The 57,671-nt window shown below is 41.3% G+C and carries 54 protein-coding genes and 1 pseudogene (2 of these 55 cut by a window edge); 25 read left to right on the top strand and 30 right to left on the bottom strand.

The genetic code is table 11. The features are described from left to right. The 5 genes from secD to MP3633_RS07395 form a co-directional block, all read right to left on the bottom strand. Window positions 1–164, bottom strand: partial view of a protein translocase subunit SecD gene (secD, locus tag MP3633_RS07415; RefSeq protein ID WP_176335074.1) — the 5' end (the start) only. 1,690 nt of this gene lie to the left of the window's left edge; the window shows 164 of its 1,854 coding nt (coding positions 1–164); its start codon is at window positions 162–164; its stop codon lies off the left edge, out of view. 80 nt (window positions 165–244) lie between these two features. Next, a complete protein-coding gene (gene yajC, locus MP3633_RS07410; RefSeq protein ID WP_112139504.1) occupies window positions 245–571 on the bottom strand; it encodes a preprotein translocase subunit YajC in 327 nt (108 codons plus the stop codon). Between the two features lie 70 nt (window positions 572–641). Further along, a complete protein-coding gene (gene tgt / locus MP3633_RS07405) occupies window positions 642–1,760 on the bottom strand; it encodes a tRNA guanosine(34) transglycosylase Tgt (RefSeq protein ID WP_217909084.1) in 1,119 nt (372 codons plus the stop codon). A 32-nt stretch (window positions 1,761–1,792) separates the two neighbouring features. Then, window positions 1,793–2,854, bottom strand: a complete 1,062-nt coding sequence (gene queA / locus MP3633_RS07400) for a tRNA preQ1(34) S-adenosylmethionine ribosyltransferase-isomerase QueA (RefSeq protein WP_176335072.1) — start codon at window positions 2,852–2,854, stop codon at window positions 1,793–1,795. 809 nt (window positions 2,855–3,663) lie between these two features. Beyond that, window positions 3,664–4,698 carry a hypothetical protein gene (locus MP3633_RS07395; RefSeq protein WP_176334711.1) on the bottom strand — a complete coding sequence of 345 codons (1,035 nt, stop codon included), beginning with the start codon at window positions 4,696–4,698 and terminating at the stop codon, window positions 3,664–3,666. Between the two features lie 876 nt (window positions 4,699–5,574). On the opposite strand from MP3633_RS07395, the gene MP3633_RS07390 reads away from it, so the two are divergent. Then, complete coding sequence (locus tag MP3633_RS07390) at window positions 5,575–6,207, top strand: hypothetical protein (RefSeq protein ID WP_176334710.1); 633 nt, start codon at window positions 5,575–5,577, stop codon at window positions 6,205–6,207. On the opposite strand, the gene MP3633_RS07385 is transcribed toward MP3633_RS07390, so the two are convergent. The 3 genes from MP3633_RS07385 to MP3633_RS07375 form a co-directional block, all read right to left on the bottom strand. Then, window positions 6,204–8,198: a hypothetical protein gene (locus MP3633_RS07385; RefSeq protein WP_176334709.1), complete on the bottom strand. Its 1,995-nt coding sequence runs from the start codon at window positions 8,196–8,198 to the stop codon at window positions 6,204–6,206. The genes MP3633_RS07390 and MP3633_RS07385 overlap by 4 nt on opposite strands. Then, window positions 8,198–8,566 carry a plasmid mobilization relaxosome protein MobC gene (gene mobC / locus MP3633_RS07380; RefSeq protein WP_176334708.1) on the bottom strand — a complete coding sequence of 123 codons (369 nt, stop codon included), beginning with the start codon at window positions 8,564–8,566 and terminating at the stop codon, window positions 8,198–8,200. The genes MP3633_RS07385 and mobC overlap by 1 nt, the downstream gene beginning before the upstream one ends. Window positions 8,567–8,819: 253 nt before the next feature. Beyond that, window positions 8,820–10,163 carry a site-specific integrase gene (locus MP3633_RS07375; RefSeq protein ID WP_176334707.1) on the bottom strand — a complete coding sequence of 448 codons (1,344 nt, stop codon included), beginning with the start codon at window positions 10,161–10,163 and terminating at the stop codon, window positions 8,820–8,822. A gap of 259 nt (window positions 10,164–10,422) precedes the next feature. On the opposite strand from MP3633_RS07375, the gene MP3633_RS07370 reads away from it, so the two are divergent. Then, window positions 10,423–10,626: a DUF2986 domain-containing protein gene (locus tag MP3633_RS07370; RefSeq protein ID WP_176335071.1), complete on the top strand. Its 204-nt coding sequence runs from the start codon at window positions 10,423–10,425 to the stop codon at window positions 10,624–10,626. Between the two features lie 31 nt (window positions 10,627–10,657). Here MP3633_RS07370 and MP3633_RS07365 read toward each other — a convergent pair whose 3' ends face one another. The 4 genes from MP3633_RS07365 to MP3633_RS07350 form a co-directional block, all read right to left on the bottom strand. After that, window positions 10,658–11,011, bottom strand: coding sequence for a VOC family protein (locus tag MP3633_RS07365; RefSeq protein ID WP_112139512.1), 354 nt, complete (start codon window positions 11,009–11,011; stop codon window positions 10,658–10,660). Window positions 11,012–11,018: 7 nt separating this feature from the next. After that, on the bottom strand, window positions 11,019–11,906 hold the full coding sequence (locus tag MP3633_RS07360; protein ID WP_176335070.1) for a DMT family transporter: 888 nt from the start codon (window positions 11,904–11,906) through the stop codon (window positions 11,019–11,021). A 100-nt stretch (window positions 11,907–12,006) separates the two neighbouring features. Beyond that, window positions 12,007–13,080, bottom strand: coding sequence for an NAD(P)H-dependent flavin oxidoreductase (locus MP3633_RS07355; RefSeq protein ID WP_176335069.1), 1,074 nt, complete (start codon window positions 13,078–13,080; stop codon window positions 12,007–12,009). An 18-nt stretch (window positions 13,081–13,098) separates the two neighbouring features. Continuing rightward, on the bottom strand, window positions 13,099–13,614 hold the full coding sequence (locus MP3633_RS07350) for an NADPH-dependent FMN reductase (protein ID WP_176335068.1): 516 nt from the start codon (window positions 13,612–13,614) through the stop codon (window positions 13,099–13,101). Between the two features lie 101 nt (window positions 13,615–13,715). Between MP3633_RS07350 and MP3633_RS07345 the strand changes: the two genes are divergently transcribed. Further along, complete coding sequence (locus MP3633_RS07345; RefSeq protein WP_176335067.1) at window positions 13,716–14,183, top strand: GtrA family protein; 468 nt, start codon at window positions 13,716–13,718, stop codon at window positions 14,181–14,183. Here the strand turns inward: MP3633_RS07345 and MP3633_RS07340 are convergent. The 3 genes from MP3633_RS07340 to MP3633_RS07330 form a co-directional block, all read right to left on the bottom strand. Then, entirely contained in the window at window positions 14,180–15,187 is a 1,008-nt protein-coding gene (locus MP3633_RS07340) for a pirin family protein (protein WP_176335066.1), read from the bottom strand. The two genes, MP3633_RS07345 and MP3633_RS07340, sit on opposite strands and share 4 nt — an antisense overlap. A gap of 221 nt (window positions 15,188–15,408) precedes the next feature. Next, window positions 15,409–16,665 (bottom strand): sensor histidine kinase, encoded by a 1,257-nt coding sequence (locus tag MP3633_RS07335; RefSeq protein ID WP_176335065.1) that lies wholly within the window; start codon window positions 16,663–16,665, stop codon window positions 15,409–15,411. After that, window positions 16,662–17,342, bottom strand: a complete 681-nt coding sequence (locus MP3633_RS07330; protein WP_176335064.1) for a response regulator transcription factor — start codon at window positions 17,340–17,342, stop codon at window positions 16,662–16,664. The genes MP3633_RS07335 and MP3633_RS07330 overlap by 4 nt, the downstream gene beginning before the upstream one ends. A 154-nt stretch (window positions 17,343–17,496) precedes the next feature. On the opposite strand from MP3633_RS07330, the gene MP3633_RS07325 reads away from it, so the two are divergent. Continuing rightward, complete coding sequence (locus MP3633_RS07325; RefSeq protein WP_176335063.1) at window positions 17,497–18,507, top strand: glycosyltransferase family 2 protein; 1,011 nt, start codon at window positions 17,497–17,499, stop codon at window positions 18,505–18,507. Then, a complete protein-coding gene (locus tag MP3633_RS07320) occupies window positions 18,507–19,934 on the top strand; it encodes an ArnT family glycosyltransferase (protein WP_176335062.1) in 1,428 nt (475 codons plus the stop codon). Before MP3633_RS07325 ends, MP3633_RS07320 begins: the two co-directional genes overlap by 1 nt. A gap of 117 nt (window positions 19,935–20,051) precedes the next feature. On the opposite strand, the gene gbdR is transcribed toward MP3633_RS07320, so the two are convergent. Together gbdR and MP3633_RS07310 are read right to left on the bottom strand one after the other, a co-directional pair. Further along, window positions 20,052–21,164 carry a choline metabolism transcriptional regulator GbdR gene (gene gbdR, locus MP3633_RS07315; protein WP_176335061.1) on the bottom strand — a complete coding sequence of 371 codons (1,113 nt, stop codon included), beginning with the start codon at window positions 21,162–21,164 and terminating at the stop codon, window positions 20,052–20,054. Between the two features lie 388 nt (window positions 21,165–21,552). After that, window positions 21,553–22,680, bottom strand: coding sequence for an FAD-binding oxidoreductase (locus tag MP3633_RS07310; protein ID WP_176335060.1), 1,128 nt, complete (start codon window positions 22,678–22,680; stop codon window positions 21,553–21,555). Between the two features lie 295 nt (window positions 22,681–22,975). Here MP3633_RS07310 and MP3633_RS07305 point away from each other — a divergent pair, with 295 nt between their 5' ends. Next, the gene (locus MP3633_RS07305) at window positions 22,976–24,250 is read left to right on the top strand and encodes an aromatic ring-hydroxylating oxygenase subunit alpha (RefSeq protein ID WP_176335059.1); all 1,275 of its coding nucleotides are present in this window, start codon (window positions 22,976–22,978) and stop codon (window positions 24,248–24,250) included. 148 nt (window positions 24,251–24,398) lie between these two features. Further along, a complete protein-coding gene (locus MP3633_RS07300) occupies window positions 24,399–25,637 on the top strand; it encodes a cystathionine gamma-synthase family protein (RefSeq protein WP_112139539.1) in 1,239 nt (412 codons plus the stop codon). Between the two features lie 143 nt (window positions 25,638–25,780). Here MP3633_RS07300 and pssA read toward each other — a convergent pair whose 3' ends face one another. After that, complete coding sequence (pssA, locus tag MP3633_RS07295; RefSeq protein WP_176335058.1) at window positions 25,781–27,118, bottom strand: CDP-diacylglycerol--serine O-phosphatidyltransferase; 1,338 nt, start codon at window positions 27,116–27,118, stop codon at window positions 25,781–25,783. Window positions 27,119–27,268: 150 nt separating this feature from the next. Next, the gene (locus MP3633_RS07290) at window positions 27,269–27,787 is read right to left on the bottom strand and encodes a cysteine hydrolase family protein (protein WP_176335057.1); all 519 of its coding nucleotides are present in this window, start codon (window positions 27,785–27,787) and stop codon (window positions 27,269–27,271) included. An 88-nt stretch (window positions 27,788–27,875) separates the two neighbouring features. Between MP3633_RS07290 and MP3633_RS07285 the strand changes: the two genes are divergently transcribed. Next, window positions 27,876–28,841 (top strand): GlxA family transcriptional regulator, encoded by a 966-nt coding sequence (locus tag MP3633_RS07285; protein WP_244959900.1) that lies wholly within the window; start codon window positions 27,876–27,878, stop codon window positions 28,839–28,841. Here the strand turns inward: MP3633_RS07285 and MP3633_RS07280 are convergent. Then, window positions 28,838–29,791, bottom strand: a complete 954-nt coding sequence (locus MP3633_RS07280; protein ID WP_176335056.1) for a LysR substrate-binding domain-containing protein — start codon at window positions 29,789–29,791, stop codon at window positions 28,838–28,840. The genes MP3633_RS07285 and MP3633_RS07280 overlap by 4 nt on opposite strands. Before the next feature lie 128 nt (window positions 29,792–29,919). Between MP3633_RS07280 and MP3633_RS07275 the strand changes: the two genes are divergently transcribed. Then, a complete protein-coding gene (locus MP3633_RS07275) occupies window positions 29,920–30,162 on the top strand; it encodes a DUF1127 domain-containing protein (protein WP_176335055.1) in 243 nt (80 codons plus the stop codon). 64 nt (window positions 30,163–30,226) lie between these two features. On the opposite strand, the gene MP3633_RS07270 is transcribed toward MP3633_RS07275, so the two are convergent. From MP3633_RS07270 to MP3633_RS07260, 3 genes are all read right to left on the bottom strand, one after another. After that, a complete protein-coding gene (locus tag MP3633_RS07270; protein WP_176335054.1) occupies window positions 30,227–30,607 on the bottom strand; it encodes an MmcQ/YjbR family DNA-binding protein in 381 nt (126 codons plus the stop codon). 68 nt (window positions 30,608–30,675) lie between these two features. After that, window positions 30,676–31,152, bottom strand: coding sequence for a MarR family winged helix-turn-helix transcriptional regulator (locus MP3633_RS07265; protein WP_244959898.1), 477 nt, complete (start codon window positions 31,150–31,152; stop codon window positions 30,676–30,678). Then, window positions 31,130–32,308, bottom strand: coding sequence for an Acg family FMN-binding oxidoreductase (locus MP3633_RS07260; protein ID WP_176335053.1), 1,179 nt, complete (start codon window positions 32,306–32,308; stop codon window positions 31,130–31,132). Before MP3633_RS07260 ends, MP3633_RS07265 begins: the two co-directional genes overlap by 23 nt. 311 nt (window positions 32,309–32,619) lie before the next feature. Here MP3633_RS07260 and MP3633_RS07255 point away from each other — a divergent pair, with 311 nt between their 5' ends. From MP3633_RS07255 to MP3633_RS07240, 4 genes are all read left to right on the top strand, one after another. Beyond that, window positions 32,620–33,384 carry a winged helix-turn-helix domain-containing protein gene (locus MP3633_RS07255; protein ID WP_176335052.1) on the top strand — a complete coding sequence of 255 codons (765 nt, stop codon included), beginning with the start codon at window positions 32,620–32,622 and terminating at the stop codon, window positions 33,382–33,384. Then, on the top strand, window positions 33,381–34,970 hold the full coding sequence (locus MP3633_RS07250) for an ATP-binding protein (protein ID WP_176335051.1): 1,590 nt from the start codon (window positions 33,381–33,383) through the stop codon (window positions 34,968–34,970). Before MP3633_RS07255 ends, MP3633_RS07250 begins: the two co-directional genes overlap by 4 nt. Window positions 34,971–35,186: 216 nt before the next feature. Further along, window positions 35,187–35,912 (top strand): hypothetical protein, encoded by a 726-nt coding sequence (locus tag MP3633_RS07245; RefSeq protein WP_176335050.1) that lies wholly within the window; start codon window positions 35,187–35,189, stop codon window positions 35,910–35,912. A gap of 381 nt (window positions 35,913–36,293) precedes the next feature. Continuing rightward, window positions 36,294–38,138 (top strand): hypothetical protein, encoded by a 1,845-nt coding sequence (locus MP3633_RS07240; RefSeq protein WP_176335049.1) that lies wholly within the window; start codon window positions 36,294–36,296, stop codon window positions 38,136–38,138. 76 nt (window positions 38,139–38,214) lie between these two features. Here MP3633_RS07240 and MP3633_RS07235 read toward each other — a convergent pair whose 3' ends face one another. Next, window positions 38,215–39,045 (bottom strand): helix-turn-helix domain-containing protein, encoded by an 831-nt coding sequence (locus MP3633_RS07235; RefSeq protein ID WP_176335048.1) that lies wholly within the window; start codon window positions 39,043–39,045, stop codon window positions 38,215–38,217. Between the two features lie 210 nt (window positions 39,046–39,255). Here MP3633_RS07235 and MP3633_RS07230 point away from each other — a divergent pair, with 210 nt between their 5' ends. Then, on the top strand, window positions 39,256–39,741 hold the full coding sequence (locus MP3633_RS07230) for a YHS domain-containing (seleno)protein (protein WP_176335047.1): 486 nt from the start codon (window positions 39,256–39,258) through the stop codon (window positions 39,739–39,741). A 422-nt stretch (window positions 39,742–40,163) separates the two neighbouring features. Here the strand turns inward: MP3633_RS07230 and MP3633_RS07225 are convergent, their stop codons facing one another. After that, entirely contained in the window at window positions 40,164–41,708 is a 1,545-nt protein-coding gene (locus MP3633_RS07225; RefSeq protein WP_244959896.1) for an alpha/beta hydrolase, read from the bottom strand. A 210-nt stretch (window positions 41,709–41,918) separates the two neighbouring features. On the opposite strand from MP3633_RS07225, the pseudogene MP3633_RS07220 reads away from it, so the two are divergent. Beyond that, window positions 41,919–42,092 (top strand): annotated as a pseudogene (locus MP3633_RS07220) (helix-turn-helix domain-containing protein); the annotation flags it as partial. Between the two features lie 243 nt (window positions 42,093–42,335). Here the strand turns inward: MP3633_RS07220 and xdhC are convergent. The 3 genes from xdhC to xdhA are packed head-to-tail and all read right to left on the bottom strand — an operon-like array spanning window position 42,336 to window position 47,135. Further along, complete coding sequence (gene xdhC / locus MP3633_RS07215; RefSeq protein ID WP_176335046.1) at window positions 42,336–43,232, bottom strand: xanthine dehydrogenase accessory protein XdhC; 897 nt, start codon at window positions 43,230–43,232, stop codon at window positions 42,336–42,338. Continuing rightward, window positions 43,229–45,595 carry a xanthine dehydrogenase molybdopterin binding subunit gene (gene xdhB / locus MP3633_RS07210; RefSeq protein ID WP_176335045.1) on the bottom strand — a complete coding sequence of 789 codons (2,367 nt, stop codon included), beginning with the start codon at window positions 45,593–45,595 and terminating at the stop codon, window positions 43,229–43,231. The genes xdhC and xdhB overlap by 4 nt, the downstream gene beginning before the upstream one ends. Further along, complete coding sequence (gene xdhA, locus MP3633_RS07205; RefSeq protein WP_176335044.1) at window positions 45,588–47,135, bottom strand: xanthine dehydrogenase small subunit; 1,548 nt, start codon at window positions 47,133–47,135, stop codon at window positions 45,588–45,590. The genes xdhB and xdhA overlap by 8 nt, the downstream gene beginning before the upstream one ends. Before the next feature lie 379 nt (window positions 47,136–47,514). Between xdhA and MP3633_RS07200 the strand changes: the two genes are divergently transcribed. From MP3633_RS07200 to MP3633_RS07175, 6 genes are all read left to right on the top strand, one after another. Continuing rightward, window positions 47,515–47,988 (top strand): DUF2127 domain-containing protein, encoded by a 474-nt coding sequence (locus MP3633_RS07200; RefSeq protein WP_176335043.1) that lies wholly within the window; start codon window positions 47,515–47,517, stop codon window positions 47,986–47,988. A gap of 330 nt (window positions 47,989–48,318) precedes the next feature. After that, window positions 48,319–49,314 (top strand): ABC transporter substrate-binding protein, encoded by a 996-nt coding sequence (locus tag MP3633_RS07195; RefSeq protein ID WP_176335042.1) that lies wholly within the window; start codon window positions 48,319–48,321, stop codon window positions 49,312–49,314. Window positions 49,315–49,321: 7 nt separating this feature from the next. Beyond that, window positions 49,322–50,143 (top strand): ABC transporter ATP-binding protein, encoded by an 822-nt coding sequence (locus MP3633_RS07190; protein WP_217909063.1) that lies wholly within the window; start codon window positions 49,322–49,324, stop codon window positions 50,141–50,143. Then, entirely contained in the window at window positions 50,121–50,918 is a 798-nt protein-coding gene (locus MP3633_RS07185) for an ABC transporter permease (protein WP_176335041.1), read from the top strand. The genes MP3633_RS07190 and MP3633_RS07185 overlap by 23 nt, the downstream gene beginning before the upstream one ends. A gap of 24 nt (window positions 50,919–50,942) precedes the next feature. Continuing rightward, entirely contained in the window at window positions 50,943–51,419 is a 477-nt protein-coding gene (locus MP3633_RS07180) for a nucleoside deaminase (protein ID WP_176335040.1), read from the top strand. A 95-nt stretch (window positions 51,420–51,514) separates the two neighbouring features. Then, on the top strand, window positions 51,515–52,522 hold the full coding sequence (locus MP3633_RS07175) for an isopenicillin N synthase family dioxygenase (protein WP_176335039.1): 1,008 nt from the start codon (window positions 51,515–51,517) through the stop codon (window positions 52,520–52,522). Between the two features lie 35 nt (window positions 52,523–52,557). On the opposite strand, the gene MP3633_RS07170 is transcribed toward MP3633_RS07175, so the two are convergent. Beyond that, entirely contained in the window at window positions 52,558–54,000 is a 1,443-nt protein-coding gene (locus tag MP3633_RS07170; protein WP_244959895.1) for an aminotransferase-like domain-containing protein, read from the bottom strand. 116 nt (window positions 54,001–54,116) lie between these two features. Between MP3633_RS07170 and MP3633_RS07165 the strand changes: the two genes are divergently transcribed. Continuing rightward, complete coding sequence (locus MP3633_RS07165) at window positions 54,117–54,719, top strand: LysE family translocator (RefSeq protein WP_176335037.1); 603 nt, start codon at window positions 54,117–54,119, stop codon at window positions 54,717–54,719. 31 nt (window positions 54,720–54,750) lie between these two features. Here MP3633_RS07165 and uraD read toward each other — a convergent pair whose 3' ends face one another. Continuing rightward, entirely contained in the window at window positions 54,751–55,272 is a 522-nt protein-coding gene (gene uraD / locus MP3633_RS07160; RefSeq protein WP_176335036.1) for a 2-oxo-4-hydroxy-4-carboxy-5-ureidoimidazoline decarboxylase, read from the bottom strand. 212 nt (window positions 55,273–55,484) lie between these two features. On the opposite strand from uraD, the gene uraH reads away from it, so the two are divergent. The 3 genes from uraH to MP3633_RS07145 form a co-directional block, all read left to right on the top strand. Continuing rightward, complete coding sequence (gene uraH, locus MP3633_RS07155) at window positions 55,485–55,865, top strand: hydroxyisourate hydrolase (RefSeq protein WP_176335035.1); 381 nt, start codon at window positions 55,485–55,487, stop codon at window positions 55,863–55,865. A gap of 260 nt (window positions 55,866–56,125) precedes the next feature. Beyond that, entirely contained in the window at window positions 56,126–57,280 is a 1,155-nt protein-coding gene (gene hpxO / locus MP3633_RS07150) for an FAD-dependent urate hydroxylase HpxO (protein WP_176335034.1), read from the top strand. 117 nt (window positions 57,281–57,397) lie between these two features. Next, window positions 57,398–57,671, top strand: partial view of an ArsR/SmtB family transcription factor gene (locus MP3633_RS07145; protein ID WP_176335033.1) — the 5' end (the start) only. The gene runs 647 nt beyond the window's last position; only the first 274 of its 921 coding nucleotides appear in the window; its start codon is at window positions 57,398–57,400; the stop codon falls past the right edge of the window.

Below are 57,671 nucleotides of genomic sequence, written 5' to 3'. Positions count from 1 at the left end.
GTCGCTCTCAGCAAAGCTTGCTCATCAACAACAGAAGTCGCTTTTTGGGTAGATAGTTGTAGCGCTGGATCATCCGGATAAAGATTTGGGAAGGCATAGAGTAGCCCCAAAGCCAAAACAAGAAGAATTAGCAAATACTTCCACAAGGGGTACTTGTTAAGCATGAAAAATCCTTTACACCTAAAAAATTTGAATGGATCGATAAAAAAGAAAAGCGCCTAGAGAAGGCGCTTTTCTAAGAAAGTTAAATAGACTTTAACGTTCCTTTAGGCAATACAGCAGCAACAGAAGACTTTTGAAATTTCATTTCAACGCCTTCAGCCACTTCAAGTACTACGTAGTTATCATCTACTTTAGATACTTTACCCAATACACCACCGCCAGTTACTACTTCAGTACCTTTAGCCAAAGATGCGATCAAGTTTTTATGCTCTTTCGCACGCTTTGCTTGTGGGCGCCACATAAGGAAGTAAAAAATGACGACAAAACCCGCAAGCAATACAAGGTTAAAAATACCTCCATCTGCCGCTAGTCCGCCTTCAGCATACGCTGGTGAGATCAATGAGATCATGTGTTAACTCTCCAATGGTTTATGAAACTGTTGCGATCCTTTTATTTAAAGAATCTGCATAATTTGTTTATTATTCACTCAAAACTGGCACATCTAAGCCACGCTTTGCATAGAACTCATCAACAAAGGCGTCAAATCTACCTTCATCTAGAGCCAGACGCAATCCCGCCATGAGTGTTTGGTAATAACGTAAGTTATGAATGGTATTTAATTGAGCCCCTACCATTTCTTTACACTTATCCAAGTGATGTAAATAAGACCGAGAAAAGTTTTTACAAGTGTAACAATCACATTCTTTGTCTAATGGCCCGATATCTTCACGATACTGAGCATTACGAATACGAACAACACCATCCGAGGTAAACAGATGACCATTACGCGCATTACGAGTAGGCATGACACAGTCGAACATATCAACACCACGACGAACGCCTTCCACCAAATCTTCTGGCTTGCCGACACCCATCAAATAGCGAGGTTTATCCGCTGGCATTTTAGGGGTAACAAAATCCAACACCTTCATCATTTCTTCTTTTGGCTCACCCACTGACAAACCGCCAATAGCGTAGCCATCAAAGCCAATATCAACAAGACCTTCTAAAGACTCTTCGCGTAAGTTCTCGTACATACTGCCCTGAATGATACCAAACAACGCAGAAGGACTCTCTCCGTGCTCGTCTTTAGAACGCTGAGCCCACCGTAAACTTCTACGCATCGATGTTGCTGCTACGTCAGTTGTTGCTGGATGCGGGGTACATTCATCAAAAATCATCACGACGTCAGAACCAAGATCTTTTTGAACCTGCATCGATATCTCAGGACTCAAAAACACTTTCGATCCGTTAATCGGAGAACGAAAGCTCACACCTTCTTCGGTGATTTTACGCATTTCGCCCAATGAAAAAACCTGAAAACCACCAGAGTCGGTTAAAATTGGCTTTTTCCATTGGGTAAAGTCATGCAAGTCACCATGAGCTTTTACCACGTCCGTTCCCGGACGAAGCCATAAATGAAACGTGTTACCCAAAATGATGTCCGCACCAATTTCTTCGATGTCTTTGGTCAACATCCCTTTTACTGTGCCGTAAGTCCCTACCGGCATAAACGCTGGCGTTTCAACCTTACCTCGAGGAAAAGTCAGCGTTGCACGACGCGCCTTTCCTGACGTGGTATGAAGATCAAAATCCATAAAACATTCTGGACGCTTATCAGACATTCGTCTTATTCCTCACTTTGCGGGCCTGAAGCCTGCGTATTTCGTGTAATAAACATGGCATCGCCATAACTAAAAAATCGATATTTCTGCTCTACTGCCGCTTGATACGCCGACATAACGTGATCGTACCCAGCAAACGCGCTAATCAACATAATGAGCGTAGACTCAGGCAAGTGAAAATTCGTCACCAAAGCATCCACCGTCTTAAACTCATAACCCGGGTAGATAAAAATACTGGTATCGCCCTGCATTGGAGCGATCTCACCACTTTGGCTGGCCGATTCAAGACTGCGAACACTGGTTGTCCCCACTGCAATCACTCGACCACCGCGGGCTTTCGCGGCCTTCACTTGCTCAACCACACTGGGCTCAACTTCAACATACTCCGCGTGCATAATGTGGTCTTTTACATTATCCACTTTCATTGGTTGAAAAGTTCCTGCACCCACATGCAAGGTGACAAACGCCGCTTCTATCCCTTTTGCCTTCAGCTTTTCTAACAATTCATCATCAAAATGCAAACCCGCCGTTGGGGCTGCAACTGCACCGGGCTTTTGATTATAAACGGTTTGATAGCGCTCCTGATCACTGTCCTCATCAGGACGCTCAATATAAGGTGGCAGCGGCATGTGACCAACACGAGATAACACGTCAAGCACTGGTTCATTAAAGGCAAGATGAAACAAAGCACCAGAGCGACCCAACATAGTCACTTCAATCTGCTCACCTTTATCCTGCCCTAAAATCAGCTTGCTGTTTTCCTTTGGCGACTTACTAGCGCGAATATGTGCCAACGCTTCGTTCGTACCAATTACCCGCTCTACCAATACCTCAATTTTCCCGCCAGACTCTTTCTGCCCAAACACGCGAGCAGGAATCACTCGAGTATTGTTGAACACCATCAAATCACCCGGCTGCACCAAATCTAATACATCAGGAAATTGACGATGAACCACCTCGCCACTGGGGCCATCAAGGTGCAACAACCGACTGGCAGTCCTATCCGGTGTTGGATAGTTTGCAATCAATGAATCAGGTAAATCAAAGTGATAATCGGAAACGAGCATGATAGGGAACACTACCTAGAAAAAACGACCCGGCATTTTATCGAAAAATCACGTAAAAAGGTACTTCCAAGCGACGTCATATTAAAAAGATAAAAATAACTTCCATATCCATTGACTTATTTCAGAAATAACATAGAATACGCCTCACCTTTTTCAAGGCCAGTGTGGTGGAATTGGTAGACACGACGGATTCAAAATCGAAACGGTTTATCATTTTTTTAAGAAAATATTCTTTTAAAACATCAACTTATAGTTTTGAAAAAGATAAAAAAAGTTGTATAACTGTTGTATAGCTTTTGGAATTGTTGGCGGTATGGTGGAATTGGTAGACACGTCGGATTAATCTGTGTCTGAAAACACTCTAATAGAGTGAAAGAAAAAATAAACGAGTCCGCTTCTTTCGTAAGAAAGTCGATTAAATTGGATGAATTGCTGGAAAATCTTTGACGAGACAATCAGCAGCCAAGCCCACGGAGTCTGGGAAGGTTCAGAGACTACCTGAGCTTATGCGAATAGGCTTAATAACAGGAATTAGTTAAGTATTAATATCTTAATGAAAAAGCGTCCAGCCCCTATTTTTTAGGGTGATGATATAGTCCGTGAAAATGTCAAAATCCGATGCCTTCGGGTGTGCCAGTTCGAGTCTGGCTACCGCTACCAACTAAAAAAACGCCCCTTTATTGGGGCTTTTTTATGAATTTAAAAAGGGTTTTCTGGAACTAATTCGTATATTAAAAGATAAATAATACGATTTTAAACAGTAAAAAAGACCTTCAAGGTCTTTTTATATGTAATTCAAATAATAAATATTATTTTAAAAAGTAATATTTATTATCATCCTTAATAGCATGAAAAGAATTAACTCGTTTAATTACCCCTAAAATAGATTTATATTCTTTAATGCCAGAATAGCAAACATATTCTTCATCTTTATCAAATACATAATCATCAGCATATAAACCAGATAAATCTACAAATATAAACGGTGTTGAATAATTACGCATTGAAGTAGATGATAATAGGAGACCATTTGAAAGAGATTGAGAAATCTTAAAACCTTTTAGTTCATATATAAGTTGATCATTCGGCTTAAAATAATCAAAACCAATCAAATCAGAGAGACTGTTATTCTCACGAAAATTTAGATCTTTAGCTTTTTCACAACCATTCAATTTAGCATTAGTTAGAAATATTTTCTTCTCATGATTTTTACCTTTAATAGCAATATCCCTAATAACTTCTTTTAACGAAAAGATTTCCCTATTCAAATTCTTTATATACTGATCATAATTATTATTTTCACTTATTAAATTAGAAAAAAGAATCTCTTTAATTCCATTTCTTTCCATGCAATCTTTAGATTCTATGTTATTAGCATCACAATAGTTAAACAAATCATAAAAACCGATATTATTATCAGATTTATAATTCTCAAACTCATTTGCATGTTTTTCAACAACACTATCAATAAAGTTTCTTGTCACGTTAAAACTATAAATCACACTATCAATAGATCGGTACAACTCTAAAAGTTTAGGCATATCATTTTCATAATTTTTAGATTTTATTATAAAATCTTCCTTCATTGAATCTATGCGCTTATAGAAAGTTATTAAATCATCCTCCTTAATATATTTAATAGAATTACCAATTGAAAATGGCATTGAATAATTAAATTCTTTTAAAATCTCCAAATCTTTAGAACTAATCCATTGATCAATACTTTCGTTTGTTTTTTGCTCTGGAGACTTTAATGATTCTTTGTATGAACTAATTAAGTTTTCTGTGCTTTTACATCCTGAACAAAAAAATAGAATCAATAAAGAAGTGAATATTAAACGCATTTTTTAAATCCTTAAATAAAATAATTAATAGTGCAACAACAGAATCTTAAGATTGAGACTTAAACCTTAGAAATAATTGACACAGGCCGTCTTTTGTAAGCTTATTAGTAAATTAAACACTATTAGATTCTTTTTCAAGGTCTGTCGAATTATAAATTCACACAATACACTTAAAACATCGTTTAAACGCTTATATGATCATCACTTAGCTCTTCCGCACTTCCAGAAAAGCCGCTTGCGGCATATCTCTTTAATATCTTAACCAATCATATCAAAGAAATAAAAAACACGCTTAAAACATCATTTAAACGCTTTTTACGGTCATCGCTACGCTCTTCCGCACTTCCAGAAAAGCCCGAAGGGCATATCTCTTAAATCTCTTATGCACTTAATAAGTCTTACTTTTGTTTTTTGCGTCACTTTGCGAAAGATAAAAGAAAGAAAATTTAAGTTCTTTTTATCTATATTAAAAATTCTAAATCAGTTACTAATCTACATTAGTTAGTAATCTATATTATTAGCACACCACTATTTTACATCTTCATCCACCACTATTTTACTTCTTCATCCACCACTATTTTACTTTGCACACACCACAATTAAGCTTTTATTTTCAATCACACACACCACAATTAAGCTTTTTGACCCAACACTTTAATACATAATTTGACAATTTAAAAAAATATGATTAATTGAAATTATAAACAAAAAAAATCGCATTCAAATAAATGAATGCGACTTTTAAAAAAATTAAACTTCCGGCAAGAAGATATAAATTAATATACATTTAATTGTTATAAAGTCAATAATTAAATTTGAAATAATGTATTTCTTCACTGTTTAATTTTTAAAATTATATAATGAGGAATATATAAAATGATCGAATACTTTACAATAGCGAGAGAATTAATGAACAGAGAAAACAAACTACATTATGAATTATTTGATTTTAAACAAAATCACGACATTAAACTATTTGTTGCGATCTTATCAAACGCAACGATGATTTATAAGAATAACAAAACAGATGAAAACTATTTGACTTTTTCATTAAAAAACTTTTTTGCGAGTGATAGTTATTTGTGTAGAGCTACTTTAAGTTTTATTTATATTGAAAAATTCTTGTTGACGCATCATATAATAATTTCAAAATTCTTTGATTTGATTGATTATGATTTAGAAAATAAAACTATAAGTTTTACTTTTACTGATACATATATAAAAACGATGAAAAAAAGTGGTTTTAATAAATTAGAGTTAAAAACATTGAAAAGCATAAAAGATATAAGAACAACTAAACTAGCGATGATTTTAGCAATGAAGCCTAGTGGTTATTTAGACGTAAATTATTTATTTAAAGTTTTAGATTTGTATAAAATTGAGCGAAGAGATAGAAGAATATTCAAAATTAAACAAGCTTTTAAAAGCTTAAATGTAGAAGTCAAATATAAATACCCTGTTAACAAAAATTCACCAACATTAGAAGAACACTATAAATTTTATTATTAAAATTTATAGCGCCTTTTATTTGAATTTTCATTTTTAACATTATTATTTAGATCGTTTTTATGATCTATTTTTAAAATATATAAGTCGTCTTTATCATTTAATATACTTTTTAATGATCTATCTTTATTTAACTCATTAAGAACATAATCAGTATCATATTTATTATTTAATTTTGATAATACAAATTTTCTTTGCTCATCAATACTATTATTAGTTAATTTATTATCATAGAGATTAATTAAATTTGAATTGCTCATTTTTTCGCTTAAAACAACAATTTTAACATCATCAAGAGAGATTGAAGAATTTTCTAATTGAAAGAAAAATAAATCATCTTTATTATTTTTATATGCAACTTTCATAGATTTTAAAGTAAGTTCTTTGTTTTGTGAACTTGCACCCTTCCAGCCGTTCTCCTTTGCTATTTTATAAGTCAATTCTAAATCGAAAGGATTTGAATTTGGGCTTAATGATATTGTTTTTTTATCTTGGCTTATCTTTAAATTAAAGTTGTTTGGTCTTTTTTCTTCATCTTTTTTATTATAGAAAATTGACATTGAACCATCATTATTTTTAACTTGCTTATAATTATAGTTTATATTTTTAACATCGAAATCATTACTAATACTTAATTTTTCATCATTTTTAAAGCTTCTATTAGTTAAGTATTCGAATAAATCAGCATCATTTTTTTTAATCTTACCGTATGTCAAATATGAGTTAATTTTTCCGCCTGCAAGCGAAATATCATCATTTAATGATGTATACGTTATGCCACCAGTGCCGTTCTCTCTCATATTTAAAAATATTTCTATCTTGTTATCATTTAGTATATCAATAAATTCTTGTGTCGTTTTAGAACTTCGATAAGCATTATTAACAGTGTTTTTAAGATTTGAAAAAATATCATCATTATTTAAAAGATCATCTTTTTTATCTAAAATATATTTTTCTTCATTATTAACAACATTAATTTTTCTCTCATTGATTATTTTTTTACCAAGAATTTTACGATGAGTATTATTTTTAATACGCCAATCATCTTTTATCATACCTTCTAATTTTGAAACTTTGTTTTCATTATTTTTAATTAAATTTTCATTATATTCTTTGTCTATTTTTACTTGATCAGTAAACCAGTTTTTAACTTTCTTAAAAACACTGTATTTAATAGGCTTTTCTAATTCAGTTATTTTCCCATATATTACATTTATTTTATTATTAACCTTTTTTTTATTACTTCTGTGAATGTCTTTATTCTTATTTATAGATGAATTTAATTTATTTTCTTTTGTTTTCAAAGAATATTTAATATTGCCTAATTCGTCTATTTTACAGTTGTAATCGATAGCTTTATTTTTAGCTATTTTTTTATGATCATCATTCAAATTTGGGACATATATTTTCTTTTTCTTATTATTTACGTCTATTTTCCATATGTAATTATCAGGGTTATTTTTTCCAGTAAGTGTTAATTTATTCTCTTTCTCTATTTTCTGCACTGCTGACTGTCTTTTTAAGCCCGAATTGCTTTGTCTATGATAGTTGCCTAACTCGTCGTGATAACCTCTCACAATATGGAAGTGAAGCTTTCCACTATCGACCTGCGGCCATATCATATATGGCGTTTTTTCAAAATTAGGATCGTATTTTTTAGCTGTTTTTATTGCTAATTTTAAAGCGTTAGCCATACCTAATCTTTCATCATCATCATTTGAAAATGATATTACAGAATGCTCGTATAGGTATTTTTGACGTGAATTTTTAGATAGTTGTGAATTAGCATCAACTGATAAAATAAAGTTCTCTACGAGCTGGTTATATTCGTTTTCGTCGTTTACATTTGAACAATAACCACAGTTAGAACTAACAGAAATTAATCTTGGATTGTTTGTATTATTCAATCCTACCTTGTCATTGCTGTTATATTTGATAACTTTTTTTAATTGCTTAATTGTTGTAGCTTCGTGTTTTAGTGAGAAAATAGTCATTATTTCCCCCTTCCCGCTTGCTTTACGTGTTTTGTAAAATAGTTTTTTGCTTTAATACCTTGACTTAAAAAATCTTTAATTTTTTTAAGATCATCATCATTTAATGATTTTCTTTCATTTGCTACTTTTGCAAGTTGATTTAAATTATTTCCGTATTTGATCAGATGATTTAATACTTTTAAAGAATGTCCTTCTTTATCTACGTAAACAGATTTAAAGCCTTTTCCGCTATTCATATAATGAATAATTAAAGTTTCCCAACTTTTAAAACCTGAATTTCTTTTCTGCTCGTTTAGTAATTCATAAGTTGAATCATCTAATCTTATATGAATACTTTTTCTTCTATTATTTTTATTTTTGTTTTCCATTTTCTATCCCTTTTATGTCTAAAACTTATCCAAATGCCAATGCGGAAAGTTATTTTATTTTATATCTATCTCTCAAATTTAATTTATTAAATTTCATATTTTCGGAGAAAATCAAGTTAGGATGGGGAACCCAACCTTCTACTTGCAATATAATACATTTAGCATATTTGATTGATCTGTCAAATCAATATAAAAAAAGAGAAAGGGAAAAGAAAAAGGCACTTCGTGCCCTTCTGGAAATGAAATTTAGGGGTTATTTGTTATGTTTGAAAAATTCTTCAGCTTGATTATAAAAACTTAATAATTCAGCTTCCGTAGGATCTGGCGGTATATCATCATAATCCGTATAAGATACATTATTTAGAATAGCTTTTAATTCTAATTCATTGCGATTAAAATCTGTCAAACTATCTATATGCGCCTGCTGTGATAATTTATAATTATCATAATGTTTCTCTATCATCTCAACCGAACTACCAACGTATTTCGCAATTAGATAAATATCTACGCCTTGCATAAGTCTTTTTGTTATAAACGTATGGCGACAACTGTATAAAGTATAATGAGTATTTATTAAATTACTTTCTTTTAAATAATCTGTGAATTGTTTAAAAATATCGCTAAATTCTGCGATTTTATTAAAAGAAGTTTCTAAAATCAATTTATTACTATATATAAAGTTGTCAATTGTAATATTTTTATCTTGTTGTGTGATTTTTCCAATATTAACAATTGAGTTAATAGCTTTTGAACTTAAAGCAATAACACGACCATTCGAATATTTTTTCGTCTTGCCTTTGCTGATTTTCACAAGGTAATTATCATTTTCTATCAATAAATCATCTTTGTAGTAAGAATGTTTTTTCTTCTTGATATCATTAAAACGTAAATTTATAAATTCTTCGCCAGTCCTCAATCCCGTTTCTAATAATATTAGAAAATATTCATTAAGTATTTTTCTGTATTCAACAGTCTTAAAATTAGCTTTTCGTCCATTTTTTTCGATTTCGTGAAAGTTTGGTAGATGCTCTAAAATAATCTTTAAATCTTCATCATTAAAAGCGTCTCTTGCCTCAACTTTAAAAGATTTTACCTTCGGAATTATAGGAATATCATTTTTCTTAATTATTTTTTCTTCTTCTAAATATTCCAGTATCATTTTAAAACAAGTTTTATTAATATTTTTTCTCGTGACAGATAATTCTTGACTATCAAAATAATCCCTTATTTTTTTAGTTGTAAAATCAACGATTTCGACATTTTTAAAGAATGGAATGATAAAATTTGAAAAGACTGTTTTATAGTCTTTATAGATTTGTAGCTGTGTTTTTTTACTATCTAACTGAATAATTACATTATTTACAATATCTTCAATGTAAATTTTTTTATTAGCTAAAATAGCTAATCCTTGCTTATTTCGGTTTTCGAGTTCGGAACGGAGTTCCCAAGCTCTGAACTTCGCTTCGTCTTCGTCTGACACTCCTAAGCTTCGCTTAATTTCTACTCCATTCACTCGTATACGAGCGTAAAAATTATTTGAGTTTTTAACTCTATAAATAGCTAAACTCTTCGCTAAACGCTCGTATTTTGCTACCATATGGCAATCTCTTATGTAAATAGTTGTATAGTAAGTTGTATAGCAACTTTAAATAACTACATAAGACTATGATTTTCAAGGGCTTTTGTAAAGACAGTATAAGTTCAAAATCCGTTGCCTTCGGGTGTGGCGGTTCGAGTCCGCCTACTGGTACCAACATAAAAAGCCCTGATCGTTGATCAGGGCTTTTTTTTTGGTTCCTTGAATGTCATTCTTGAGCAATGCTATTAAACAACAGAATCATTTAGGAACGCATCAAATGAACCGCCGTAAAAAAATCAAAGACGTATACGACAAGCGAATGAAACAAGCTAACTTAAAAGTTAACCCTAAAAAGGCGAAACCTAAGTACATTTCTAAAGCCGAACGCGAAAAAATAGCCGCGGAAGCCGCAACACAAACAACAGACATTGAGACGGTTGAAACAACCACTACCGAAGAACAAGCAAAAAAAGACGCTTAATATAGCTGACCTGCTAATTAGAATGACTTAATTAGCTCAGCTCGCCCCACACTGCCCATTCATTACCACATGGGTCTAAAAAGTGAAATCTGCGGCCACCAGGGAACTCAAAGATTTCTTGCTCTATCGTGCCACCCGCTGACGTCACCCTATTGAGCGCGCCTTCTAAATCATCACTAAACAGTATCACCAACGCAGCACCACTTTGTGGTCGCGAACAAAAGTCAGCTTGAAAAAAACCACCATCCAATCCCGCATTTTCAAATGCAGCGTACTCGGGACCATAATCTTTAAAACCCCAACCAAATACTTGACTGAAAAACACTTTATTTAATGCCAAATCACGCGCAGGCAATTCCACATAATTGATTTTATTCGACTCCATATTTCCCTCACTTTATTGTCGATGTCACCACAAGAACCACACTAATAACAATCATAGCGCCACCAATCCATTGCTGCTTAGTCATTTTCTCAGCGAAACGTACTTTTGAGTAATACAACGTCCCTACGATTTCAATCTGCCCCAGCGTCTTTACCAGGGCAGGATTCACCAACGCAAAACCCGTAAACCAGCCAATGGACCCCAAAGCACTCAACATACCGACTTTGCAACTCAACACTAATTCATATCGAAAAGGTGCTAAAACGTCTTTGCTTTTAACCATCTGAATACTACACAAAATGATGGACTGCAAAGCCAAAACATAGCATAGCGTGACGCCAGCACTAGTAATAAGAGAGCCTGATAATGCATGACTTGCAATGGAAGCAGTGACCGACGTGATCGCAAAGCACAAGCCACTGCCAAGTCCAAATAGCAAAGAAGCGTCTTTATGAACTTGCCTAATATTTTTCCATTTCACGCTCATGACAACCGTACCCAATACCCCAAATGCAATTCCCAACCAAGCCCCAAACGTCAACGTATAGTGAAGTAGAGGCAAACCAATTAAAGCCGCTAACACCGCTTCAGTTTTAGACAGCAAGGTCCCCAAAGCAAAACTACTGGACTGGAAAGCTCGTAACATGAAGTAAGTCGCCATGACTTGCGCGATGGCACAAATAGTGGCGGCCACCCAAAAAGTCAGACTTTTTTCGACAGACACCCAACCGAATAATTGCCAACACAGCACAAGATACGCACTCACCAAGGGCAAACCGAACAAGGAGCGAGATAGGGTGGCATGTAAAAAACCGGCTTCACGGGCGAGCGTGTTTTGATAAGCCGTTCGCATAGACTGACATCCAGCAGCAAACAGCGTAATAAAGATCCACATACCCAAACACCTTCAAACCGATAAGAAAGCGCTAGCATGCGATGACAAGCGGTATTTGTAAAAGGAATAAAACTTATGTTTCGAATTCTTAATAGGAATACTAAAAAGACCCGTTGAGAGGTTTATACCGCATATTTTTAACCAGCTGTTGCGTCAACTCAAAAGCCGAAATTTCCTGACAAGCAGACGCATTTTGACCACTCCACAATGAAGAGAAATCACCCAAACCTTGCTTTTCTGCAAGACTTTTCAGTTGCGCCATTTCCATCGACGCATAAGGAAATGCAGGCACACCGTCGCTCATATAACCAAGCTCTTTCATAATACGATTAGATACACCTCTCGCCGGCTTTCCCGTAAACACATTAGTCAGTGCCGTATGGTTGGCTTTTTCACCTTTTAACGCGTCACGATGAAACCGCGAAGTATTCGCTTCATGACACAATAAATAAGCAGTTCCCACTTGCACCGCTGACGCACCCAATGCCAAGGCAGCATCAATACTACGAGCATCACAAACACCACCCGCAGCAATCACGGGAATTCGGACTCTATCGACGATTTGAGGCAACAACGAAGACAAACCCATTTGCGTAGAAATATCGCTAGAAAGAAACATACCACGATGTCCACCAGCCTCAAGTCCTTGTGCAATAATGCCATCAACACCCATTTCCTCTAGCCAGATAGCTTCTTCTATCGTTGTCGCAGACGAAAGAATTTTACAACCCCAACTTTTAATTCGCTTTAGCAAGGCTTTTTCAGGCAACCCAAAATGAAAGCTGATAACGGGCGGAACAAAACCTTCAATAACATCGGCAATATCATGATTAAAAGGCACACGCGAGACGCTTTTTATACTAGCGTCATAGGCTCCAGAGAACTCATCAAAATAAGGTTTTAAAAGCTCTCGCCATTGCTGATGTTTACTCTCGCTATACTCCACAGCTTCATGACAGAAAAAATTAAGGTTAAAAGGGCTTGTGGTGCCTTTTTTAATTAAAGAAACCTGATGAGCAATCTCATCCACACCTAACATGGCACAAGGCAAGGACCCCAAGCCGCCTGCCTTGGACACAGCAATGGCTAAAGCACTGTCTTGAACACCAGCCATTGGCGCTTGAATTATGGGAAATGTCGTTCCCAACCAGTCATACGAATAAGATTGCTTCATCACGATATCCTTTCTTGATTAAAACTTAGCAACAATGTCCAACAAAGCCTGCTTAATAGAAGCATTGGCAATCTCGCCATCAATCATTACGTCATAGAAACTAGGCACACTCAAACTACCAATCACACTTCCCTTAAAGAACGGCATGCTGTTAACGGCTTGAGCCAATACACTGCTCGCGCCGCCAGGGCCAGGTGACGTAGAAAGAACGGCTATAGGCTTATTTTGATAAACTGCTTTTTCAATACGAGACGCCCAATCAAAGATATTTTTATACGCGGCAGAATAAGACCCATTGTGCTCAGCGAACGAAACAACAATCACATCTGTTTGCGCAATAGCATCAACAAAGGCTTGCGCCTGAACGGGAACACCCGCGCTCTTTTCTATGTCTTCACTAAAGATAGGCATGTCAAAATCATTAAGATCAAGCACCGTAATCTCTGCGTCTGCCACTAAATTCGCAGTATAACTTGCCAAAGCTTTGTTGATGGACTGTCGGCTTGAGCTGGCTCCGAATGCGAGTATTTTCATCTTATATTCCCTCTATTTTATGAACGATCAAATTGACAATTCAGCATAAATCCGATGTGTGTTTCACTTTTTTTTGATGCGTAAGCTCATAGAATGACATTATGAACTTACTTTTGAAACATACTTTTATACGCTTTGCCATTGTGGGTGGGGTTGGCTTTTTAGTCGACCTTACTAGCATGCTGCTACTTTCGATTTGGCTGCCCCACCTGTTTGCGCGAGGCATTGCTTTTTGGATTGCTGCCAGCTCTAACTGGTGGTGGAATCGTCACATCACCTTCATTGATGCACAAAAAATAAAACATAAAAAAGCCGCCGTATTACAATGGATGCAATTTCTCGGCAGCTCTGTGATGGCTTTTATTCCTAATTGGGGTTGCTATCTTTTCTTGTTAGCGCACCCACCCGCTATACCCAGTCCTATATTCATATTGCTATGGCCTTATCTTGCCATGGCGCCCGGTGTATTAGCGGGTATGATGCTGAACTATATTTTTTCTCGCTTTTGGATTTTCTCATCAATCAATCCAAAGAAAAACCTATCTAGCGGAGAAAATACGTCCGCTTAATTCGCTTGCTCATCCGCGTACTTAGCAAACCTTTCTTTTGATTTATCATGCACTTGGTCATGACGAGGCCAAGGCCAGCCACCAAATTGAGTCCGCTGATAGTCATTAAACGCCTGCTGAAGCTCTGCTCTGGTATTCATCACAAATGGCCCATGCTGCTCAACATGCTCAGCGATAGGACGACCTTGTAACATCAAAAAGCGCGCTACTTTACCAAGATTTTTCATGACAACAGCCACATCACTTTTCAGAACAAAGGCTTCGTTGACCGATCCCTCTACGCCATCCAGTTCAATGCTATCGCCTTCAAAAAAATACAAGGTACGATTCAAATTTGACGCCGCAGCAGGCAATGTCCATTCTGCATTTTCTGGTAAATCGATTAACCAAATGGCAACATGATTTTTGTCATCTGCTGCCCATGAATTTGGTGGGCAAGGCGCAGGCGCAATACCCTTCAACGACCCAGCAACGACTTTAATCGCAATCTCGTTCCCATTACTGTCTAACGCTTTGACCACTGGCGTATCTTCATTCCACAACATAGTAAAATGCGGCGGTACCATTTTGTTTTTACTTGGCAGATTTAACCAAATTTGAAAAAGCTCTAGCGGGTTAGCGTCGTTTTCATTTAACAAAGGAAACATCTCTGAATGCTGAATGCCTTCTCCTGCTGTCATCCATTGGGTATCACCTTCACCATAACGACCCGATGCCCCCATAGAATCAGCGTGATCAACCAAACCTTCATTGACAATAGTGATCGTTTCAAAACCACGATGAGGGTGCGCTGGAAAGCCCGGAACTTTTTTACCGTGGTACATACGCCAACCATCCATACCGGCGAAATCCTGACCCAGCGCACGACCGACTAAAGACTCAGCAGGCCCCATGTCACCATTGGCTTTAGGGTATTTATCGTTATGGAAGGCACAGAATAAAAATGGATCGAACGTCGGCCAAAACATATCTAGTGGCAAACGTTTTAAAATAGAAGCGCTCATTCGTATCTCCAACATAAAGTGGCATTAGCAATACAAACATCATAGCACCATCAAGCCAATTTAATTGATGCAGATATTGAATCTAACTCATCCACTTTTCTAATGACTTTTTAATAAGAAAATAGATGGAAAATGCGATAAATAAGGCCAATACAATACCGGCCTTCGCATAACCTTTTAGAGCGCATTGCGCTCTATTTAGACAGGAAACATAACTTTATTTAGACAGGAAACACCACTTTGGAAGTGCACCCTGCTCCATCATTGTCTGACAAAGTAAATTCACAGCGGTATTTTTCGCAAATATCACGAACGATCATCAACCCCAGCCCATAGCTTTCACCGCCAGGCTTACCACTTAAACCACAACCTGTATCCACCACACTGATAGTGTTATCAGACACCACAATATTGACGCTACCCTCATCAGTACAAGACAGTGCATTTTTTAATAAATTGCCAACCAAAATATGTAAAGTGGGAATAGGCAGCTTAGTTATCATATGACCATCATAAATAACATTCACCGACACTGATTTCCCAGCAAGATAACCTGAATGCGTTTGACAAATCCCCTCTAGCTCACTCACGTCAACAGTACGGTTCGGTGTTAACGATAAGTCTTCATCACGCGTTAATGACAACAAGGTGGTGATGTAATCTTCCATTTCCTGACACGCTTGATTCATCCGCAGACGCTGACGCTCTAAAAACACTTTCGAATCTGACTTACCAAGCAGTGTCACCGCCCCCTTCATCACCATAAGCGGCGTACGCAGTTCATGACTTGCGTAACGATTAAATGCCCGCTCTCGCTCTATCAAAGCGCTGATTTGATTTTGATAACTATTAAGGCGCTCGACTAATTGGTGAATTTCTCTTGTCGCGGCGCCATCTGGTAACTCAATCGCCGATATGTTGGTTGGGCTCCTTTCTCCAAGGCTGGCTGATAACCGAGCTAGCGGTTTCGTCAGTCGATCTGATATTCGCATCACTACCCATAAACTCACCGCCAATAACAACAGGGACAATAAAAGTTGGGTGCTTTGCGTTTCGAACATTTGCTCTTCACTGGTTTCGTAAATTTCATCATAGTGAATTAGGTACAGGTCTTTTTGTTCGCCATTCAGTATGAACTTTGAACGCATAGCAAACATTTCAAAGTACGTATCGGAGCCTTCATCTAACTCAAAAGGCTTATTGTCTGTCATGTTGGAATCAATAATAATTCCAGAAGGCAGATTTTCTTTACCTACATACGCCTCGGAAAAAGGCGGCACTGAAACATGTGTCAGATCAGAGCCTTCCAATAAACGAATGGCCGTGTCTTTGTCTTTTAACATGCGATTTTCAGCGTAGATCATTTCAATGTCTTCAATCAGAGATTCAAACATCGAAAAATGAAAAGCAATAATGGCAAACGCCACAATCGAAAAATAGGTAAACGTCAGTTGTTTTGCGGTTTTAATCCGTTTCATTCTTCACCTTCAGCAATGAGACGGTAGCCGACCTTGGATACCGTCTTCAAGTACGCGTGCTCAAAAGGTCGATCAATTAAGCTTCGCAATTGATAAATATGACTTCTTAATACTTTACTGTCTGGCTCTTCATCTCCCCACAAGGCATCGCAAATTTCATCTTTTGACACCACGTCAGGCGCTTTTTGCATCAAACATCTTAGAATCGTATATTGCGATGGGTTCAGCGAGTATCGGCCACCTTCACGCTGTAAGACGCGCGTACTCATATCCAACACAAGATTACCAAATGTCATGGTGCGATTCGCTACACCGCCTTTTCGTCGCCTGACCAAAGCCTGCAGGCGCGAATCTAGAATTTCCAAATCAAAAGGTTTAACTAAATAATCGTCAGCCAAATGAGCAAAACCCGACAAAATATCATCTTTAGTATCCCTTGCTGTAAGCATTAAAATCGGCGTATCAATACCATCATCACGCAACGATTTACACACCGTCAAACCGTCCATTTTAGGCAGCATCACGTCTAAAATAATGGCGTCATAATGCTCCGACTTCGCCAATTCATAGCCTTGTAAACCATTGTTTGCGTAATCCAAGACATACCCTTTGATTTCAAAATAATCAAAGATCACCCCGGCGATGTCTTTATGGTCTTCTACCAAGAGTAATTTCATAGTCGTTTCTACCGTTAAAAAAAACAGAAAGTTAAAAGTGACTCTAATAGGACACATTGTCACATAAATACATGAAAAAAAAGTGAATCACCTTTTTGCGACTCCCCTCTCTTTATTATGCATCCATCAACTTTATCCTTGTTAGGAGAGCCCAATGAGCGCCATTCCATACAGACACTATGCGCAACCAAAAGCAGAAGCAAAAAAGCAGGCTTTAGTGACTGTCATTATCCCTTTTCTAAATGAAGCGGATGTACTTGCAGTGTGCCACCAAAGAGTGTGCGAAGCGCTAAATAAACTTCATCAACACTGCGAAATTCTCTATATCGATGATGGCAGTCAAGACGACAGTTGGACATTAGTCAGTCAGTTCCAACACCCATTGCATCAAGTCCGTTGTTTACGCCTAAGCCGTAATTTCGGCAAAGAAGCCGCCATGAGCGCGGGCATGAAAGCCGCATCAGGTCGCTGCGTTATTTTGCTCGATGCGGACTTACAAGATCCACCAGAATACATTCCTGAGATGGTAAAAGCATGGCGAAATGGCGCTCAAGTCGTTGAAATGCAACGCCGCGAGCGTCATGGGGAAAGCTGGTTAAAACGCACCACAGCACATTGTTTTTATCGTTTTATGTCGCAAATGAGCGACCACCCGATTACCGAGAATGTCGGCGACTTTCGTTTAATGGATCAAAAAGTGGTTAACGTGATCAACACACTGCCAGAACGAACTCGCTTTATGAAAGGACTGTTAGCGTGGCCGGGGTTTACTCGAACCATTCTTTCATTCGACCGAGATGCTCGACTGGCAGGCAACACCAAATGGAATTACCCGAAGCTCATACACTTGGCATTAGAAGGCATTACGTCATTTAGCACCAAGCCTTTGCGTTGGGCAACAATGGCTGGCGTAATGACGTCCTTCATTGCCTTCGCCATGGCCGTCGTCATTCTCACTAAAACCCTTGTTTGGGGTGACCCAGTCGCCGGTTACCCTTCCACGATTTTAATCGTCTTATTTTTAGGCGGAATACAGCTTTTATCCATTGGTGTACTTGGCGAATACGTTGGTCGTTTGTTCATCGAATCAAAACAAAGGCCGTTATACGTGTTAATGGAAGACGCCATGACAAAACCCACTTTTCAATACTCGGGCCCTGAATAATGAATAAAACCTCCCTTACGCTGCCTTCCGTTAAGACATTACTGATTTTACTCGTCAGCTGCTTAGCGTTGCGCTTTATTTCTTTGTCACTGTACCCACTGATGGACACCACCGAAGCGAGATACGGCGAAATGGCTCGAATCATGTTTGAGACAGGTAACTGGATCACTCCCATGTTTGACTATAACGTGCCGTTTTGGGGAAAGCCGCCTATTTTCACCTGGCTAAGCAGCTTAGGATTCAGCCTCTTTGGCGTGAATGAATTTGCCGCACGCGTACCGCACCTCCTCGTTGGTGTAGGTGTGGTTTGGTTGGTTTACAAACTGGCAAAAGATCATTTCCAATCCTCCGCAATGGGATTGTTTTCAGCCAGTATTTTAGCGTCTACCGTCTCTTTCATTATATTGAGCGGCGCCGTAATGACAGACACCGCTTTGACCTTTTCCATCGCGTTAAGCATGATCAGTTTTTGGCAAGCGTGGAACAACAAAGGCAAGCTGTGGGGTTATTTGTTCTTCATCGGATTAGCGTTAGGTATGATGTCAAAAGGCCCACTGGCGATCGTTTTGATTGGTATTAGCTTAACAGTTTGGATACTTCCAAATGGACGTTGGAAAAAACTATGGCACACGCTTCCTTGGGTTTATGGCACCTTGATTTTTCTCGCGATTGCCATGCCTTGGTATGCCATTGCAGAATACAAAACACCAGGATTTTTAGATTACTTTATCATTGGTGAGCACATCAAACGCTTCATCGTTAGCGGTTGGCAAGGTGACTTATATGGCAGCGCTCATGAAAGAGCGCGCGGAACAATTTGGGTATACGCGTTTATTTCCATGCTTCCTTGGAGTCCTCTGCTGATATGGCAATGGATTCGCTCTATAAAAGATGACAAAGACACAGAAGAAAGCGCAGATGGTTTTGGTAGTTTCCTCCTATTATGGATGCTGGCGCCTATGTTGCTGTTCAGTTTCTCTGGTAACATTCTAGCAAGCTACGTGATGCCAGCATTGCCTGCAACGGCGCTATTGTTGGCTCACCTGCACAACCAAAGACCATTACCAACGTGGTTATACAAAATCGGCTTCGTAACGCCTTTATTACTGATTATTTTAATAAGCATATTTCAATTCGATTTGGTAACAAAACGCTCAGAAGACGCAATGATGAGCATTTGGAAACAGCAAGCTGAGGCCACTCAAAGCGATTTATTTTATCTACATAAACGCCCGTTCTCTGCGCAATACTATTCAAAAGGAAAGGCCAAACAACGCTCCACCGACCTGAAATCTTGGTTACCATTGCAACACCAAGACTTCTTCATTGTGCAAGCCAAAACCGATCATACGGATTACGCTGGCTGGACATGCAATGAGAGAGGCGAAGCAAAAAAAGAAACACTGTTGTTTTGTCAAAGTAACTAAACACCATACAAAACAAGCGATACGTTGCATAAAAAAAGGGCCTTTAAAAAAGCCCTTTTTTACTGTTTAAACATTACCTCTAAGCATTACTTATTAGGCAATCACTTTTACATAACCCTATAACACAGCAACAGAACCATAACTCGGTTCAGTGTGAGAATGGCTCAATGCATCTTGGGCATGAGGTATGTATAGAATCGCGCCCATTTCGATTGAAGGCGCGTCAGCCACTTCTGCTTTCCAAGCGGTTTTTCGTTCGTCACGAGGCGAAACGCCAATGTGCTTGCGATAACAGCGACTAAAGTGCGGCGTAGAAATAAACCCACACGCCATTGAGATTTCGACAATAGACATATTTGACTGCTTGAGTAACTTACGCGCCCTTTCCAGTCTCAAGCGTAAATAATAACGTGAAGGTGAACAATCCAAATGACGATGAAACATGCGCTCAATTTGACGGCGAGACACATCGACAAAAGTAGCCAATTCATCCAGCTCAATAGGTTCTTCTAGGTTATTTTCCATCAATTCGATCACATCGACCAGTTTTGGCGTGCACATACCAATACTATTGAACTGACGCATCGGCATACGCTGCTGATCCGATTCATTACGGATGCGATCACAAATAAACATGTCGGAAATAGCATTGGATAATTTAGGACCGTGCTGCTTGGTCATCATGTTTAAAAACATGTCCATCGGAGCACTGCCGCCGGATGAGGTAAGGCGGTCTTTATCAATAGAAAACAGCTTATTATTGCAGTTCACTTTAGGAAAGGTTTCTTGCAAGGCGGTTAGGCATTCCCAATGCACACTGCATTGATAGCCATTTAACAAACCTGCGTAGGCCAGTACATAAGCACCGGTACAAATACCTCCAAGTCGCACGCCTTTACGGGATTGTCTCATCAACCAAGAGACCTGTTTCGCATTAAACGTACGAGTTATGTCGACACCACCCGCCACAACAATCAGGTCAAAGCTTGTACTGTCTTCCATAGAGAAGTCTGGTGTTAAACTCAAGCCATCACTGGCTGTTACAGGTTGGCCATTTTCAGAAATCAAACTCCAACTATAGAGTTCTTCTGCAGACAGCTGGTTGGCCATACGCAGTGGTTCAATCGAAGAGGCTAATGAGATCATCGTAAAATGATCGAGCAACAAAAAACCTACTTTTGTGGTGCTTTTAGCATCAAAAGCCAGGGTAGAACCACTTGCAGTTACCATATTAATGCCCTCATATGTGTGCTTTCATTATCACAGGCAAAATTTAGACCATGTTTAAACGAACACTTTTTTATTTTTAAGGAAACTCAAAACTATAGGTATTACATTCTTCATCCAGGCGCTACAACTGAAGTGTTATGTTTCAGAATAAATATAACCTCATAACACTTGGTGGAACTAGCACATAAAAACATAATACCATGCACTAATATAGACCAAGATTGCGCTTTTATTGAACGCTTATTTAATAAAAAACTAATAAGTCCTTTCACACCAGATTACGAACGAAGTAAAAACAGACAAGAATTCGGCACTTACACGTTATAAATAAGCAATTCGAGTCTATTTTCCATATTAAATTGGCAAATATAGTCGCCGTATAAAAGTCTTAATATTCCAACACAACATCAGACTTAGGCACGGTACAACACGACAAAACATAGCCAGCTTCAATGTCTTCCTCGGTAATCCCACCGTTATGATCCATCTGTGTTTGACCTTCTTTTACTAGCACTTTACAAGTGCCACAAATTCCCATACCGCAAGCTTTTGGAATCATTAAATCCAACTTCGCGGCGGCATTATGCAAGGTTTCCCCTGCCAACACTTGAATGCTTTTACCACTGTTCAAAAAATCAATTCTAAGCAAATCTTCTTGATTAACCGCATCAGCTTCCGCTTGCGCAACTTCCGCTTGCTCCATCGCATCTTCTACAACAGCCGCAGGCGTTTCACCAAAGGACTCTTCATGATAATGCGACATATCAAACCCTCTCGCCATGAGAAGGTTTTTAACCGCTTTCATGTAAGGCGCGGGGCCACAACAGAAAATCTCTCTTTCCATAAAATCTGGAGAAATCATTTCTAGCTTAGACTCATCCAGATAGCCTCGATACCCCTGCCAAGGCAAACCGTTTTCCATTCGCTCGACAATTAAATACAGCCCGAAGTTATCCAAACGGGCCGCCATGTGATCCAACTCACGCGGATAAATCACATCGCGAGGCGAACGAGCACTGTGTATGAAAGTAATATCCACTTCGGCATTCGTATCAAATAACCAACGAGACATCGACATCAAGGGTGTAATACCCACACCACCAGACAGAAACAGCACCCTCTCGGCAGGAAAATCGATGCAATTAAACTGTCCTACTGGCCCATACACAGCAAGCTCAGCACCTATCGCCATGTTGTCATGTAGCCAATTCGACACTTCCCCACCCGGTACACGCTTAACCGTTATAGAAAAACTGTAGGGCACAGAGGGCGAACTCGATATGGTATAAGAGCGCATCACCTGCTGGCCTTCAATCTCCAACTCCAAAGTGACAAACTGACCCGGCTTAAAGAAGAACATCACTGGTTGCTGCGCCATAAAACAAAAAGTTTTCACATCCCACGTTTCATGAATCACTTTCACACAACGAACATTATGACGACCGTTTACCCAAGTCTGTGTATTAACGGGGGCAAAGTAGTCGGAGTTGGCACCAGTTGAAGTTGAATCAGTCATATTGAAGTCTCTCAATTAAAGTAGTTATTGCACCGTATTTGCGCCATTTTGGATCCAGTTGATTAATGCAAGTTAACTCTGAGCGACAATTTATTGCTCATGGCAGTCAAACCTAGAAAACTCAAGTGATTGCGAGTCGATTTATGTATCACCGCGTGTCGTGAATGGTCATTATCTGCCTATCTTTTTAAGCGACTATAAGCTCGTACTACTAAGGTTCAAATAACCAAAGCCAGTACGATAAAAACGCGGCAAGACCAGTCCATCAATCTTTTTGTCAGTAAGGCCCAGAAAGATGAATCAACACGATCTACTCAATGTACGCCACACCTCAATAGGTGAAGCGAAAACCGCCATGACTGACTTGCTAGAAAAACGTTCTAGCAACTATTCACTTGATGCGGCACTTTATAACGACCCACACATGTTCAGAGTCGACATGGAAGAAGTCTTTCAAAAAGAATGGCTCTTTGTCGGCATGACCAGCGAAATCCCAAAAAAAGGCGATTACCTCACGGTAGAAATTGGGCAAAATCCTGTTTTAGTGGTGCGGGATGCAGAAGGCAACATCAACGCCTTTCATAACACCTGTTCTCATCGTGGATCGGTTATTTGTACCGAACACAGAGGTAAAGTCGCTAATCTAGTTTGTCCTTATCACCAGTGGACATACGATTTAAAAGGTAACCTGCTGTTCGCTGGCACAGAAATGAACAAAGATTTCAACTTGAAAGAACATGGTTTGAGGTCCGCTTTTTGCAAATCGGCTGGTGGGTTTATTTTTGTTTGTTTAGGTAAAGTGGCACCAGAAGATGAGTTCGATGAGTTTCTAGAAACACTAGAAGCCTATATGGAACCTTATGATGTTGAAAATACCAAACTAGCCATTGAATCTACCATGCACGAGCGTGCTAACTGGAAATTGGTGCTAGAAAACAACCGCGAATGTTATCACTGTTCGGCCAGCCATCCAGAGCTACTCAATACATTATTGGAATGGGACGACACGGACGACCCACGCGCACCACAAGACTTTCACGATCATTACGCAGCGCAATCGGCTAAATGGGATGCAGAAGGCATTCCACACAAACTGCGCAGCTTTGGTTCAGTTCAGCGCAATCGCATCGTGCGCATGCCACTGAAAAAAGGCACCAAGGTCATGACCATTGATGGCGCAGAAGCCAGCAAGAAAATGCTTGGGCGTATCAAAAATACTGAACTGGGTTCAATGCGAATTTTGCACTTACCGAATTCTTGGAACCACATGCAATCGGACCACTTTATTGTCTTTCGAGTGTTGCCTGTTTCCGCTCAAGAAAGCATTGTCACCACTAAATGGTTCGTGCATAAAGACGCTGTAGAAGGTGTCGACTATGATCCGGAGAACCTACGTAAAGTATGGGATGCCACCAACGAACAAGACAAGGTACTCGGTGAACGTAATCAGCTTGGTATCAACTCTATCGGCTACCGTCCAGGACCGTATTCAGAAACCTTTGAGTTTGGTGTTATCAACTTTTTAAGTTGGTATTCGAATACCGTACAAAAGAATTTAAAAGCCAAGTAAATCAATCCGCCACCCCAATAAAAAAAACGAACTTTGAGGGTTCGTTTTTTTTATCTTTTCTAGCATAGCCTTTAGAAGGGTATTATCATGGCAAGCATTAAAGACAACGCTCTACTGTCATTCAAAGATTTAATGTGGTGATACGCAAATGATAAAGTTAAAAGGTTTTACCAGTAACATTGTCCATCATGACCGCCAGCAAGGTTATAACGATAATCCGATTCACACGCCAATTTATAACTCTGTTCCTTATGGCTATAAAAGCACACAAGATTTGATGGATGTGTTCCAAGGTAAAGCCTCAGGTCAAAGTTACGCAAGGCAGTCAACGCCGACCACAGACAGTCTGCAAGCCATGATTACTCAAACAGAACAAGGTATTGGCAGTTTAGTTTTCGCCACAGGCATGGGCGCATTAAGTGCGATTTTCCTGAGTTTATTGAAGCAAGGCGACCATTTGATTGCGAGCCGATTCTTGTTTGGTAATTCTTATAGTTTAATGACAACCCTAGAGAATTTTGGCATTGAAGTGACGTTAGTCGATGCCACTGACGTGAATAATGTGATCGCCGCCAAACAAGATAATACGCTCATGGTGTTTGTAGAAACCATGGCGAATCCCGGCACACAAATTGTTGATTTAGCCGCCATTGGTGATTGGTGCGAACAGCAAAAATTAGTTTATCTCGTTGATAACACCATGACATCACCCTACTTATTTCAACCTATTCGAATAAAGGCTAGCTTAGTAATGAACAGCTTGTCTAAATATTTTTGTGGCCATGGCACCGTATTAGGTGGCGCGGTGACTGAAACAGGATTATACGATTGGATCAACTACCCTAATATTTTTGAAGCCTACCGAAAAGGCGACACGAGCAAATGGGCGCTCACACAAATTAAGAAAAAAGCGTTACGCGATATGGGCGGAACCCTCAGCTCCGACGGAGCCTATCAAATTGCGGTTGGTGCAGAAACCATGGCATTACGCATGGATCGCTCTTGCGCCAATGCACTTGCTTTAGCGCAAATGTTAAACGCACACGATAAAATAGAAGCCGTGTATTATCCGGGGTTGCCTTCTCACCCTCAACATGAAAAAGCCACCAACTGGTTCAAGCACTATGGCTCCATTCTCAGCTTTGATCTAAAAGCAGGTTACGATTGTGCAGCACTGTTGGACTCCATAGATATCATTATTAATGCGACGCATCTAGGCGACAACCGTACTTTAGCACTACCAATGGCTGGCACTATTTTTTATGAAATGGGAGCAGAAAACAGAGCAATAGCGGGTATCAGTGAACAAATGATTCGCTGCTCTATTGGTATTGAAGATACAGAAGATTTACTAGAAGGCTTTAAACTAGGATTGGATCAGTTGTAATTTTTCGATGACATTCTGATAAATAAAAAAGCGAATCATTTAAAACGATTCGCTTTTTTTATTCCTAAATTCAAGCTAAAAACACAAGATTCAGACTCGCCTTACTTGCAATTGACAGCTTCCGACAACTTTTACCATTGTTTTTACAAAATTCGTTTCAGTAATCGATCCGCACGAGTTCGTATCACCCTTTTTAATATTTTTTGAATTTTCAACGGATAATCTTGCAATACGTCAAGCTCGCTAGAAGACGCGATACGTTGTGTATGCTGAAAAATATTATCAAACTCAGCGATGAATTTAGCTTCTAAGTGTTTATTTGGATCATTAATTAATAGGCCATTTTCTAAATCCAATGCCCAGGCTCTTGGGTTTACATTATTGCCAGTTAACATCATGACACTATGGTCTACCCACAAACCTTTCAAATGGTAACTATTGGCATCATGTTTCCACAAATGAATCGATAAACGACCTGACGTCATGTACTTTTCATTGAAAACAGCAAATTTACGCAGGTTCATTTCATACAAATACGGCAAACCGCCAATCGCCTTTACCGGCTTATCTGGTGGAAGATAAAAATCATTCGCGGTTTTATCACCCACAATAACGTGAACGTTAACACCGCGTTTCATGGCACGCTTAACTTCTCTTAACACCACTTTAGGCAAATTAAAGTAAGGCGTACAAAGTATGATCTCTTCTTTTGCCGACGACAGCATGACCGTAATTTGTTGATTAAGAAGATTCTGTCGCTTACCAATACCAACCAAAGGCGTCACCGCCACGTGCTGGTCATCAACCAACTGATGCTCAACTTTATAAGAGGCCTTCGCTAATGACGCTCGAAATTGTCGAATAGCCGGTTTTAGTTCTTTTGTCGTTGGCAGCCCTGTCTGAGACAGATTTTTGACGGCAGAATGAGCAATCATGCCCTCGCAGATAAATTCAACCATGCTGTTGGCCAATTCCCTATGCTGAATAACATGGTAACGGTCAAAACGGTAACGATCCTGATAATGAAGATAAATATTGTTTAAGCTGGCACCGCTATAAATCACCGTATCGTCGATGATAAAACCTTTCAAATGCAGCACGCCAAATACTTCACGGGTACGCACAGGAACCCCATAAACAGGAATCGAATGCTCGTATTTTTCAGCGAAGGTTTGATACATAGCAGCATTGCCTGCGCTCTTTTCCGCGCCAATTAAACCACGCTGAGCTCGATGCCAATCCACGCAAATGGCAATGTCCAAATTAGGATTACGCTGCTTCGCCTCATAGGCCGCTGTAAGCACCTCTCTTCCAGCCTCATCATCCTCAAGATAAAGTGAGGCTAAGTAGATTCTTACTGTAGCGTTGTTAATCGCTTTTAAGAGAGATTCACGAAAATGAAGAGCGGATTGCAGAACATGAAATTGGTCTGGGTCGATCGCAAAAGTAGGCAATGAACCGAATGATTGTCTGATGGGCATAATACAAAAGTGCACCTTATTTTTTACTAACGACAGACTGTAACAAATTCGCCGTTTTTTATCCTATAAAAGAACCTCCTACCTTTAACTATTTTACATAAAGAGCAGAACTAAGATCATAGTCCCGCTCTTTATGTAAAGAACGCTAGACTAAAAAGACTCTTTTATTGAAACACACGGCACACGGATAGAAATTGCATTTAGAGCGATCAAATGCAACATTTCTTCCCGAGTTGTACAGGCCTCACCTATCACTTTTACATCGTACTCTTCAGCCGCTTTTGAAAGCGCCGTATGCGTCACACAGTTTTGCGTCATCATGCCGCATAAGAGTAATCGTTCTACCTTTAGCGCTGACAAAACAGCGTTAAGTTCCGTCTGTTCAAAAGCATCGGCAAAGTGCTTCACGACAACGGTCGCATTGGGCGCTAACGCGAGAACCTGCGGATGAACCTCAACACCCATGGTCCCAGGATTAAAAAACGGCGCCACGCCCAATGAACTATCCGCCACATGCTGAATAAGAACAACCGGTATGTCGTTCGCTTGAGCATGCGTTATGGCCTTCAGTATCGTTTCTAATGTGTCTTGTGTGTTCCATAAGGGAAACAACCCTCCCTCGAAATAATCGTTTTGTGGGTCAATCACTAATAAGGCCGTGCGTTTCATTATGTTCTCCTTTAGTAAGATGAAAACCCATAATGCCGACAAAAACGCTTTCACCTAAGTGGCCATTTTGCCATATTAGAGTCTTATAGTGACAAAATTGAAGCCTTCTATGATTACCTATCAGTTCGCCATCATTCAATACCCAAATAGCCTACTTTCTGCTGTGTACGGCTTTGACGAAATGTTCTCTTTGGCCAATCGGTTATGTCTCGGATCATCACTACCAATTCGAATCGACACCGACATACTCGATTTGAATTCACTGAACAGCGGCAAGCATTACAACGCCGTTTTGATCCCGCCCAGTATGGAAAAAAGCGCATACGAATCCGACTGCCCTATTCTGGTAAATTGGTTAAACGAACAACATAAGAATGGAGCGATCCTGACTAGCGCCTGCGCTGGCGCATTCTTTCTCGCGGCCACCAACGCCGCACAACATCGGTGTTTAACAACCCATTGGGGATTAGCGGAAACCTTCAAACAGCGCTTCCCTGAACAAGCATTAGATGCGTCGAAAATTTTAATTGATCAAGGCGATATAATCAGCGCTGGTGGCATGATGTCTTGGATGGACTTGGGCGTGGCGCTCATCCAGCGCTTTACTCAAGCCAGCATTGTGCGGCAACTCGGAAAAACATTAGTCATGGACACCGGCATAAGAGAGCAAAGCTATTACCAACAATTCACGCCACGATTTGACCACGGAGACAAAGCCATATTAGCGGTACAACATTATCTACAACGTCACTTTTCACACACTAATCGCATCAGCGAGCTTGCCAACATTGCGCACCTAACACCTCGCACCTTCTTGCGTCGGTTCCATAAATACACTAACTGGAAGCCCTCCGACTACATTCAACGGCTTCGCATTCAAGCGGTGTGTAATAACCTAGAAGAAACAACGCTGCCGTTCGAAAGCATCGCCCTAAACGTTGGCTATGAAGATGCAGGCAGCTGCCGAAAGACCTTTAGAAAAATAATGGGGCTGACACCCAGCGAATTCCGAAAACGTTTTGCGTCTTCATCAGAAATAGGCCAAGAAAACTAAACGATCACCTCTTCCATCTCAGGATTATTCTTTAAATACGCTTGCCATGAGGAATCGACCTCTTTCACTTCGCACTCAATCCATTGCTTAAAGGCTTTCACTTTTTGGTATTTGAAATGAGGAGACGGGGCAACGAGATAAAAGTCGTATTGTGACTTCATATAAATGGGCAACGGACAAATCAACTGACCCTTTTCTATCAGCTCGTACACCAAGCCATAACGCATCATAGCAAGCCCTTGTTGAGACAACAGCGCTTCGACCAAAGACGTCGAATCCGCCACATGCAAATGAGACTTCATCGGCATATCATAAAGGTCTAAAAACCGCTGTAACACTGGCCACACGTGCTGCACATCAGGCCCTGTATCGGTAATAATAGGAATATTCATTAATTGCTCTTTCACTGGTTCATTCGTATTGATCAAAGATGGATGGCAAACCAGCACCAAATATTCCTTAAACAAAAGCTGCGACTGCAGCCCTGTGTAGTGTCCTCGACCCAAGCGAATACAGACATCTAAATCACTGTCGATAAAGGTCGACAACCCAATACTAGGACTAAGGCGAAGGTTTATGTTTGGCTCTAGTGCCTGAAACCGTCCCAACCTTGAGACCAGCCAACGACTCGAAAAAGACGGCACAGAACTGATCACCAAAGTATTGGGATTAGGGTCTTCCGTGACACCTTTCACTCCGTCTTCTAATAACGCAAACGCCTTCTCAACGTACTCAAACAAATATTGTCCTTCCGACGTCAACACCACTTGGCGAGTCTGTCGCTCAAACAGCTCAACCCCCAGCGACTGTTCCAACGTTTTAATCTGCTGACTCACCGCCGCTTGCGTCACAAAAAGAGACTCCGCCGCCTTCTTAAAACTCAACGTCTGCGCCGCATAACGAAACGCTTGCAGCGATTTGAGTGGCGGTAAAGCTCGATTGGAAGACATTAACAGCACCTTTTATAAGTAAGATTTTCTTAACTATAAGACATTTTTTCTCGTTTGTCGCACCGCAATTAAAAGCCGATTATTCATCTACAGAGTATCAAAAGCAGACCAACACAAGGAGTAACACCATGAAAAACTGCACATCAGAAGAAATGAACAACCTCGAAAACAGCCAACTAGACATAAACGACTGCTGTAAAAACGCATTAGCTAAACTAAAAGAAAACACATGGAAACAACGCCTAGCCAAAATCGCTCACAACTGGCGTACAAGAAGTAGATTGAGCCGTCTAGACGACGCGCAACTGAAAGACATCGGCCTAACCGCCGCCGACGTGGATCAAGAAGTGCACAAACCACTATGGAAATGATTGACCGATACAATCAAGGGCGCTGGATGATGGAGCGCCCTTTTCTTTCTTCATCGACGATGCATTATGCACCCTCAGAAACTGGCTGATTCAACCCCAGCTCCTTTTGTTTTTTCTTCGTCAAACCCAACGACACTATGCGATAAGACTCTTGAAAATAATACGTTAACTCTTCATCCAACTCTTTCGAGCCATCAAACTGCTGTATCCACTTCATACCACGAGACGCGAGATAGGGCGCAGGTCTATAACCCTCTTTATTTCTTAAAAAATCGTAGTTCAGCTCCGATGTTTTAAACGTAAACGCAGGCACCTTGTCTTTGCTCCAGCCGCCGACAGCAAACACTTTACCGCCCACCTTCCAGACTTGAGCATCTCCCCACTGAACAACCGACGTCGTCGCGGGCAAAGCACCACAAAATTGATTGAATTCATCGTAGGTCATTGGCGTATCCACCTAAGTCATTTGAAGCTAGCGTGAAACTCTCAATTTAACAATCAACATTGTGTGATCTATTTATTACGCGCTTTGTCTAACACAACTCTTAGTTTACGTAAAATAGGCAACGTGGCCTGAGCATCCTCTAAACCAAATTGAGGGATAATATTGGCCATATCTGGGGCGATATCTTGTATCGCTCGATTACGCACAGCTTGGCCAGAGTCTGTTAGACGCACCAATTTACCTCGTCCATCATCAGGATTAGGTTCCATACGGATTAAGCCTCGTTTCTCAAGGCCTGCCAAAGTATGCGACATACTTGTTTTCGGAACTTGAAAAGCACGAGCCAAGTCCATTGGTGTTTTTCCGTCGCCTAATCGAACCAAATGATTGAGCGCGGTAAAGTGATGAATGGTCAAGCCATCATCTAACCTAGACTCCATTAATGTACGGCTGAGCTGGGCAATAATCCCTACTTCATTCAACAACTCAAACATGACTAGACCTGCGTTGTTATCACGGCCATCATGTTCGTTTGATTTTGTCATCTAGGCTCCATCTTGGGGTTTTTGCAACAGATGCAGCATACCCCAAACGACCTAGCATTTGAATGGTTTCCCCCTCGCGGGCCAGCATCTGATGTGCTCTTTTATAGTGAGCCGCCATCTCTGGAAATTCCTGTAAACACTGACTAATAGGATGCAATGCCAAGCCATTTTTTGTAGTCAGTAGATTAAGGCGAAGCCAAGCACGTCCTGCTGCGATCTGAGTAGTACGGCGATTATCAGCACTGGTTAACCACACATATGCAGGAGTTGCCTCTAACATAGGCTGATATATATCAATGCCCGCCTGATAACTGCTTGTACCTGGCGTAGCGAGGTCTTTTTTCGTTATAAGACCTGCTGCTATCAATCCCTCTAACGGCATTCCCCCTAAATCGATACCATCAGGATTAGCATTAATCTCGGCTTTGCCTAAACGCATCAAATCAACACTTTCTTGTTGGGTCGATGGCGTTTTATATTCCGTTAACCAGGACTCCCAGGTCAATTTTTTCAGTGTGTTAACTTGGGATTGATCGGTTGCACCTTCAAATCGTACACCTGAAATCTGCGGATTTAATCCGTTCAATGTCTTAACGGCGACGGTTTTGCTCATATCATAAGGCTCTTTGGTCGAACGACGCCCAAGAATATAAGCAAATAGTGGGTCCACCATTTTTTTGTCCGCGACAAAACGTACTCGTGCAATCGGCAAACTACCCAAGGCTTCTGGAGACTCACCTTCTGGAGACTCACCTTCAGGAAACAAATGCGTCTCGACTCGATAGCCAACCGCGGTGGCCGCAATGGTCATTTGCTCAAGAAAACACCCCAGCCCAATGGTCAATTGACGATCAAAAGGGTCGGTTGCCGGCAGTCGCCGTGTTGGATCAGAAAACAAGGTTACAATCCCGTCTTCGTGTAAATCTACTAACCATGGCTGCAAATTATGCGGGTTGGGCGCAAGAATGGCGTATGACAAAGAAAATCGCCTTGGCTCAGAATATTGACCCGCCTGATTCCATGGAATCAAAGCATTATGAGGAGTACGAGTCAGGGAAAATACCGTACCGCCAATACCTGCTGCGACAACAACCCCACCACCAGCCAGAGATAAAAAATGTCGACGAGATAACCCAGTTGATTTTTGATCATTCATAATACGCTCCCTTGAAGTTGATAGAGCACATCATATAGTACGATATCGAACCAAACAAGAGCGATATCGTACTATATGATCGAGTTTTATCTCATTCATAGATCAGCGATAGAATAATGACATTCAACCATTTGCTTAGCCGTGTGCTTTTAAAGCGCTTCGGAATAACAATCCTAGCGATCGTGTATCACAACCCCAACCACACATTTCAGCCTGCTTTATCGTCTCAAACCGTCACAAATATAACCTCGTATTCATTCAACATTCATGGCACTATTTTTATAATCAACACCCATAACGTAAGGATTTATATGGGTAATTACCTATTAAATGGCAAAAAACTGATTTTGGTAGAAGATGACGTTGAACTGGCCTCTCTGGTTCAAGAGTTTTTACATAAAAATGGTTATCTTGTCGAAGTGGTAACAAACGGTATTGAGGCGACTCGTCAGATTATAGAGCAGCAGCCTGATTTGGTTATTTTAGACATCATGCTACCTGGCCTATCAGGCATGGATGTCTGCCGAATAGTAAGACCTGCTTATAGTGGTCTCATTCTGATGCTAACATCGCTTGATGAAGACATGGATCAAATGCTGGGGCTAGAGCTTGGTGCCGATGACTATGTCATTAAACCAGTGAAACCACGTCTGTTACTTTCTCGCATCAAAGCGCTATTGAGGCGAGTAGAATCTAGCCATGCCTCATTTCCTTCACTGGCGTCTGTTAATAACCAGACAATCAACACATTGAGCACATTAGAAATTGCCCCTCATAAAAGAAGTGTTTCTATCAATAAACAGGATATTTCACTGACCACTGCAGAGTATGATCTTTTAAATCTATTAATTAATAACGCTGGAAAGATTGTTACTCGAGAAACCATTTTGCAAAGTCTTAGAGGATTTGAATACGACGGAATAGACCGATCAATTGATCGTCGAATATCTCGTCTTAGAAAAAAGCTCAATGACGACCCTATTAATCCGAAAATCATTAAAACCATTCGAAGTAAAGGCTATCTACTCTGCGCTTCCATTGAGAAAACACTAGAAAACGAGTCAGTTAAAACATGATTAAGCTATTTATAAGAATCTGGATCCTTGTCTTCCTGCCATTATTTTATTTAATCTACATCACCGCCTACAATCCTATCCATGCTGTTAATGATGCGGCCCGATTCGAGAGAATTACAGCCAGTTTTAAAGGTACGCTTTTCCTTATTGAGGAGCGTTTAAAAAACACCCCTCAATCCGAATGGAAGCAGAAAATCCCTACCATTGCAGACCAATTTAGCTACGAGTTAACCTTAATATCGGCCCAGGACAAGATTGATTATTATGGGGATTTGGATCAACTTCCAGCGAAAGAGTTCGTTGTTTACAGCGATCATAATGGTGCGGATGCCATTATAAAGCGTGTTTTTGATAGCCCTTTTTTTATTCACATGATGCTAGGAGAAACGCAAGAACGAAGAATGAGTAACCTCAGCAAAGGAACCATTCAGTTAATAATACAAAATCTACAACAAACGCCTCAATCACAATGGCAAGCTAAGTTAAAGCAACTACAACCCGAATTTGGCTTCGACTTAACCCTTGTCGCACGACAAACATTAGATATTAACGCCATCAAACTCACGCAATTCGATCGTACTGGCATGACTTGGCTTATTAATGAGGATAATGAAACAGAAATTTATCAAGCGACTCAAAACAAAAACCTTGTTCTTAAAATTGGCCCAATTCCCGTACCTGGTGCAACACTCATGGTGTTTCTGACGATGATTGTGGTATTTGTCACCGTGGTATCTTTGGGCATTTTGATCTTTGTTTTTCCACTATGGCGAGACTTAACCAAATTGTCCAACACAGCGTCGCTATTCGGTTCAGGCTATCTCGACCAACGTGCCGCCATTGGCCGATTTTCATCTATCTCTAGACTTGCTAAAGCCTTTAATGCAATGGCAGAACGCATAGAAAAAATGGTTAGAAGCCAGCGGGAACTTACTAATGCCATAGCCCACGATTTACGCACTCCGCTATCTAGGCTCAGCTTTGCATTTGAAATGCTGGACTCTATCGAAGCGTCTGATGACGAAAAAGAACGCTATAAAAAAAGCATCGCATCTGGCATCACAACATTAGATTACTTAATTAACCAGATACTAATGTTGTCCCGCTACAGTCGCGCAACAGACATTACTCACTTTGGGCATTGTGTCCTTGCTCAGCAAATACGCAATGAAATTAGCCTACTGCAAACCGAACACAGCAAGATTGTATTTGAGTTAGGCATTTCACCCGAGCTACAAGATAAAAGTCTTTTTATTGACCAAAGAGCGATGCTGCGAGCCTTAAATAATTTGGTTTCAAATGCACTAATTTATACTGATCACACCATTCGCATTAATTTTGTCCAGCTTAATCATGAATACTGCTTATCAGTTGAAGACGATGGTGAAGGTATCGCTGAAGAAGACAGAGACAAGGTGTTTATTCCTTTTAAACAACTGGATAATGAGCATAGGGAAGCATCCAAAGGCCATGGATTAGGACTGGCCATTGTCCAGCAAATTGCGGAATGGCACTCTGGCTACGCATTAGTAAATACGTCCAAGCTAGGTGGCGCCCACTTTGAAATACGCTGGCCAGTAAAATAACCCAACAACTCATAAACAAAGAGGAAAGGCACTGACGTTTTCCTCTCGAATCACTCCAGCCTTCTGTACGTATTTTCTTCACACCACCCACTCATAAAAAAATAGACTGTCACACTTCGTCCAAAAAGTGCCACATACTTCTCCCATGCGCCTCCTCATAATAGCAATGGTCCAACTCATGTAAGCAAACTATCACTTTCATTCAAGGAAAAGACCATGACAGTAATATCAAAAGAAAACCGCTATTTGAGCTTAAAACTCGCTACGTTATTCATTTCTTCTGTGGTGCTCAGCCAGCAAGCCTTCGCGTATGAACCCAGCCATTCCGGCGGAATAAGCGTAGGAACCATGGGACTAGGAATAAGTGCGAGTAATACAACCCAACTACACCTTATTCGAGGTGATAGCATTCAGTGGCGAACGGCTGTCAGTGGTTTTGATGCCGATGACGAATTCAGTTTAAGCATTGCAGGTACCGACTATGATGCTACCGATTACTCTAGGTACTCCATCAAAGGTGGTATTGATTGGTATCCAATACAGTCATCTGGATGGGGAAATGATGTCTTTCTTTCCGGTGGTTTAATCTACCAAAACTATTCAGCCAACTACTCTGCAAACAACAAAAAAGCCTATACCGTTGGCTCCACAACAGTAAACCCTGGGGATTTAGACTCATTTACAGCAGACGTAAAACGCTCCGAAATCGTTCCTTACGTTAGCTTAGGTTGGGGAAACAAAATTGAGAAAACACCAGGCTTCGACTTTCAAGCTGAAATAGGTGTCATTTTTTCCTCTGATGATCCAAAGGTAGAGCTGAAAGCTCAAGGTTCTAATAACAACGTAACGGCATCCGATCTAACAAAAGAGAAACAAAGCATCAAAGACGACCTTGGTGGCGCCTTTGCTTTTGCAAATATAACTGTCGCATATCACTTCTAAATTTGGTCAGTTATTAAAGCAGGCAGTACTATATTTTGGCACTGTCTGCCTTATTTTTCTAAATGAGCTGTTCGTCACTTTCACCATACTCGCTGCTGAATAATCACATTGGATAAAGGCCTAAAGAACGGTTAATTCCGATATTTATCCAACTCCCTGACTATCGGTCTCTAAGTAATCCTCGCCATTTCAAAGCAATCCCCTACAACAAAATTGATTGAATTCATCATAGGTCATTTTTGGCTCCGTTAGTTGGGCCTACTGATAAGCGAAAAAGCGCACTATCATTCTACTCAGCACTCTTTCTGTTGGCATATATTCAATACGTTGTCTAAATTTAAATGGTAATTTCGAAGAAAACCATGGAAAAAGGATTGTAAGGTGAAGCTATCAAGTATTTTATCTACCGTAAATCAAGTCGAAAAATCTAAGTTCATTAATTTCCTAGACCGAATTTGCAGTGAAGCCATTATTCACGACAAAGAACTAGCAAAACGAATCAATAATCTTGACGGGCAAATAAAAAATGCTTCCAGCGGCGAGATCATTCAACTTTTCGAACTCGTTCTTCCTTACTTCGAAAAAAGCGTTAAAGAACAATTGGCAATGTTGGGCGCGCAAGCCTCATTACTAATCAATATTGTCAGTCGAGATGGTAATTGCATTGCTCGGCTTTCTTGGATTGAAGCACTCTATACAAAAGAGTGGACGGCTATCGACTCTAAAGCCAAAGAAATAAACGTGTTAATAAAAGGGACATTAGATGGAGAAACATTTAATGAAGCTAAACGCTTAGAAATTTATCACGCTTGTCTCAAAGAAGCCTACCTCAACGATGAAAAGAATAATCGAGAAGCTAAAATCACAGATGATGAACGAAGCATTTTAAATGTTTTAGCTCATAAACTAGACATTACCGCTGATCAAAAATCAGCTGTTCAGCATTTAGTAAATGCTATCCCTCAAACAGGTATCCAAGACTGCCTCAACACATTACGAGAAGTCGGGCTTGTTTTTGTAAGCCGCAAAAACCTTACGGTTTACGTAGCAGATGAAATCGTCACCATGCTAAATAGAATGCAAGGAAAAGAGCTTGCCGATAAACACCTACTGCGCATTTTACGAACGTTAAGCGATTCTGAATTATCAAATATTTTAAAAGCTCACGGCAAACGAATTCGAGGTGTTGAACGCACAGATAAGATTGAAGAAATAATTAAAATGGGACTACCCATAACCGATATGCTACAGCACGATATTAGCAACCATGACGCTAATATAAATGACAGAAAAGAACGCTTGAAAGCGCTTATTTCCGACTTAGATTTAGGCCTAGAAAAAATTGGAACAACATTGGATGAAAGAACCGACCTCATTATTTCATCACTTAACTCCTCTGCAGAAAACGAATTCAATGCCCTTAGCGCAACCGGTTTTAAAGAACTTTTCTCAACATTAAAAACCCATTTTTCGACATTAACCTCGGTTCTACATAAAGACTTCGAAATTGAAGACAATGAAGAGCTCGATGTCGACAAGCTTCGAGCCTTAAGCATCACGCCTCATGACATTCTTTATATGCTTTCCAACGAAGACATTAAATTAGTTCGAGATAGCATGGGAGTGAGTAAACGTGGCAACCCTCGCTTAGTCATTCTGGAAAGTTTTGCAGATGCGACAGACAAGTTAATTGAAAACTACGCATTACTCGCAAAACGAGATTTAGCTGGCTTAAAAAATGAAGGCATAGAAATCGCCGAATCAGACATAGGCATTAAATTCGAAGAAGTAACGAAAGCTATCTTTGAACAGCTAGGCCTTGAAGTCGATGAAGACCTAAGGCGCTCGATTAATACCGCAAAAGATAAAGCAGACATTATTTTGTCGTTAAGTGAAGACGATGTAATTATTGGCGAGGCCAAAACCTGTAAGAATGGTGACTTTGCCAAATATTCAACCACCTCTCGCCAAGTCAAAGCCTACGTGAATCGCTGCGAATCTTCGGGTAAACGAGTTGCTCAAGTCCTAATCATTGCACCGTCATTTTCAAATGATTTTGTTGAATCCGCTGAAATGGATACAGAGATAAATATATCCTTGCTTGAAGCCGCAGGATTAAAGCAGATATTGGATGCTTTCAAATCAAGAAGAAATCCAAAATTTTCAGCAAAGCTATTCACGAAAGGCGGACTATTAAAAGCCGACTTAATCGCAAAAAACATTTAAGGGTATGAACTATTAGAATTGAAAGATGACATTTCGCTAAAGCTGATGAGGAATGTCATCTTTAAAAACATAGCGATTAGCTTTCGTGGAACTTCTGCAACCACTCTTTTGGTGATAAACCCGTTTTCTTACGAAAGACTCTAGCCAATACAGAACCGTGTTCATAGCCGACTTTGTTTGCCACTAGGCTGACTGGTTTGTCTTGTATCAATAGTTGTTGTGCGGTGGATATGCGTAAGTCGGTTAAAAAATCGTTCGGCGTTTGCCCGACGGTATCTCGAAACAGTTCCGAGAATTTAGAACGTGACATAGCGGCGCTTTCCGCCATTAAGTCTAGCGTCCACGCCTCTTCTGGTGCTTCTTGTAGTTTCACCAAAGTCGGCGCCAACGCAGGATGACTTAACCCCGCCAGCATGCCTTGTATCACCAACCCTTCTTCAGACAGTTTGCGCAGCATTTGGATGAGTAAAATGTCACACATTTTCCCAACGATGCTTTTTTGCCCAAGCCCTGTCACACCGATTTCACTGAACATCCAATCAACGGTATTCGCCATCGGCCCGTCGTCTAAATTTAGATAAACCAATTTCGGTAAGCTCGACACCAATTGCTTTTGCTCTAAAGCCGTAAAATTAATCGCCGCACAAATTAGCTCTGCGCCATCCGTTTCATCGGCAATGACTTGGTGAGTCGTCGCGAACGGCAACAGAATAATCGCAGGTTGGTCGAACAACATTTTGTGACCGGAATCACTCAAGACGGTTAACTTACCAGAACGAATGTAGTGCAAATGACCGCCCTTTTCTGTTTCTAATGAGCCCAGCGTTTTCCCACCACAAAAACTCCCACTAAAAATAACCTCAGACTGAATCGAAAAGTTATCAATAATATTTTGTAATTTGTTCACGAACACCTACTTTTTTTGCCGATTTGGACGATTGGTTTCATTTTATGGATATTTCGATGCCTTTCATGATCAAGAAATAAATAGACTGATTTCATTCACTTAAGGGACTTAGTTAGTAAGCACGACAAGCCATAAGTTCAACAGCTTTTCGCTAACGCCTCTTAACGTGTGGGTTTTAACAACTTATTGAAAACAACAAAAGGTAAAATTATGAACATTTCTAACTTGATCAAAAACACAGTCGCAGCAACAGTTCTTTTTGCTAGCGTAGCAAGCTTTGCCGCAGACATCGATGCAAACGCAGACGCGAATGATTTGGCGATTAAAGGCTATGACACCGTTGCTTACTTCACCATGAGCAAGCCAGTATTGGGCAGCCCAGAATTCACCTCTAACTACAAAAATGCAACATTCCGTTTTGTCTCTGCGGCAAACCGAGATTTATTTAATAAAGACAAGACAAAATACGCACCTCAATACGGCGGTTACTGTGCCATGGGCGTCGCGATGAACTTGAAGTTTGATACGGACCCAACTGCATGGAAAATTGCCGACGGTAAATTGTATTTAAACCTAAACAAAGGCACACAAAAGGTCTGGTTAAAAGACGTTCCTGGCAACTTAATCACATCAGAAAAAAACTGGCCTGAGCTAAAAGGGTTAACACCTCAAGAAGCTAAAGCGAAAAACGGCTAATCCGCATTAATGATTGATCGTTTTGATGAAACCAGTGTCTCTTCCTTGAGACACTGGTTTTTATGATTTTTATACACTGGTGAAAAAGAGAAAACCACCTTAGAACCAATGACTAAAATGTAAACAAAAGAAGCTGTTAGTTTATGAGCTGTCCCATTAGATAAAAAATATGTGCAAGGGGAACACCATGAAGCAAAGCGTTGAATTGGATCTAGACATTGGAAGTGAACATATTGTGATACAGCGTCGATACGAAGCGCTAGGCGCATTCAATGTGATAATAATCGGCGTACTTTCCTGAACTAACTATTACTTCTTGAGCGAAAAGTAGAAAAGTAGAAAAGTAGAAAATGAAAATATGACGATTGATAAATACTTCATGTGATCCTGTAGGCATAACACCGCGTTCAGCGGTTTATCCGCTATAACGTTTTTTTAGGTTGACCTTCCAAGAAACTATTTACTACTTGAGGGAACTCCCGCATAAACTTTATAAAGTCTCTTTCCGCATCTTGAGTTGCTGGTATTTTCCCTTTAATGGCTTTAATGAAATTCGCTTGCTGGGAATTAATAGGCTTTATTGTCTCGTTGACTAACATAATAATGTATTTTCCTGCATAGCTGATTAAATGCTGGCTGAGAAGGCTATAATCACCCGTTAGCTTCACATCGAAACCACCATTATTAAGTAATTTGATGTGTGATTCTGGAAAAATATTTTTTACGCCAACCATATTTTCCTGCAGGTGATGGATCATTTCTTTATTTTCTAAAATACCAACATGGCTGCTGTTAAAACCAAACTGATTATAAGATTGCCTTTGTGCTTCTGGGTTCAATTGACTTAAAAGTGGTACAACTCCATCGCTGTTTTCACCCAGTTTTAACACACTGGAATTATTATAGGCATAAAATAGTTGGTGATTGACAAATTCAGGCAATGGTTTTCTATAAAGTTCTTTTATAAATTGACTAGTTGGATTTAAGTCTTTCCATGATGGCAATACAATTAAGCCATGCTTCTCACCTAAAGCCGCAGCAGGGTGACCTCCGAATGGACTTGCTATACTAACAAATAATTTAACTTTATTTTCTGTCGCCTTTCCTTGATATTTATTAAATGCTTCTCGAGCGATAAGCCCGCCCATACTGTGAGCGACCACAATCATAGGCATATCCATCCTAGGAATGACGGCCCCCGAAAGAAAAATATTGTAAAAAAGATCCGCTAACTGATCTAGATCGCCACCAGAGGGGTAATAGAAAAACCAAGCTTTATAACGTTCTTTATCCATATTTTCAATAATCGTTTTAAATTCTCTCGAACTACCACCAATCCCATGTACAAAAATAACGGGGATTTTATGCGCTACATCTTCTTTCAAAGCGTAAAACATAGTTGGTGCATATTCTAGAAAGGAAGCAGGGTCGTACATACCCATAGTCGAAATATTTACATTAAATATTGGGTCATCTAGACTACGAATGGTTCCTGTTGGATAATATAGGGACTGCTCTATCTCCATACTGTCAGGTACCAAAATAGTTTCAGCCCAAGTTATCCTTGAGCTTGCCGTTATTTCGATATTCACATCCTTAACAATTTTTTCTGGAAAACTAGTAGTATTTAAAACAAGTTCCCTCTTACCTACTATTTCAGATTGTTGAAACTCCCGATCTTTATTTATGTCTGCATATATTAGTAAAGTGTAAGTCCCTTCAGGAAGGTTTAAACCATAATGCGTCCCTGCTCCTTTAAAAAACATTGTGTCAACTCGTTCATACTTTTTGAATCTACTGGAATAAGCGGCGATAGCCATAGATACATTCGAATAATTATTTGATTGAGCTATTGACTTACCCATGATAAAAAAAGTTTCTTGATCTAGCATGTGCTTTAAGTTGACTTGACTGGGGTCAGCATTTTGAAGTTTTTTATATTCCGTCTGGATAGCAGAATATTTCATGTAAGAACATGACGTCAGCATAAAAGACAAAAAAACAGTTATAATATTAATTCTTTTAATCAAACCATATACTCCGAATAACTTAATCTCTGATATAGGTACAACATCCTAAATTCAGATAATAAGTGCGACACTGCAAGTCAGGTGTAGAAGAAGCCAACTGCTGAAGTTGGTACACTTCTTTTCACCACAAAATTAAGCAGTACAAGCATAAGTTATCAGAAGTTTACCGAAGGGAAAAGATATCAGATTTCAGTTCTTTTAGAACGAAAAATTTCAGTATCCGAGATAGCGAATACCATTAAATGCCATAGAGCAACAGTGTATCGCGAGTTAAAACGAAATAAGAAGTGCCCTAAGGAAGCACAAGAGGCCTGCTTAAAAAGAGGACTATTTGAAAGGACTAAAGAACCCCTTCTTCCGTCTTCCCCTTGAAGAGAAAGGGGAAGAGACTTGACCGTAGGTTTGAATAAGTTACTCGTTAACGAACAATGCCTGATTACGGTCGTGCCTCCCTCATGCAGGCATACGTAGTGATGGTGGTAACGTTTGGTTTGTGCCAAAGGCAAAAGAACCCCATCTTCCCCTTCCTCTTCCCCTTGAAGAGGAAGGGGAAGAGACTAAATCTTAAACCTCTGAGTTCTCTTTCGTTTCGCTTATTTCTTTTACATCACTCAAGGTGTTGTTTATTTCTTTCCATGTTAATCCGCTGCGTTTTTTCGTTTCCGTTTTGTTTTTCTGGGTGATTTGGATGATTTTCGCGGCGATTGAGATGGCGATTTCAAACGGTTTTTTGCCTGCAACATCTGGCAATCCAACAGGGCAATGCACTGATTCAATTTCTGCTGGGCTAAACGAGGCGCTGACGAGGCGTTTTTTGAAGCGTAGCGCTTTGGTTTTCGAGCCGATTAGGCCGATGAATCGGCAATCTTTTCTGTCCAATAACGCTTCCACCAGTTGATAGTCCAACGCGTGGTCGTGCGTCATGACCAAGGCGATTTCGTTATGACTCATGTGGTCGATATGATCGAGCATGGATTTATAAAGAAACGGTGTGACGTTACTTGGCAAACCTTTGATAGTTTGGTCTTGAGCAAGGTTCTCACGACTGTCGATCCATGAGATTTTCGCCTGCATGTTTCCCAATACGTTCACTAAGGTCGATGCCACATGACCCATTCCAAAGATGGTAATTTTAGTCGCGGGTTCTGGAAAGTATTCCAACAACACACTCACGGCGCCGCCGCAACATTGGTTGGTTTTCGCGGCGAGCGGAAAGTTTTCCAACACATGAGAAGCGCCAGTATGCTCACCGTTCAACATGTCGCGGGCTTTTTGACAGACAGCGTATTCCAGCTGGCCGCCGCCGATGGTGTCGAAGCTGTGATTCGCGGTGATGATCATCTTGCTGGACGATTCCCGAGGCGCGGAGCCTTGCGTACCAATAACAGTGGCAATCACCCACGCTTGTGCGGCTTTTTCGACTTCGGCCAAGGCTTGAATCCAACTCATGGAAGACATCATAAGTTGGCCGCCTGATCTTTCTCAGTCTTCTGTTTTGACTGGCTTTCTGACTGGAACGCTTGTGCGGCTTGCATGCCATAAAACACCGCTTCCGGCGTTGCAGGCACTGCCAAAGGTGGTGAGAACTGATAATCACACACAGACGCACACGCGTCTTTCAACGCACACCAAACGGAAATGCCGAGCATCAATGGCGGTTCGCCAACGGCTTTTGAACGGTAAACCGATTCTTCACTGTTGGCGCGATCAAACAGTGTCACATTGAATTTTTCTGGTACATCTGCAGAGGTGGGAATTTTGTAGTTCGCAGGGCTGTTGGTCGTAATGCGGCCTTTTTCATCCCAACTGAGTTCTTCCGTTGTCAGCCAGCCCATGCCTTGTACAAACGCGCCTTCGATTTGACCAATGTCGATGTCAGAGTTTATGGAGTCGCCTACGTCGTGCAATATGTCGACTTGCGTGACCTTATATTCGCCAGTGAAAGTATCAACAATCACTTCTGACACGGCGGCGCCATTGGAGAAATACAAGAAGGGTCGGCCTTTTGCGGCTTTTCTGTCGTAACCGATTTTCGGTGTTTTGTAGAAGCCTGTTGACGACAACGACACACGGTTCATATAAGCAAGTTTGATGAATTCTGGAAAGCTCATTGTCTCGCTTCCCAAAACCACTTGGTCATCCGTAATGGCAAAGGCATCGGCTGCGATACTAAAATGTTCCATGGCGAATTCTTGCAAGCGCCCTTTTATCGTCACCACCGCGTCCAATGCCGCCATGCCGTTTAAATCTGTTCCTGCGGATGCCGCGGTTGGCGAGGCGTTTGGCACTTTGTCCGTTCGAGTCGAGCTGACATTGACACGTTGATAATCGATTCCAAACGTCTTGGCGACAATTTGCGCGACTTTAGTGTACAAGCCTTGGCCCATTTCCGTTCCGCCGTGACTAATGTGAACACTGCCATCGGTGTAAACATGAACCAACGCGCCACCTTGGTTTAGGTGTTTTGACGTGAACGAAATACCAAATTTAACCGGCGTCAGCGCCAAACCTTTTTTAAGAAAAGGGCTTTGCTTGTTAAATTCACGAATCGCTTCACGACGAGCTCGATAATCAGAGGTTTCTTCTAGCTCTTCGATCAGGGTCAATAACACATTTTCTTCAACGTCTTGTCCGTATGGGGTTTTTGTTTTGCCTTCTTGGTAGCAATTCAGTTTACGAACATCGAGGGCGTCTTTACCGACCGTACAGGCAATTTCTTCGATGACAGCTTCGGCCAATAACACGCCTTTTGGTCCGCCAAAACCACGGAATGCTGTGTTCGATACCGTATGGGTTTTGCCTCGATAACCGCTAATGCGCGCGTTCGGTAAGAAGTAAGCATTATCCGCATGGAACATGGCTCTGTCGACCACGCCATCGGACAAATCGGCCGTACAACCGCACTTGCCTACCATGTCGTATTCGGCGCTGATAATCTCGCCTTCTGCTGAGAAGCCCACTTCATAACTGTTCCAAAAATCATGACGCTTGCCTGTTTGCACCATGTCATCTTGGCGAGGCATACGGTACTTAACGGGGCAACGATTACGAATCGCTAACACCGCCGCCATGCAACCTAACACCGCCGCTTGAGATTCTTTACCGCCAAAGCCGCCGCCCATGCGTCGAACTTCAACCAAGACTTGCGCTACGGACAAACCGAGGACTTTCGCGACCAGCTTTTGCACTTCCGCTGGATGCTGAGACGAAGCGTAAACCAAAACGCCGCCATCTTCATTTGGCACCGCGACACTGATTTGGCCTTCTAAATAAAAGTGTTCTTGGCCTTTGATGTAAATGTCCGATTTTATTTTATGAGGCGCCGTCTCCATCGCGGCTTTTGCGTCGCCACATTGAATCGTGTGGGTTGGTAATACAAACTCTTGTCGCTCTAACGACTCCTTCGGATGCAGCGTACTTATTCTTGGTTTGTAGACGATTTCTGCCAGCTCAACCGCTTGCTTTGCGATACGTAAACTGGTCGCCGCTACCGCAAAAATAGACTGTCCGATGAAATGAACAAAATCCCCAGCCAACAATAAATCGCCACTCAGTACCGGTGACACATCGACTTCACCAGGAATATCAGATTGTACGATCACATCCACCACGCCAGGATACGCACGTACTTTGTCTAGATTAATGCTGACGATGTCTGCGTGCGCTTCGGTGGATTTACCTGTCGCTATGTGTAACTCGTTTGGCCATTCAGGCATGTCATCAATGTAAATCGCTTGGCCTGTGACGTGTTTAACAGCTGACTCATGCATGGGAAGCTTGTCACTTTTAAAACCAGTTACTAAATCACTAGGTAACTTACGCATGAGTCATTCCCTCCTGACCGGTGATCTCATTTCCAAGAGAAAGCATGGATTCTGATAATGCATGACCTGAGAAAGTCGGAACCTGCGTGCCGTTTAATTCTAACCATGCTTTTTTGATTAAGTTACACGCCATGTCGAGTCGATAACGGGAGCTGGCTCGCATGTCGCTTAATGGCGTCAATTCGCTTCTTAGATTCTCAATGGCTTGCGTTAACGCTTGTTCATCGTTAATGCTTTTGCCAACCAAAGACTGTTCTGCTGTTACCGCGCGAATCGGTGTGGCTGCCATGCCGCCAAAGGCGAATCGAACGTCACAGATTTTGTCATGATTTAATTCAAAACGTACGGCCAACATCACACTGGATATATCGTCTTCCATTCGCTTGGAGACTTTATAAAAACGATGAAATTGTTCCAACTTGCTCAATGCTAAATCAAACGAAACAATCAACTCGTCTTTTCCTCTTTCTTTTGCAAGAACAGTCGTCTTATAACCTTGGTAGAAGTCGTTAATGTTCACGACTCGTTTGCTGCCGTCAGTTTTGACCAATTGCATGTCTGCATCAAATGCCAATAACAAAGGCGGTAGATCCGCAATCGGCGAGGCATTGGCCACATTGCCGCCTATGGTGCCACGGTTACGAATTTGTCGAGACGCAATGCGGCTTAGCAGGTTATAAATGTGTGGGTAGCGTGTTTTGCTGAAGTATTCCAATTCACTGTAAGTAACAGATGCGCCTAAGGTTAACGTCGTGCCATTGCCTTGAATCTGTTTTAACTCAGCGACATGAGACACATCGATCAAAGTACCAAAGTCATGGAAGCGCTGCGTATTTTCCAGCATCAAATCCGTGCCACCAGCAATCATTATCGCGTCCGCATGAGCGGTTTTGACTTGAAGCAGTTCTGCTAATGTCGTTGGCTGTAAATAGGATTGATTGCTGAGGGACGCTGGTTTTTCGACTTCTTTAAAAGCCAACAACTGAGACTTAATATTGTCGTTTTTGCTCATCAGTTCGATAAATTTCGCATCTTTAGCGGTTCTCACCATGTCCAATCCTGCATCGATAATCGGGCGATAACCGGTACAACGGCACAAGTTGCCGGAAATAGCATCGCACACAGACTCTCGGTCTATGGCTTTATCAGAAGATTGGCTGTTCTCAAAAAGTCCAGCCAAAGACAAAACAAAACCCGGTGTACAAAAACCGCATTGAGAACCATGATGTTCCACCATGGCTTGTTGAGCAGGATGTAATCCACCGCTCGCCTTCCCCCCAAATTCAGATAAATATTCGACAGAGACTACATGTTTACCAGAAAGAGACTGAACCGGTGTAATGCAGGAATTAAACGTTGAGTAATGCAGCTCACCCTCTTTTATCACGCCGACAAGCAGCGTACATGCACCACAATCACCAGACGCGCAACCTTCTTTGGTTCCCGTTAAACCACGCTCCTCTCGTAGGTAGCGTAACGCTGTAAAGTCGCTGGGGAGCGTATTATCGTCAATGAGTTTGTCATTTAAGAGGAATTTCAAAGCACTCTCCTTCATTAAAGTAGTATCTAAAGTTATCGTTGAAATGCAAATATCTGACCAATCGTACAGATTTTAAAAAGAAAACTATAGTCAGCTGCTAAATAATTAAATTTGTGCCACCTATTTGAGGCTTTTGAATGTCTAGTCACCAGTAAAAGAGCGATCAAACTAAACAACGCTTTTCAAATCAAAACCGCTTATTTTCATAAATGTTATTTGTTTTTCAGCAACCTAATGGCTTAGTACTGGTACAAACCAAGTATGCGCTTTAGTATCACCACTACAATTCAAAGCATAGACGCCTACTGTACAGAAGCGGTGTTTTTTTGCTTCTAAAGACACGTTATACACATACTAATTGGCTTATTAAGAGATCGAGATGACATCATCGAAAAATGGGCTAAAAGCCATTGCCATAATAGAAGCGTTTAAAGGCTTACTCGCTCTTTTGGTTGGTTTTGGACTTCATGCGTTAGCTGGACGAAACTTACAACAGGTTGCAGAATCCATCGTCAGTCACACGCACTTAAATCCTGCAAGCCATTTCCCCAGTGTTTTTATCCATGCGGCGAGTTCAATTTCAGACCGTAATATAAACTTAATTGTTATTGGCGCTCTCGCTTATTCACTGATTCGATTCGTTGAAGCGTACGGTTTATGGAAAGCGTTTGTTTGGACGGAATGGTTTGCCTTGGTAACAGGGGCAATCTATTTACCATTTGAAGTGTATGAAATCGTGTCTCATACGCATATTCTGAGCATCAGCGTATTTTTACTAAATGTCGCCGTGGTTTGGTATATGGCCCGTGTACTTCAGAGTAAACGAAAAGAAAGAAACGCATCTACTAGTTAGTATCAAAGCCAAATAACTAGCATCAAAACCAAATAATGGCTCAGTTAACGATCAACACCCCTTCTATGAACAACATTCAAAGCAACGCCATACCTCTATAAAGCAATCCAAACCACCCTGCCGTGGAATCATGCACTATTTTGTTTCACTCACACTATTTTTACTATCTACACAGCTTCTTATCAAACAAAAAAATTAAATTATTCATATTTAATTCAACAAGTTAAGAAAATAAATAACCATACATAAAAAATGGAACAGTTGTTGCTTTACACATTACCAGTGAAACAAAAGAATCTCACCTCATCATCTAATGTTCGGAGCCTACCTATGAAAACAGCAATAAAAACCACTTTTCGTCTTTCTCTATTAGCCGGTCTGATCGCAAGTACTTCTGTCATAGCAGCAGACAAGGTGACCTTTCAATTAGATTGGTTGCCAGGTGGCGATAAAGCACCGGTTTATGTGGGTATTCAACAAGGATTTTTTGCCGATGAAGATCTAGAAGTCAAGATTGCCAGCGGTCGTGGTTCTACCGATGCCTTGACGAAAATGGCAACGGGTCAATCTGATATCGGTAGTTCGGATATTGGTGCTTTAATGGCGGCAAGGGCGCAAGACGATGTCCCTGTTGTGGCGGTGCTTCCTTACTTCACTCAAGCACCTCATGCATTTTTTGTTTTAAAAAGCAGCGGTATCGAGTCGATTAAAGATTTGAAAGGCAAAAAAATCGCCACGTCACCTTTCACTTCGTCAAATGCCTTTCTGCCTCTGGTCTTAAAACAAAATGGCCTAAAAGAGAGCGATATTCAGTTAGTAAAATCCGATCCGGGTGCGCTTTCTCCAATGATGATCACAGGCAACACAGACGCCATCATCGCGTGGGTAACAAATACGGCGCTGTTTAAAGCTCAAGCAGAAGGTGCAGGCAAAGAAATCATTGAAATGCCATGGTCAAACTCTGGTTTATCGCTTTACAGCTCTTCTCTTTTAGCTTCTGAGCGTTTTCTAGAAGAACGTCCAGACGTAGCAAAACGCTTTATTAAAGCCTTTGCTAAATCCATTGAATTTTCTTATCAATTCCCAGATAAAGCCGGTGAAGATCTTCATAAAATGGTGCCAGAAGTGGATGCTGCCATTGTTTCTGCTCAGCTCAAAAGCATCACCAATTTGGTTTATAACGATGTCACGAAAGAAGATGGCGTTGGCCATTTCACACCAGCACGCATTCAAAAAACATGGGAATACGTGGCAGAAGCAAATGGCTTAACAATGGACGCTCTCGATCCAGCGACGACTGTAAACAGCAATTTTGTACCGGAGTAATAGCTGAATGGACAATGTTTTAGAAAACACTTCAGATGGCATTTCCGACGACGAAAAAGCCGCTTATGTAAGCATGAAGGGCGTAGGTCATAAATATGATCCACGCCCTGATGCGCCGATGGTGGTGCAAGATATTGATCTTGATATTCACCGTCACGAATTCGTTGCGGTAGTTGGTCCTTCTGGATGTGGTAAATCGACTCTTTTACGTATGGTTGCGGGTCTTTTGATTCCATCCCATGGTCAAGTGTCGGTGTTTAACCTTCCTGTAACCGAACCTCGCGACGATGTGGGCATCGTTTTTCAAAAGGCCAATTTATTACCTTGGCTGACGGTTCGCAAAAACGTCTTGTTTCCTTTAAAACACAAATATGGCCGTTATTCCGCCAATGACGAAAAACGTGCAAACGAGCTGCTAGAAATGGCAGGTTTAACGCAGTTTGCAGACAAGATGCCGGACGAATTGTCCGGCGGCATGCAACAACGTGTCGGCATTATTCGCGCCTTGCTATTGAACCCAGACATTTTATTGATGGATGAGCCCTTCTCGGCATTGGATGCGTTAACGCGGGAACAGATCGGTTTTGATTTGTTGGATATTTGGAAAGAGCATCCTAAAACTGTGTTGTTTATCACGCATTCCATCTCAGAAGCCGTGTTGCTGGCGGATCGTATTTTAGTAATGAGTAAACGCCCTGGCACCGTATTGGATTTGATCAATGTGGATCTGCCTCGTCCACGCTCACAAAAAACCATTAACTCGCCGCGTTTTGCTGAATTAACCGACTTAATCCGAGGACACATTTATGAACCAAACACGCCCGCTTAAGTCCTGGATTCTGCATCAAGCAAACCGCTTTGCACCCGCATTATTTTTTATCGGTTTGGTGATTTTGTGGCAACTGGTTTGCCAGCTTGGCAATGTGCCAAATTACATATTGCCATCGCCGTCTGCGATTATTTCAGCGTTTTTCGATGTGGAATTTTCACGTTGGATGACTCATCTTTGGGCAACATTACGCGTCGCGTTAATGGGATTTGTACTGTCTATTTGTATCGCGCTGCCCTTGTCTATTGGCATGATGCGTTCTGAATTAATGAACCGAGTGCTCTACCCTGCTTTGATCGTAATTCAATCCACCCCTGTGGTAGCGGTTGCTCCTTTGATCATTGTCTTACTTGGCACAGACGACCCATCGCGCGTTTTGATTACCTGCTTAATTACCTTCTTTCCTTTGGTCGTATCGACCACAACGGGCATGTTAGAAACACCGCCAGAAATGATCGAGTTGAGCCAATCTTTACGCGCGCCGCGTTATCGTGAAACCTGGCAAATTCGTATTCCTTATGCGATTCCACATATTTTCAGTGGCTTACGCGTGTCGATCACTTTGGCGATTATTGGTGCCGTAGTGGCGGAATTTGTGGCTGCAGAAGAAGGTCTTGGTTACTTCATTCAGTTCTCCACCTCTTTCTTTAAGATTCCACAAGCCTTTGCTGGCTTGATCTTTCTGTCTGTTATCAGTTTGTTGCTGTTTAAATCGATACAGTGGATTCAGGCTTGGTGGTTTCCGTGGAGCCTTCCGAAGAAAAAAACAGCCTAAGAAATAATGATAGAAGAGTAAAATATGACACTTAATACGAAAGATACTGACTTTTTACGCCAAAGCTTTGCTCTTGCGGATGACGCTAAAAAACAAGGCATTCACCCTTTCGCAGCCATCTTGGTTGATGACCAAGATAAGGTGATCATGTCGCAAGTAAACGGCTACTTGCCTGACTTCGATATGACAGGACATGCTGAACGCAAATTAATGACCCGAGCCAGCAAAGCATACCGACCAGACTTTCTCGAAAAATGCACCATGTATGTCTCTGCGGAACCTTGCGCCATGTGCGCAGGCGCGGCGTATTGGGTGGGATTAGGCCGAGTCGTTTACGGGTTAAGTGAAGCGAGACTAAAAGAAATCACAGGGAATCATCCGGAAAATCCAACCTTAGATTTACCTTGTCGCGCGGTGTTTGAATCGGGACAACGAAAAGTCGAAGTCATCGGTCCTTGCCTTGAAGACGAAGCCGCGGCACTGCAAGAAGGTGTCTGGTAATTAATACAAACTGTAAAAACACGGAGTAGAAGCAGTCAGACGTATATTATTATACGTTCGGTCATTGCTCCATTTTCCATTAGGAGGAGACCAACATGACTGATTCATACTCACTTGAAGAACTGCAACGAGAAACCACCTTTGGCGGCGCGGGCAAAGACACAAACGACCGTGAAATCCGTATCATAGACCTAAGCAACTTTGACCACCGTCGTGAAGCAATAACCGAGCAACTCTGGCTTGCTGCCACCGAGATTGGCTTTTTTCAATTAAGTCACCACGGTATTCCATCCGAAGAAATAGACGCAGCCTTTATTGAGTCCGAGCGTTTCTTTGATTTGTCTGAGACCATCAAAGCCCAATACCCCAGACCAAAAGGTGTTAACGCAGGCTGGGAAAGCCGAAGCCAAATTCGCCCATCGACAGGCACAAAAGACCAGAAAGAATCCTACCAAATCACCCAATATCACATGGACAATTTGTGGCCAAGCGAAGAAGAATTGCCGAGCTTTCAAGCCAACACTTTGCATTTTGAAAAACAGTGTTGGGATGTTGGAATGAAAGTACTGTCTTGCTTTGCAGATAAATTAGGCTTTGATCGAGACTTCTTCAGTAAGGCGCACGACCCGAAGCAAACCGACTACCAAAGCACCTTGCGTCTATTGCATTATTTTCCGACCGAAGGCGTAACAGAACAAGGCAATATCTGGCGCGCAGGCGCCCACACAGACTTTGATTGTTTGACTCTACTCTTCCAACACGAAGGCCACGGCGGCTTACAAGTGTGCCCAGGAGCGGAGTCTGACAGCCAACGCTGGACTAACATTCCGCCGCTGCCGAATGTTATCACCTGCAACATTGGCGACATGCTAATGCGCTGGAGTGACGATAAACTGATCTCAAACCTACATCGGGTCCGCCAACCAAGAGTCAACGAATACTGCGGCAGCCGCCACTCCATCGCTTTTTTCTGTCAAGCCAACAAAAAGCAAATCATCCAAGGTCCAGAAAAACGTTACCAACCCATCAGCGCCGCGGATTTTTTAAACCAACGCATTCAGGCTAACTTTGTTGATAAAGAGACAGGCAAACCTTCTACTTAGCCCTTTATAACGAACGGTCAAGAAAAGAAAAGCACTCAAATCACAACGTCTTGTTGGTTATTAAACTGCCCCAAGGCATTTTCAAATTCCGCTATGCCTTCTTCAAATTCGTTTCTGGTGTTAAAGCCGCCAAGAGAAATTCGCAAAGCGTTGAGGTCTATTACCGTTGTTGATGACGCAGGATGGCGAAATAAATCCGCGGTTCTGACTTTCACATTTTTAGATAACAAGAAGGCGTTAAATTGGTTTACGTTTATAGCATTCGGTAAACAGAGCCACACATTCAAACCACCACAACGAGTGGTTAAACCATGCTTTTCAGCCATGGTCTTGAACGCTTTTTGTCGATAACGCATTTCGCCTTCTAGCAGGGATTGGTTGTGTATGAAGCGCTCGCTGGTTAGGAAACGTGTCGCGAGTTCAAAGTTTAACGTCGAAACCATCCAGCATTGGCTGTGAATGTTGGCGTTGAAGGCATGCTGCCATTCTTTAGGAACGACGCTGTAGGCGACCCGTAATCCACCCGCGACGTATTTGGACAAACTCGATAGATAAAACACGCGATCCGGGGCTTGCTGTTGCAAGGGTAAACGCCAATTTTCTGACAAACAGTAGTTCACATCGTCTTCAATGATATAAAAATCATATTCGCGGCTGAGCGTGACGATACGATCTAATTGAGCTTGAGAGTATTGAATGTTGGTTGGGTTTTGCATATTGGGCGTAATGTAAAGCAGCTTCGGTTTGTATTGCTGGCAGTAGTCTTCCAATACCATTAAGTCCAAACCTTCCTCTGTAATTGGAACGCCCAAAGGTTTTACTCGACTGGCATCGACTGCTCGGAAAAAACCGGGATACGCTAATTCTTCATGCAGCACGTAGTCGTTTTCTTTGGTGAGTATTTGCAAGCAAGTATAAATGCCCTGCTGCGCACCTTGGGTAAAGACGATGTCGCTGGTCTCTATTTTGATTTTTTTACTGCCTAACCAATCCGTAAATACTTGTTTGTGCTTGGTAACGCCTTGAGGCGAATACGTCATGATTTGAGTAACCGCATCGAGATCTTGGGCAAGTTCACTCAATGCGTTTTTCATTAACATCTGCTGACCGAGCATTGGCTGCATGCTAGACGCGAAATCATATTCTTTTGCGGTCTGGTTCACTAAGTCATCGGTGCGATTAGCTTGATTACTTGTCGTATTCGTTCGCACCGAGTTAGGCAAATTCACATAAGTGCCAGCACCGAGTTTCGCGTTGACCAAGCCTTTCTTTTCTAATAAATCATAGGCTCGTGTGACCGTGCCATGAGTAATGATCAGGCGATCTGCAAGTAACCGTTGCGCTGGTAATTTTTGCTTGTCTGGTAGATCTCCTGCCAATATGGCTTGCTCTATTAACAGCACCAATGCTTTGTATTTTGGTTGAGCCAAACAAGCATTATCAAACTCAGTTTTACTAACATTCCAAATTGTATTCATAACAATAAATAAATTGCCCATAATTGTATTGTGTGAGAATCTTAATAAGTACAATACAGCACAAACTGTATTGATACAATTAGCAATTGTAGACCTACTTTTTTTGGAATAATACGATGAATGCCGCTTTGTTAGAACTGATTCCCGCACTCGCACTTTTTTGTCTTATCAGCACGGTAACACCTGGACCGAATAATATTTTACTCGCCCATTCTGGAGCCAATTTTGGCATGAGACGAACCTTGCCGCATGTGTTGGGAATTCGTTGTGGTATGACGCTGTTGCACATCGTCATTTTGTTAGGTTTAGGGGAAATATTTAGACTCTGGCCTGTTATGCACAATGTTTTTACCTTTATTGCCGCAGGTTACATTGTCTACATGTCGGCCAAAATCGCCTTCGCCAAGATGCATAATTCCAAGAACAGCTTAAAACCGATGACCATTCTACAAGCCGCCTCGTTTCAGGCGATCAATCCAAAATCTTGGGCGAGTCTTATGTCAGCGAGCACGCTATTCACCTTAACAGGCGATCTTTTTTGGCCATCGGCGTTTTTGTGCATTATCGCGTTTAACGTCGCGACGCTGCCCGGCACATTTATGTGGATCACCATCGGCAAGTTGGTTTCAAGTAAGCTACAAGATCCGACCTTTCATCGCTACTTCAACATGCTGATGGGAATTTTATTGTTAACGACCTTGCCCATGATGTTTATCTAATGCGTATCTCAGCACTTACTTGTCAAATGCTTTATAGGCTAGCCAATCTGAATCCGGCAATTTTATGCACTTCACTCATTGCCCTATCAAATTCGGTTTTCCAGTCGTTCGGTGTTCTTTCTTCAAAACCGGCGAGGATTTGTGCTTTCGTCGCGCCTTTCACCGCCATAATGAAGGGAAAGCCAAAATTGGCTCGATACACATCGTTCAACTGAAGAAAATGCGCCAACTCTTCTTCAGAACATTGATCCAGTCCTGCGCCAGATTGTTCAGACTTAGAAGCATCAGTTAACGCACCAATCAACGCCGTTTTTCCGGCTAAATCTGGATGAGCACGTAACAGCATCAATTTTTGCTCATCCGAACTCTGCTCTACAACGTCCGCCATCGTCTGTTTTATTTTGTCTAAATGATCAAAATATCCCTCTGGCTGCTCCGCCTTTTGCCGCCACAATTGTTCCGCGACCCACTCTGAATGCTCATATATTTCACTGAATAAAGATACAAAATCCGCTTCGCTCAATTGGCTATACACGGCGTGTTGGTCTTGCATAAATACGTCTCCAAATATCGATGGTATTGACAATAAATAATGGTCTAATCTCAATCTAATACCAATAAGAACCCTTAAAATAACAGAAACACATGGCACAGATATTGATCACTATGAAATGATATTTTCAAACCTATTTCACGCATATCAGTTTCACTTGCAAAAAACAGGCAAGATTAGCCAAAGACTAAAAAATCAATTGAGGAAAAACAATGGGATACTTAACCACTCACATTTTAGACACAACAAAAGGTATCGCGGCCGCAGGCGTAACAATCCGCCTTTACAAGCATTCTTCTGATGGACAGCGACAGCTTATTCATAGCACGGTGTCAAACAATGATGGGCGCTGTGACCAACCGTTACTGCAGGATGCCCACTTCAAAGCCGCTGTGTATGAACTAGAATTCGGCATTGACGCGTATTTTGCGAAACAAGACAGCGCTCAAGATAACAACCAAAATAATCAAACAGTGCTGCCTAGTTTTTTAAACACCGTGGTGATTCGTTTTGGCATCAATGATGAAAACGCGCATTACCATATCCCTCTGCTCGTATCGCCCTATTCCTACAGCACCTATCGCGGTAGCTAACCCCATTCAATACGGGCCAGCACCCGTATAGAGCGAGCTAAAATAGAGCAAATCGAAAACAACGCGCACCAAGATATTTCACATTTCTGCCTTAACGGTCAAATAAGAAAATTGCCCTTTTCTTTTTTGGCTTATTTGAAATCCTAACGACCACCCTAAAACAAAGGTTTCACATATTAAATTATGGGTTCAATTGTTTCATGGCATGTTTATTGCGAATTACTCCCTTAATTAACGGTTTAGAGATTAAGGAGAAGGTTATGAAAGCATTGATCATCGGCGCTGGCATTGGTGGTATGTCTGCCGCGGCGGCGCTAAAGCAGCAAGGCATCGAGTGCGATATTTTTGAAGCGGTAAAAGAAATCAAACCCGTTGGTGCGGCGCTTTCTATTTGGTCAAACGGCGTGAAATGCATGAACCATCTCGGCATGGGTCACATCATGGACTCCCTCGGCGGCCCAATGCACAATCTGGCGTATCATGATGGATTGACTGGCGCCGTAATGACACAGTTTAGTCTCAGCCCTTTAGTCGAAGCGGTTGGTGAACGCCCTTGTCCTGTTTCCAGAGCTGACTTACAAAGCCAAATGATTGACTGGTGGGGCCGTGAGAAAGTGCAATTTGGCAAGCGTATTGAAAAACTTGAACAGAGTGAAACCAGCGTAACGGCTTACTTTACCGACGGTTCCAGCGCGACGGGGGATTTTATGGTGGCCGCAGACGGCACTCATTCATCGGTTCGCGCTCACGTAATTGGCTATCAAACCGAACGTCGTTACGCCGATTATGTGAACTGGAATGGATTGGTCAACATTGACGAAAACATCGCGCCGGGAAATCAATGGACAACGTTCGTTGGTGAAGGCAAACGTGTCTCCGTCATGCCAATCGCCGATGGCCGCTTCTATTTCTTCTTTGATGTGCCATTGCCAAAAGGCCTTGATGAAGACAGAACGACACTCGTTGACGATCTAAAAGGGTATTTCAAAGGCTGGGCAAAACCGGTTCAAGTACTCATCGATTCGATTGACCCTGAGGTGACCAACCGTATCGAAATTCACGACATCGAGCCTTTCGACACATTAGTAAAAGGCAATATTGCCTTGCTTGGCGATTCAGCCCACAGCACCACACCCGACATCGGCCAAGGCGGTTGCTCTGCGCTAGAAGACGCCGTTGTGCTCGGCCAATGTTTTGCAGAGACAAAAGACATTCAAACGGCCTTAAAGGACTATGAAGAAAAGCGCCGTTTTCGCGTTAAAGACCTCGTACTTAAAGCCCGCAAACGCTGCGATGTCACGCACGGGAAAAACATGCAAGAAACCCAAGCGTGGTACGACGAGCTGAGAGTGGAAAAGGGCGACAACATCATTGCCGGATTGCGCACCACCATAGTCGGCGGGCCGCTGGCTTAGTTTGGTTACTCTATCAATCAGGGCTAGCCGCTTCACACAATAGGAAAGCGGCTAGTAATTAAAACTTGATAAGAATCATAAATCTCGATATAAATATCGCCTAAACTGGAGATGGCGATGAGTAAAAAGTTCTTATTAATTACCCCTGAAGATGGCTCAGATGTGCTGAAAAGCCTAGCAGCCCCTGCCCGATTGTCCATTCTGTCGCTACTGCACGAGAAAGGGCCAATGAATGTAAACGACATCGCCGATCTTCTCGAACTCCCACAATCTTCCACCTCCAGTCACATAAACTCTCTTGAAAGCGTCGGGTTAATCACCACCGAAAGTCAAAAAGGTCGCAAAGGTAGCCAAAAAATTTGCCGCGCGGTGCACGAAGAAATCGTCTTAT

This window comes from Marinomonas primoryensis, assembly GCF_013372285.1.
Lineage (GTDB): Bacteria > Pseudomonadota > Gammaproteobacteria > Pseudomonadales > Marinomonadaceae > Marinomonas > Marinomonas primoryensis.
The sequence above is the reverse complement of the archived record's forward strand: the minus strand, read 5'-3'. Positions and strand labels throughout refer to the sequence as shown.

What these genes read in the sequence shown, in the direction of transcription:
- yajC (WP_112139504.1), bottom strand. Translation starts at nt 571, where the DNA reads ATGATCTCATTGATCTCACCAGCGTATGCTGAAGGCGGACTAGCGGCA.
- tgt (WP_217909084.1), bottom strand. Translation starts at nt 1,760, where the DNA reads ATGGATTTTGATCTTCATACCACGTCAGGAAAGGCGCGTCGTGCAACG.
- queA (WP_176335072.1), bottom strand. Translation starts at nt 2,854, where the DNA reads ATGCTCGTTTCCGATTATCACTTTGATTTACCTGATTCATTGATTGCA.
- MP3633_RS07395 (WP_176334711.1), bottom strand. Translation starts at nt 4,698, where the DNA reads ATGCGTTTAATATTCACTTCTTTATTGATTCTATTTTTTTGTTCAGGA.
- MP3633_RS07390 (WP_176334710.1), top strand. Translation starts at nt 5,575, where the DNA reads ATGATCGAATACTTTACAATAGCGAGAGAATTAATGAACAGAGAAAAC.
- MP3633_RS07385 (WP_176334709.1), bottom strand. Translation starts at nt 8,198, where the DNA reads ATGACTATTTTCTCACTAAAACACGAAGCTACAACAATTAAGCAATTA.
- mobC (WP_176334708.1), bottom strand. Translation starts at nt 8,566, where the DNA reads ATGGAAAACAAAAATAAAAATAATAGAAGAAAAAGTATTCATATAAGA.
- MP3633_RS07375 (WP_176334707.1), bottom strand. Translation starts at nt 10,163, where the DNA reads ATGGTAGCAAAATACGAGCGTTTAGCGAAGAGTTTAGCTATTTATAGA.
- MP3633_RS07370 (WP_176335071.1), top strand. Translation starts at nt 10,423, where the DNA reads ATGAACCGCCGTAAAAAAATCAAAGACGTATACGACAAGCGAATGAAA.
- MP3633_RS07365 (WP_112139512.1), bottom strand. Translation starts at nt 11,011, where the DNA reads ATGGAGTCGAATAAAATCAATTATGTGGAATTGCCTGCGCGTGATTTG.
- MP3633_RS07360 (WP_176335070.1), bottom strand. Translation starts at nt 11,906, where the DNA reads ATGTGGATCTTTATTACGCTGTTTGCTGCTGGATGTCAGTCTATGCGA.
- MP3633_RS07355 (WP_176335069.1), bottom strand. Translation starts at nt 13,080, where the DNA reads ATGAAGCAATCTTATTCGTATGACTGGTTGGGAACGACATTTCCCATA.
- MP3633_RS07350 (WP_176335068.1), bottom strand. Translation starts at nt 13,614, where the DNA reads ATGAAAATACTCGCATTCGGAGCCAGCTCAAGCCGACAGTCCATCAAC.
- MP3633_RS07345 (WP_176335067.1), top strand. Translation starts at nt 13,716, where the DNA reads ATGAACTTACTTTTGAAACATACTTTTATACGCTTTGCCATTGTGGGT.
- MP3633_RS07340 (WP_176335066.1), bottom strand. Translation starts at nt 15,187, where the DNA reads ATGAGCGCTTCTATTTTAAAACGTTTGCCACTAGATATGTTTTGGCCG.
- MP3633_RS07335 (WP_176335065.1), bottom strand. Translation starts at nt 16,665, where the DNA reads ATGAAACGGATTAAAACCGCAAAACAACTGACGTTTACCTATTTTTCG.
- MP3633_RS07330 (WP_176335064.1), bottom strand. Translation starts at nt 17,342, where the DNA reads ATGAAATTACTCTTGGTAGAAGACCATAAAGACATCGCCGGGGTGATC.
- MP3633_RS07325 (WP_176335063.1), top strand. Translation starts at nt 17,497, where the DNA reads ATGAGCGCCATTCCATACAGACACTATGCGCAACCAAAAGCAGAAGCA.
- MP3633_RS07320 (WP_176335062.1), top strand. Translation starts at nt 18,507, where the DNA reads ATGAATAAAACCTCCCTTACGCTGCCTTCCGTTAAGACATTACTGATT.
- gbdR (WP_176335061.1), bottom strand. Translation starts at nt 21,164, where the DNA reads ATGGTAACTGCAAGTGGTTCTACCCTGGCTTTTGATGCTAAAAGCACC.
- MP3633_RS07310 (WP_176335060.1), bottom strand. Translation starts at nt 22,680, where the DNA reads ATGACTGATTCAACTTCAACTGGTGCCAACTCCGACTACTTTGCCCCC.
- MP3633_RS07305 (WP_176335059.1), top strand. Translation starts at nt 22,976, where the DNA reads ATGAATCAACACGATCTACTCAATGTACGCCACACCTCAATAGGTGAA.
- MP3633_RS07300 (WP_112139539.1), top strand. Translation starts at nt 24,399, where the DNA reads ATGATAAAGTTAAAAGGTTTTACCAGTAACATTGTCCATCATGACCGC.
- pssA (WP_176335058.1), bottom strand. Translation starts at nt 27,118, where the DNA reads ATGCCCATCAGACAATCATTCGGTTCATTGCCTACTTTTGCGATCGAC.
- MP3633_RS07290 (WP_176335057.1), bottom strand. Translation starts at nt 27,787, where the DNA reads ATGAAACGCACGGCCTTATTAGTGATTGACCCACAAAACGATTATTTC.
- MP3633_RS07280 (WP_176335056.1), bottom strand. Translation starts at nt 29,791, where the DNA reads ATGTCTTCCAATCGAGCTTTACCGCCACTCAAATCGCTGCAAGCGTTT.
- MP3633_RS07275 (WP_176335055.1), top strand. Translation starts at nt 29,920, where the DNA reads ATGAAAAACTGCACATCAGAAGAAATGAACAACCTCGAAAACAGCCAA.
- MP3633_RS07270 (WP_176335054.1), bottom strand. Translation starts at nt 30,607, where the DNA reads ATGACCTACGATGAATTCAATCAATTTTGTGGTGCTTTGCCCGCGACG.
- MP3633_RS07265 (WP_244959898.1), bottom strand. Translation starts at nt 31,152, where the DNA reads ATGACAAAATCAAACGAACATGATGGCCGTGATAACAACGCAGGTCTA.
- MP3633_RS07260 (WP_176335053.1), bottom strand. Translation starts at nt 32,308, where the DNA reads ATGAATGATCAAAAATCAACTGGGTTATCTCGTCGACATTTTTTATCT.
- MP3633_RS07255 (WP_176335052.1), top strand. Translation starts at nt 32,620, where the DNA reads ATGGGTAATTACCTATTAAATGGCAAAAAACTGATTTTGGTAGAAGAT.
- MP3633_RS07250 (WP_176335051.1), top strand. Translation starts at nt 33,381, where the DNA reads ATGATTAAGCTATTTATAAGAATCTGGATCCTTGTCTTCCTGCCATTA.
- MP3633_RS07245 (WP_176335050.1), top strand. Translation starts at nt 35,187, where the DNA reads ATGACAGTAATATCAAAAGAAAACCGCTATTTGAGCTTAAAACTCGCT.
- MP3633_RS07230 (WP_176335047.1), top strand. Translation starts at nt 39,256, where the DNA reads ATGAACATTTCTAACTTGATCAAAAACACAGTCGCAGCAACAGTTCTT.
- MP3633_RS07225 (WP_244959896.1), bottom strand. Translation starts at nt 41,708, where the DNA reads ATGAAATATTCTGCTATCCAGACGGAATATAAAAAACTTCAAAATGCT.
- xdhC (WP_176335046.1), bottom strand. Translation starts at nt 43,232, where the DNA reads ATGATGTCTTCCATGAGTTGGATTCAAGCCTTGGCCGAAGTCGAAAAA.
- xdhB (WP_176335045.1), bottom strand. Translation starts at nt 45,595, where the DNA reads ATGCGTAAGTTACCTAGTGATTTAGTAACTGGTTTTAAAAGTGACAAG.
- MP3633_RS07200 (WP_176335043.1), top strand. Translation starts at nt 47,515, where the DNA reads ATGACATCATCGAAAAATGGGCTAAAAGCCATTGCCATAATAGAAGCG.
- MP3633_RS07195 (WP_176335042.1), top strand. Translation starts at nt 48,319, where the DNA reads ATGAAAACAGCAATAAAAACCACTTTTCGTCTTTCTCTATTAGCCGGT.
- MP3633_RS07190 (WP_217909063.1), top strand. Translation starts at nt 49,322, where the DNA reads ATGGACAATGTTTTAGAAAACACTTCAGATGGCATTTCCGACGACGAA.
- MP3633_RS07185 (WP_176335041.1), top strand. Translation starts at nt 50,121, where the DNA reads ATGAACCAAACACGCCCGCTTAAGTCCTGGATTCTGCATCAAGCAAAC.
- MP3633_RS07180 (WP_176335040.1), top strand. Translation starts at nt 50,943, where the DNA reads ATGACACTTAATACGAAAGATACTGACTTTTTACGCCAAAGCTTTGCT.
- MP3633_RS07175 (WP_176335039.1), top strand. Translation starts at nt 51,515, where the DNA reads ATGACTGATTCATACTCACTTGAAGAACTGCAACGAGAAACCACCTTT.
- MP3633_RS07170 (WP_244959895.1), bottom strand. Translation starts at nt 54,000, where the DNA reads ATGAATACAATTTGGAATGTTAGTAAAACTGAGTTTGATAATGCTTGT.
- MP3633_RS07165 (WP_176335037.1), top strand. Translation starts at nt 54,117, where the DNA reads ATGAATGCCGCTTTGTTAGAACTGATTCCCGCACTCGCACTTTTTTGT.
- uraD (WP_176335036.1), bottom strand. Translation starts at nt 55,272, where the DNA reads ATGCAAGACCAACACGCCGTGTATAGCCAATTGAGCGAAGCGGATTTT.
- uraH (WP_176335035.1), top strand. Translation starts at nt 55,485, where the DNA reads ATGGGATACTTAACCACTCACATTTTAGACACAACAAAAGGTATCGCG.
- hpxO (WP_176335034.1), top strand. Translation starts at nt 56,126, where the DNA reads ATGAAAGCATTGATCATCGGCGCTGGCATTGGTGGTATGTCTGCCGCG.